48 protein-coding genes (1 of these 48 running past the window's edge) are annotated in these 57,671 nt (G+C 50.5%); 21 read left to right on the top strand and 27 right to left on the bottom strand.

Features of this window, described 5'->3' with window-relative positions:
- On the bottom strand, positions 1-41 hold the beginning of the coding sequence (gene mlaE / locus ACEN2G_RS09645; RefSeq protein ID WP_442021279.1) for a lipid asymmetry maintenance ABC transporter permease subunit MlaE. The gene continues 739 nt to the left of window position 1, outside the view; only the first 41 of its 780 coding nucleotides appear in the window; the start codon lies at positions 39-41; its stop codon lies beyond the left edge, outside the window.
- Positions 31-831: a phospholipid ABC transporter ATP-binding protein MlaF gene (gene mlaF, locus ACEN2G_RS09640; protein WP_442021278.1), complete on the bottom strand. Its 801-nt coding sequence runs from the start codon at positions 829-831 to the stop codon at positions 31-33. Before mlaF ends, mlaE begins: the two co-directional genes overlap by 11 nt.
- Positions 832-1,087: 256 nt before the next feature.
- Between mlaF and ACEN2G_RS09635 the strand changes: the two genes are divergently transcribed.
- From ACEN2G_RS09635 to ACEN2G_RS09590, 10 genes are all read left to right on the top strand, one after another.
- Positions 1,088-2,062: a KpsF/GutQ family sugar-phosphate isomerase gene (locus ACEN2G_RS09635; RefSeq protein WP_442021277.1), complete on the top strand. Its 975-nt coding sequence runs from the start codon at positions 1,088-1,090 to the stop codon at positions 2,060-2,062.
- Complete coding sequence (kdsC, locus tag ACEN2G_RS09630) at positions 2,062-2,613, top strand: 3-deoxy-manno-octulosonate-8-phosphatase KdsC (protein WP_442021276.1); 552 nt, start codon at positions 2,062-2,064, stop codon at positions 2,611-2,613. The genes ACEN2G_RS09635 and kdsC overlap by 1 nt, the downstream gene beginning before the upstream one ends.
- The gene (gene lptC / locus ACEN2G_RS09625; protein WP_442021275.1) at positions 2,610-3,158 is read left to right on the top strand and encodes an LPS export ABC transporter periplasmic protein LptC; all 549 of its coding nucleotides are present in this window, start codon (positions 2,610-2,612) and stop codon (positions 3,156-3,158) included. Before kdsC ends, lptC begins: the two co-directional genes overlap by 4 nt.
- On the top strand, positions 3,127-3,672 hold the full coding sequence (lptA, locus tag ACEN2G_RS09620; RefSeq protein ID WP_442021274.1) for a lipopolysaccharide transport periplasmic protein LptA: 546 nt from the start codon (positions 3,127-3,129) through the stop codon (positions 3,670-3,672). The genes lptC and lptA overlap by 32 nt, the downstream gene beginning before the upstream one ends.
- A 2-nt stretch (positions 3,673-3,674) precedes the next feature.
- Positions 3,675-4,400, top strand: a complete 726-nt coding sequence (lptB, locus tag ACEN2G_RS09615) for an LPS export ABC transporter ATP-binding protein (RefSeq protein WP_442021273.1) — start codon at positions 3,675-3,677, stop codon at positions 4,398-4,400.
- A gap of 183 nt (positions 4,401-4,583) precedes the next feature.
- The gene (locus ACEN2G_RS09610) at positions 4,584-6,038 is read left to right on the top strand and encodes an RNA polymerase factor sigma-54 (RefSeq protein WP_442021272.1); all 1,455 of its coding nucleotides are present in this window, start codon (positions 4,584-4,586) and stop codon (positions 6,036-6,038) included.
- A gap of 22 nt (positions 6,039-6,060) precedes the next feature.
- On the top strand, positions 6,061-6,348 hold the full coding sequence (hpf, locus tag ACEN2G_RS09605) for a ribosome hibernation promoting factor (protein ID WP_442021271.1): 288 nt from the start codon (positions 6,061-6,063) through the stop codon (positions 6,346-6,348).
- 2 nt (positions 6,349-6,350) lie between these two features.
- Complete coding sequence (gene ptsN / locus ACEN2G_RS09600) at positions 6,351-6,797, top strand: PTS IIA-like nitrogen regulatory protein PtsN (protein WP_442021270.1); 447 nt, start codon at positions 6,351-6,353, stop codon at positions 6,795-6,797.
- 9 nt (positions 6,798-6,806) lie between these two features.
- Positions 6,807-7,673 (top strand): RNase adapter RapZ, encoded by an 867-nt coding sequence (rapZ, locus tag ACEN2G_RS09595; protein WP_442021269.1) that lies wholly within the window; start codon positions 6,807-6,809, stop codon positions 7,671-7,673.
- Positions 7,660-7,935: an HPr family phosphocarrier protein gene (locus ACEN2G_RS09590; protein WP_442021268.1), complete on the top strand. Its 276-nt coding sequence runs from the start codon at positions 7,660-7,662 to the stop codon at positions 7,933-7,935. Before rapZ ends, ACEN2G_RS09590 begins: the two co-directional genes overlap by 14 nt.
- A 202-nt stretch (positions 7,936-8,137) precedes the next feature.
- Here the strand turns inward: ACEN2G_RS09590 and pmbA are convergent, their stop codons facing one another.
- Positions 8,138-9,478: a metalloprotease PmbA gene (gene pmbA / locus ACEN2G_RS09585; protein WP_442021267.1), complete on the bottom strand. Its 1,341-nt coding sequence runs from the start codon at positions 9,476-9,478 to the stop codon at positions 8,138-8,140.
- Between the two features lie 73 nt (positions 9,479-9,551).
- On the opposite strand from pmbA, the gene yjgA reads away from it, so the two are divergent.
- Positions 9,552-10,109 carry a ribosome biogenesis factor YjgA gene (gene yjgA / locus ACEN2G_RS09580; protein ID WP_442021266.1) on the top strand — a complete coding sequence of 186 codons (558 nt, stop codon included), beginning with the start codon at positions 9,552-9,554 and terminating at the stop codon, positions 10,107-10,109.
- Between the two features lie 111 nt (positions 10,110-10,220).
- Here yjgA and tldD read toward each other — a convergent pair whose 3' ends face one another.
- The 8 genes from tldD to ACEN2G_RS09540 form a co-directional block, all read right to left on the bottom strand.
- Positions 10,221-11,666, bottom strand: a complete 1,446-nt coding sequence (gene tldD, locus ACEN2G_RS09575) for a metalloprotease TldD (protein WP_442021265.1) — start codon at positions 11,664-11,666, stop codon at positions 10,221-10,223.
- On the bottom strand, positions 11,666-12,484 hold the full coding sequence (locus tag ACEN2G_RS09570) for a carbon-nitrogen hydrolase family protein (RefSeq protein ID WP_442021264.1): 819 nt from the start codon (positions 12,482-12,484) through the stop codon (positions 11,666-11,668). Before ACEN2G_RS09570 ends, tldD begins: the two co-directional genes overlap by 1 nt.
- 150 nt (positions 12,485-12,634) lie before the next feature.
- On the bottom strand, positions 12,635-16,438 hold the full coding sequence (locus tag ACEN2G_RS09565; protein ID WP_442021295.1) for a YhdP family protein: 3,804 nt from the start codon (positions 16,436-16,438) through the stop codon (positions 12,635-12,637).
- Positions 16,439-16,446: 8 nt separating this feature from the next.
- Positions 16,447-17,916, bottom strand: coding sequence for a ribonuclease G (rng, locus tag ACEN2G_RS09560; protein WP_442021263.1), 1,470 nt, complete (start codon positions 17,914-17,916; stop codon positions 16,447-16,449).
- A gap of 64 nt (positions 17,917-17,980) precedes the next feature.
- Positions 17,981-18,568 carry a Maf family protein gene (locus tag ACEN2G_RS09555; RefSeq protein ID WP_442021262.1) on the bottom strand — a complete coding sequence of 196 codons (588 nt, stop codon included), beginning with the start codon at positions 18,566-18,568 and terminating at the stop codon, positions 17,981-17,983.
- Positions 18,569-18,681: 113 nt separating this feature from the next.
- The gene (gene mreD, locus ACEN2G_RS09550; protein ID WP_442021261.1) at positions 18,682-19,170 is read right to left on the bottom strand and encodes a rod shape-determining protein MreD; all 489 of its coding nucleotides are present in this window, start codon (positions 19,168-19,170) and stop codon (positions 18,682-18,684) included.
- Positions 19,167-20,111 carry a rod shape-determining protein MreC gene (gene mreC / locus ACEN2G_RS09545; protein ID WP_442021260.1) on the bottom strand — a complete coding sequence of 315 codons (945 nt, stop codon included), beginning with the start codon at positions 20,109-20,111 and terminating at the stop codon, positions 19,167-19,169. The genes mreD and mreC overlap by 4 nt, the downstream gene beginning before the upstream one ends.
- 49 nt (positions 20,112-20,160) lie before the next feature.
- Entirely contained in the window at positions 20,161-21,204 is a 1,044-nt protein-coding gene (locus ACEN2G_RS09540; RefSeq protein WP_442021259.1) for a rod shape-determining protein, read from the bottom strand.
- Between the two features lie 173 nt (positions 21,205-21,377).
- Between ACEN2G_RS09540 and ACEN2G_RS09535 the strand changes: the two genes are divergently transcribed.
- A complete protein-coding gene (locus ACEN2G_RS09535) occupies positions 21,378-22,379 on the top strand; it encodes a 1-aminocyclopropane-1-carboxylate deaminase/D-cysteine desulfhydrase (RefSeq protein ID WP_442021258.1) in 1,002 nt (333 codons plus the stop codon).
- A gap of 44 nt (positions 22,380-22,423) precedes the next feature.
- Here ACEN2G_RS09535 and ACEN2G_RS09530 read toward each other — a convergent pair whose 3' ends face one another.
- Complete coding sequence (locus ACEN2G_RS09530; RefSeq protein WP_442021257.1) at positions 22,424-24,373, bottom strand: EAL domain-containing protein; 1,950 nt, start codon at positions 24,371-24,373, stop codon at positions 22,424-22,426.
- Positions 24,374-24,809: 436 nt separating this feature from the next.
- Between ACEN2G_RS09530 and ACEN2G_RS09525 the strand changes: the two genes are divergently transcribed.
- Positions 24,810-26,033, top strand: coding sequence for a dicarboxylate/amino acid:cation symporter (locus ACEN2G_RS09525; RefSeq protein ID WP_442021256.1), 1,224 nt, complete (start codon positions 24,810-24,812; stop codon positions 26,031-26,033).
- Between the two features lie 531 nt (positions 26,034-26,564).
- On the opposite strand, the gene hsdR is transcribed toward ACEN2G_RS09525, so the two are convergent.
- The 6 genes from hsdR to ACEN2G_RS09495 form a co-directional block, all read right to left on the bottom strand.
- Positions 26,565-29,081, bottom strand: a complete 2,517-nt coding sequence (hsdR, locus tag ACEN2G_RS09520) for an EcoAI/FtnUII family type I restriction enzme subunit R (protein ID WP_442021255.1) — start codon at positions 29,079-29,081, stop codon at positions 26,565-26,567.
- A gap of 454 nt (positions 29,082-29,535) precedes the next feature.
- Positions 29,536-30,687: a Fic family protein gene (locus tag ACEN2G_RS09515; protein ID WP_442021254.1), complete on the bottom strand. Its 1,152-nt coding sequence runs from the start codon at positions 30,685-30,687 to the stop codon at positions 29,536-29,538.
- Positions 30,687-31,850 carry a restriction endonuclease subunit S gene (locus tag ACEN2G_RS09510; RefSeq protein ID WP_442021294.1) on the bottom strand — a complete coding sequence of 388 codons (1,164 nt, stop codon included), beginning with the start codon at positions 31,848-31,850 and terminating at the stop codon, positions 30,687-30,689. The genes ACEN2G_RS09515 and ACEN2G_RS09510 overlap by 1 nt, the downstream gene beginning before the upstream one ends.
- Complete coding sequence (locus ACEN2G_RS09505; RefSeq protein ID WP_442021253.1) at positions 31,850-33,328, bottom strand: N-6 DNA methylase; 1,479 nt, start codon at positions 33,326-33,328, stop codon at positions 31,850-31,852. The genes ACEN2G_RS09510 and ACEN2G_RS09505 overlap by 1 nt, the downstream gene beginning before the upstream one ends.
- 359 nt (positions 33,329-33,687) lie before the next feature.
- Entirely contained in the window at positions 33,688-34,350 is a 663-nt protein-coding gene (gene ssb / locus ACEN2G_RS09500; protein WP_442021252.1) for a single-stranded DNA-binding protein, read from the bottom strand.
- Positions 34,351-34,364: 14 nt separating this feature from the next.
- Positions 34,365-35,738: an MFS transporter gene (locus ACEN2G_RS09495; protein ID WP_442021251.1), complete on the bottom strand. Its 1,374-nt coding sequence runs from the start codon at positions 35,736-35,738 to the stop codon at positions 34,365-34,367.
- 144 nt (positions 35,739-35,882) lie between these two features.
- Between ACEN2G_RS09495 and uvrA the strand changes: the two genes are divergently transcribed.
- A complete protein-coding gene (gene uvrA, locus ACEN2G_RS09490; protein ID WP_442021250.1) occupies positions 35,883-38,720 on the top strand; it encodes an excinuclease ABC subunit UvrA in 2,838 nt (945 codons plus the stop codon).
- A 150-nt stretch (positions 38,721-38,870) separates the two neighbouring features.
- On the opposite strand, the gene ACEN2G_RS09485 is transcribed toward uvrA, so the two are convergent.
- A complete protein-coding gene (locus tag ACEN2G_RS09485) occupies positions 38,871-39,740 on the bottom strand; it encodes a glutaminyl-peptide cyclotransferase (protein WP_442021249.1) in 870 nt (289 codons plus the stop codon).
- Positions 39,741-40,061: 321 nt separating this feature from the next.
- On the opposite strand from ACEN2G_RS09485, the gene ACEN2G_RS09480 reads away from it, so the two are divergent.
- Together ACEN2G_RS09480 and ACEN2G_RS09475 are read left to right on the top strand one after the other, a co-directional pair.
- Positions 40,062-40,454: a PA2779 family protein gene (locus ACEN2G_RS09480; protein ID WP_442021248.1), complete on the top strand. Its 393-nt coding sequence runs from the start codon at positions 40,062-40,064 to the stop codon at positions 40,452-40,454.
- Positions 40,454-41,401 carry a PA2778 family cysteine peptidase gene (locus ACEN2G_RS09475; RefSeq protein ID WP_442021247.1) on the top strand — a complete coding sequence of 316 codons (948 nt, stop codon included), beginning with the start codon at positions 40,454-40,456 and terminating at the stop codon, positions 41,399-41,401. Before ACEN2G_RS09480 ends, ACEN2G_RS09475 begins: the two co-directional genes overlap by 1 nt.
- Before the next feature lie 78 nt (positions 41,402-41,479).
- On the opposite strand, the gene ACEN2G_RS09470 is transcribed toward ACEN2G_RS09475, so the two are convergent.
- Genes ACEN2G_RS09470 through ACEN2G_RS09455 form a run of 4 tightly spaced genes read right to left on the bottom strand, consistent with a single transcriptional unit; the run spans position 41,480 to position 45,034 of the window.
- Positions 41,480-42,121 carry an ABC-type transport auxiliary lipoprotein family protein gene (locus ACEN2G_RS09470; protein WP_442021246.1) on the bottom strand — a complete coding sequence of 214 codons (642 nt, stop codon included), beginning with the start codon at positions 42,119-42,121 and terminating at the stop codon, positions 41,480-41,482.
- On the bottom strand, positions 42,118-43,056 hold the full coding sequence (locus ACEN2G_RS09465; protein ID WP_442021245.1) for an MlaD family protein: 939 nt from the start codon (positions 43,054-43,056) through the stop codon (positions 42,118-42,120). The genes ACEN2G_RS09470 and ACEN2G_RS09465 overlap by 4 nt, the downstream gene beginning before the upstream one ends.
- Positions 43,056-43,913 carry an ABC transporter ATP-binding protein gene (locus ACEN2G_RS09460; protein ID WP_442021244.1) on the bottom strand — a complete coding sequence of 286 codons (858 nt, stop codon included), beginning with the start codon at positions 43,911-43,913 and terminating at the stop codon, positions 43,056-43,058. Before ACEN2G_RS09460 ends, ACEN2G_RS09465 begins: the two co-directional genes overlap by 1 nt.
- Positions 43,907-45,034: an MlaE family ABC transporter permease gene (locus tag ACEN2G_RS09455; protein ID WP_442021243.1), complete on the bottom strand. Its 1,128-nt coding sequence runs from the start codon at positions 45,032-45,034 to the stop codon at positions 43,907-43,909. Before ACEN2G_RS09455 ends, ACEN2G_RS09460 begins: the two co-directional genes overlap by 7 nt.
- Positions 45,035-45,163: 129 nt before the next feature.
- Between ACEN2G_RS09455 and ACEN2G_RS09450 the strand changes: the two genes are divergently transcribed.
- The 3 genes from ACEN2G_RS09450 to ACEN2G_RS09440 all read left to right on the top strand — a co-directional run bounded on the left by ACEN2G_RS09450 (position 45,164) and on the right by ACEN2G_RS09440 (position 46,763).
- Positions 45,164-45,739: a PhnA domain-containing protein gene (locus ACEN2G_RS09450; protein ID WP_442021242.1), complete on the top strand. Its 576-nt coding sequence runs from the start codon at positions 45,164-45,166 to the stop codon at positions 45,737-45,739.
- 120 nt (positions 45,740-45,859) lie between these two features.
- Positions 45,860-46,186, top strand: a complete 327-nt coding sequence (locus ACEN2G_RS09445; protein WP_442021241.1) for an NGG1p interacting factor NIF3 — start codon at positions 45,860-45,862, stop codon at positions 46,184-46,186.
- A gap of 85 nt (positions 46,187-46,271) precedes the next feature.
- Positions 46,272-46,763, top strand: a complete 492-nt coding sequence (locus ACEN2G_RS09440) for a methylated-DNA--[protein]-cysteine S-methyltransferase (protein WP_442021240.1) — start codon at positions 46,272-46,274, stop codon at positions 46,761-46,763.
- A gap of 601 nt (positions 46,764-47,364) precedes the next feature.
- Here ACEN2G_RS09440 and ACEN2G_RS09435 read toward each other — a convergent pair.
- Both ACEN2G_RS09435 and metH read right to left on the bottom strand, forming a co-directional pair.
- Complete coding sequence (locus ACEN2G_RS09435) at positions 47,365-48,702, bottom strand: SPOR domain-containing protein (RefSeq protein WP_442021239.1); 1,338 nt, start codon at positions 48,700-48,702, stop codon at positions 47,365-47,367.
- A 326-nt stretch (positions 48,703-49,028) separates the two neighbouring features.
- Complete coding sequence (gene metH / locus ACEN2G_RS09430; RefSeq protein WP_442021238.1) at positions 49,029-52,709, bottom strand: methionine synthase; 3,681 nt, start codon at positions 52,707-52,709, stop codon at positions 49,029-49,031.
- 243 nt (positions 52,710-52,952) lie between these two features.
- Here metH and ACEN2G_RS09425 point away from each other — a divergent pair, with 243 nt between their 5' ends.
- Positions 52,953-54,242, top strand: coding sequence for a cation:proton antiporter (locus ACEN2G_RS09425; protein ID WP_442021237.1), 1,290 nt, complete (start codon positions 52,953-52,955; stop codon positions 54,240-54,242).
- Positions 54,243-54,483: 241 nt separating this feature from the next.
- Here ACEN2G_RS09425 and metA read toward each other — a convergent pair whose 3' ends face one another.
- The gene (gene metA / locus ACEN2G_RS09420) at positions 54,484-55,428 is read right to left on the bottom strand and encodes a homoserine O-succinyltransferase MetA (RefSeq protein WP_442021236.1); all 945 of its coding nucleotides are present in this window, start codon (positions 55,426-55,428) and stop codon (positions 54,484-54,486) included.
- A gap of 143 nt (positions 55,429-55,571) precedes the next feature.
- On the opposite strand from metA, the gene ACEN2G_RS09415 reads away from it, so the two are divergent.
- Complete coding sequence (locus ACEN2G_RS09415; RefSeq protein WP_442021235.1) at positions 55,572-56,750, top strand: CinA family nicotinamide mononucleotide deamidase-related protein; 1,179 nt, start codon at positions 55,572-55,574, stop codon at positions 56,748-56,750.
- Between the two features lie 67 nt (positions 56,751-56,817).
- Here ACEN2G_RS09415 and ACEN2G_RS09410 read toward each other — a convergent pair whose 3' ends face one another.
- On the bottom strand, positions 56,818-57,522 hold the full coding sequence (locus tag ACEN2G_RS09410; RefSeq protein ID WP_442021234.1) for a phosphatase PAP2 family protein: 705 nt from the start codon (positions 57,520-57,522) through the stop codon (positions 56,818-56,820).
- Positions 57,523-57,671 lie beyond the last annotated feature (149 nt).

Raw genomic sequence — 57,671 nt, 5'->3', positions numbered from 1 at the left:
ATCCCTTGGCGCCCTAATCGACCTATAACCTCAATTAACATTTGCAAGCGACTCCCTATAAGAAGGTGCAGGATAATGGAATGCCACTGGGCCGTCCGCCTGTCCTTCTAAAAACTGTACTAGTTGTGGATCCGCGCTTTGGCGCAATTCGGCGGGCGACCCTGCGGCTATCACCTTCTTATTGGCAATCACGTAGGCGTAATCGGCAATGCTCAGAGCCTCATCTACGTCGTGGGTCACCACAATAGAGGTTAAACCTTGCGCCTTATTCAGCTCCGCAATCAGCTTCACCAACACCGCCATACTGATCGGATCTTGACCGGCAAACGGCTCATCGTACATGATCAACTCGGGATCATGAGCGATCGCGCGCGCCAGCGCGGCACGGCGCGCCATACCTCCCGACAGCTCTGAGGGCATTAAATGTGCGGCCCCACGCAAACCTACCGCTTCTAGCTTCATCATCACGAGTGTATGGATAATGGCCTCGGGATAACCGCTGTGCTCACGCAGTGCAAACGCCACATTATCGAACACCGACATGCCAGTAAAAAGTGCACCACTTTGAAAAAGCATGCCCATGCGCTGGCGTTGTTCGTATAAACGCGCTCGGCCCATCTTAGGGATCGACTGACCATCAAATAAGATTTCCCCGCTGCTGGGTTTAATCTGGCCGCCAATCAGACGCAGCATAGTGGTTTTACCTATGCCGCTCGGCCCCATAATGGCGGTAATTTTACCTTTAGGGATCTGCAGATTGATGCCATCGTATAAGGTTCGATCACCATGGCTAAAGCAGAGATCCCTTATTTCAACAAGGTTCTGGCTCAAACGGATTCCCCAACGAAAAAAAGGGATTGTATGGTTTCCCCGATAGATGGGCAACCAAGACGCAAGGTAAAGCCTTGGTGATGCGCCATTTAATGACCTAAGCGGCCAGCAACCATGAAGAATTTAGGGCAAAACACCTTATTATTCGCCGTCCACTGGTGCGGTACACGCCTTACATTAAACCAAAGCGAGATTGGCAGTCGCTAAACGCCACCGGCTTTTCTATAATGGCAGCGCCTTAAGTGTGGAGAGCACAATGACAGTTAAATTTGATTACCAAAAAACGGCCCAACGCGTACTGGATATTGAAAAGGCGGCCATAGACGGCCTTTATCAATATCTGGATGACGCCTTTACCCAAGCTTGCCAATTGATGTTTGACTGCCAAGGCAAAATTATCGTCACCGGCATGGGCAAGTCGGGCCACATCGCCCATAAGATTTCCGCCACCTTAGCCAGCACCGGCTCGCCGGCATTTTTTATGCACCCAGGGGAAGCCAGTCATGGCGACTTGGGCATGATAGGTAAGCAAGACGTGGTGGTAGCCTTGTCTAATTCTGGCGAAAGCAGTGAAATTATTTCACTGCTGCCGGTATTGAAGCGTCGCGCCATCCCGTTGATTTGTTTAACCGGTAATCCCGACTCCACCATGGCCCGCGAAGCAAATATACATTTGTGTACCCGAGTCGAACAAGAGGCCTGCCCACTGGGTCTTGCCCCCACCGCCAGCACCACGGCGGCCTTAGTGATGGGTGACGCCCTTGCGGTGTCTTTATTAGAAGCACGCGGCTTTACCGCCAACGACTTTGCCCTCAGCCACCCAGGTGGCGCCTTGGGCAAGCGGCTGCTATTACGCGTCAGCGACTTAATGCATAAAGAGCAGCGGGTACCGAAAGTGGGCCTTAACACCTTGATTATTGATGCCTTGCTAGAGATTGGCCGCAGTGGCTTAGGCTTTACCGCCGTCGTGGATGAGGAGCAAAAACTGGCCGGCGTTTACACAGACGGTGATTTGCGCCGCACGCTCGATCAAAAAATTGACGTACATAGCACCCCTATCTATCAGGTAATGAGCCGCAAGTGCACCACGGTACACGCCAATATGCTGGCCGCAGAAGCGGTACAGTTAATGGAAGAAAAGAAAATTAGTGGCCTGTTAGTGCTTGATGAGCAGCAAAGACCCATAGGCGCTTTTAATATGCACGACCTCTTACTGGCAGGAGTTATCTAATGGAACAATCCGCACTTTATGGCCCGATAGCCAGCAGCGTTTGGCAGAAATTGTCACAAATCCAGCTGCTAATTTGTGACGTAGACGGCGTCCTATCCGATGGCCTGATCTATTTAGGTAACCAAGGCGAAGAATTCAAAACCTTTAATACCAAAGACGGTTTTGGCATGAAAGCGCTAATGAATGCAGGCATAGACGTCGCAGTGATCACGGGCCGTGATTCAAAAATAGTAACTGACCGCATGGCCGCCCTCGGCGTAACCCATGTCTACCAAGGCCAAAGCGATAAACGCATCAGCTTTAACGTCCTGCTCAAGGACTTAAACCTTAAACCTGAGCAAGTGGCTTATATCGGCGATGACGTGGTCGACTTATCGGTCATGGAATTATGTGGCTTAGGCGTGGCGGTCCATGATGCTCATCCCCTAGTGCGCCAGCGTGCAGATTACACAACTCAGTTAGCCGGTGGCCGCGGCTGTGTGCGCGAGCTGTGTGACTTAATGCTGGAGGCGCGCGGTGTTTTGCACCTTGCTCAAGGTATGAGCGTATGAGCCGTCAAACACTCATTTTTGGCGGCCTGTTTGTGTTGGCACTGATTTGCTGGCAGTGGTTTGAACCTGCCCAAGACCAAGCGGTCAATCAGCAAAACTATCAACCAGATTTTATTGCTAAGCAACTACAAAGCGTACAATACAATCAACTCGGATTACCCTATCGCGGCTTAACTGCCGAGTATGCAGAGCACTACGAGCCGCTGACCATGACCCTAATGGAAAAACCTGTTATCTTGCTCTATTCGCCCGACGGCCAGCCACAGTGGCAGCTCAGTGGTGATGAGGGCATGGTCAACACAGGTGACAATGCCATCTTAAACGGCGATGTGGTAGGCAAGGGACTGCAAGCGGATGCAGCCATCAAAACGCTGAACACCGAATATCTGGAACTGGATTTTATTAATAATCAGCTACGCTCTAACCGAGCGGTACAACTGAGTGGCCCCAATTATCAGGCTAATGGTCTGGGTTTACTGGGAAAGATCGATCAACAAACGGTGGAACTACTGCATGATACTCAGGCAAGCTACACGACTCCTTAGTCTATCCGGATTATGTCTGACCAGCCTTTTAGCGCTGGGCATAAACCTAGCTCAGGCTAAAGAATCGGATTATAAGGAGCCTGTAACCATAGACTCAGGCAGCCAACTGGTAGAGCTGGCCGACAATAAGGTGACCTTTACCGATAATGTAGTCGTCAAACAAGGTACGCTCGACGTGCGCGCCAGTAAATTAGTGGTCACGCGTAACGACGAGGGCCTGCAGACTATGACGGCCTACGGCTCACCCGCCACCTACTATCAGGTGCTCGACAGTGGCCAACCGATTAATGCCAAGGCCAAGCAGATCACCTACGACATTAAAACCCGTACTATTACCCTGCTTGACAATGCCGAGCTCAAGCAAAACGACAACATAGTTACCGGCTATCGCATTCGCTACTTTATTGATAAAGAACAAATGGAAGCAGAAGGCCAAGGCAGCAACGGACGCGTAAAAACGATCTTCTTGCCTGAACAGCTGCAGAACATGAATAAAAAAGAGGCTAAACCCTAATCATGGCGACCCTGAACGCACGCGGACTGCAGAAAAGTTACAAGGGCCGTCAAGTAGTGGCCGATGTAAGCATCACCGTAAAAACTGGCCAAATCGTCGGTTTACTGGGCCCAAACGGTGCTGGTAAAACCACGTCTTTTTATATGATAGTAGGCTTGGTACAGCGTGATGCGGGCAGCATTACCATAGATGACCAAGATATTAGTCATCAGCCGATGCATGTTCGCGCTCGCGCCGGTATCGGCTACTTACCCCAAGAAGCCTCCATTTTTCGACGACTTAGCGTGGCCAACAACATTATGGCCGTGCTAGAAACACGTAAAGAGCTCAATGCCGTAGCGCGCATCGAAAAAATGGAGCAGTTGCTCGAAGAATTTAATATTGGCCATATTCGTGACAGCATGGGCATGAGCTTATCCGGTGGTGAGCGCCGCCGTGTCGAAATAGCCCGCGCCTTGGCCGCAGAGCCGCGCTTTATTTTATTGGATGAGCCCTTTGCCGGCGTCGACCCTATTTCGGTGTTAGATATTAAAAAAATCATCTTGCACCTGCGAGATCGCGGCCTAGGCGTACTGATCACCGATCATAACGTGCGCGAAACGCTGGATGTGTGCGAGCGAGCCTATATCGTGAGCCACGGCCATGGTATTGCCGCCGGCACCCCCGCCGAGATTTTGGCCAACGAACAGGTGAAAAAAGTCTATTTGGGTGAGCAATTTAGTCTTTAATAGACTAATAAATCGCGCGGCTATCATAGTTAGCTGCGCAACGGCCCGGCTATTTTGCAGCGCAACTTAAATGAATTTAAGTGAAGCCAAAACTCAGCCAGACCGTAACGTAAAGAGTAATACCGCCTCCTCTGCTGTTGATAAAGAAGGACTTTTGGTTGCTATGAAAGGATTTTTACAACTATGAAGCCAACTCTTCAATTACGTATGGGACAGCAGCTAACCATGACTCCCCAGTTGCAACAGGCCATTCGCCTGCTGCAACTATCGAGCCTAGAGCTGCAGCAAGAAATTCAACTGGCACTCGAAAATAATCCCCTGCTCGAGCAAGAAGAAGCCGACGAGTATGGCAACGACGATGAACTCGTACCGCAGCCAGCTGCCAAAGATGAGCAAATGGCTACCGACAAGGCCATGGAGCAACATCAGTTGTCTGATGAGATGCCCATGGACACTCAGTGGGATGATATTTATACCGCCTCCGCCGGCACCAGCGGCACAGGTGGCCTGCCAGACGGGCTAGAAGAGACCGTCTATCAAGGCGAGACCACAGAGACCCTGCAAGATTATCTGTTGTGGCAGATGCAGCTCACGCCCTTTAGTGAAACCGATCAGGCTATCGCCTTAGCTATTATTGATGCCATAGACGAAGCCGGTTATCTCAGCCTAGACATTGAGGGTATTCTGGCCTCGGTTATCGGCGGCGAGCAGCACATAGAAGCTGATGAAGTGGAGGCGGTGCTAAAGCGTATTCAGCACTTCGACCCTTTAGGCGTAGCCGCGCGCAGCGTGCAAGAATGCTTAGCTATTCAACTGAATGCCCTGCCTGCCAACACCCCTTGGCTCTCACAAGCTCAACGGCTGATCGCCGCGCACATGGATTTGCTGGCCACGCGCGATTATCGCAGCCTGCAGCGACTCACAGGCCTGAAAGAAGATGAGCTCAGAGACGTGTTGGCGTTAATTCAGCAACTCGAGCCAAGGCCTGGCAATAACCTGCTGCAACACAACTCAGAGTATGTGATCCCCGATGTGGTGGTCACTAAGCTGCAAGGGGTGTGGAAAGCCGAACTTAATCCCGAGGCCTTACCTAAGGTGCGCTTAAACCAAACCTATGCGGCCATGGGCCAAGGCCAGCAAGGCAGTGATGGCCAGTTTATTCGCCAGCACACTCAAGATGCCAAATGGTTTATCAAGAGCTTAGAAAGCAGAAATGAGACCTTGCTCAAGGTTGCTAATTGTATTGTCGATCAACAACAGGCATTCTTTGAGCATGGAGCCGAGGCAATGAAGCCCATGGTCCTGAATCAGGTAGCAGAAGTGGTAGAGATGCATGAATCGACGATTTCTCGTGTCACCACCCAAAAATTTTTACACTCACCCAAAGGGGTTTTTGAGTTAAAATATTTTTTCTCCAGCCATGTAGCTACCGAAAGTGGCGGCGAATGTTCTTCTACGGCCATTCGCGCCTTTATTAAGAAATTAGTCGCGGCAGAAAACCCGGTTAAGCCATTGAGCGACAGCAAAATCGCGCAATTACTGGACGAACAGGGGATACAGGTAGCCAGACGGACCATAGCCAAGTATCGTGAGTCACTGGCCATCCCCCCTTCCAATCAGCGTAAGCGCCTATTGTAGGCGGACTTAGAAGGAAGACTTTATGCAAATAAATCTGACTGGACACCATGTAGACATCACTGACTCCCTGCGTGACTATGTGAATAGCAAGTTTGCTAAGCTAGAGCGCCATTTCGATAATATCACCATAGTGCATGTAGTGCTGACGCTTGAAAAATTACAGCAAATTGCTGAAGCCAAAATTAACCTCAGCGGCGGTGAAATCTTTGCCACTTGTGAGCAAGATGATATGTACGCAGCCATCGACGGTTTGTTCGACAAACTCGATCGCCAAGTGATTAAACACAAAGAGAAGCTCAAGCAAAAATAACTATGGAAGTCGCCGATATACTAAGCAGGGACTGCACGCGTAGTGCCGTCCCTTGCACGAGCAAGAAAAGGGCGCTGGAAATCATCAGCGAGCTCGCAGCAGCACACCTCAACATCAACAGTCAGCAATTGTTTGACTGCCTTCTAGCACGGGAAAAAATGGGCAGCACCGGTATAGGTAACGGTATTGCCATTCCTCACGGCCGTATTAGCAATAACAATCAAGCCACCGCCGTACTGCTCACCTTTGCTGAGCCTGTGGAGTTTGATGCCATCGATAACCAGCCGGTGAGTTTGGTCTTTGCATTGCTGGTGCCAGAGCAAGAGTGTAAGCAGCACCTTAAAACCCTATCCTTGATCGCCGAAAAACTCAGTGACAAACAGATCTGTAAGCAATTACGTCAAGCCACTAGCGATGACGAGCTCTATCAAATCATGATTTCTTCTTAAGGAGTAAGTATGCAGCTGGTGATCGTCAGTGGTCGTTCTGGTTCGGGCAAAACCGTCGCATTGCGGGTACTCGAGGATTTGGGCTATTACTGCGTTGATAACCTGCCAGTAGAACTGCTGCCGAGTCTGGTTAAGATGCGCCGTGACAAACCAGGCGAAGTGGCGGTAAGCATAGATGTGCGCAACTTGCCTGACAATCCGGATAAAATGGAAGCTCTCCTTGCGGAGGTGCGTGCCATGGAAGACGTGAGTTTATCCAGTATCTTTATTGATGCAGATAATGCCGCTCTTATTCGCCGTTTCGGGGATACCCGCCGCTTACACCCCTTATCACGCTTGAGTTTGACGCTGGATGAAGCCATCCGCGAAGAAACCAACATGCTGGCGCCGCTATCGTCAGAAGCAGACTTGCGCATCGATACTTCTGACTTAAGTATTCATGATTTAAGTGAAATTATTCGTGCCCGCATCTTGGGTAAGAAAGAGCGCGAGCTAAATTGGGTATTTGAATCTTTTGGCTACAAGTATGGTATTTCACAAGATGCGGATTTTGTGTTCGATGCCCGCTTCTTGCCTAATCCCCATTGGATAGCCGAGCTCAGACCCTTTAACGGCCGCGATGAGCCGGTAGCGACCTACCTAAACAGCCAACTCGAAGTGACTAAGTACCTGTGGCAGATTGAAAATTTGCTGGTGACTTGGATGCCGCATTTAGAGCGCAATAACCGCAGCTACGTCACGGTCGCCATCGGCTGCACCGGTGGTAAACACAGATCCGTATATTTAGTCGAGCAACTGGCTCAAGCCTTTAAAACCATGGGCAAGAGCGTACAAGTACGCCACCGTACGCTGGAAAAAGAGCATGCAAAAAATTGAACGCGACTTAAAAATCGTCAATAAGCTCGGCTTACACGCCAGAGCCGCAGTACAACTGGTACAAGTCACGCAACAATTTTCCGCCACCGTGACTGTGTGCAGTCAAGGCAAGCAAGCCCCCGCCAACAGCGTGATGGGCCTGCTAATGCTAGAAACAGCACAAGGCAGCGCCATCCGCGTGGTCGCCGAAGGCACTGATGCCGCCGCCGCTATGGACGCCGTGGCCGAGCTAGTCGCGGCACGATTTAATGAAGCGGAATAACAGATAGCGGGAAGCTTGAAGCTGAGAGCCGGAAGCTAAGAACTGGCATAAAAATTCGAACCAACAAAAAGCCCTGCATCTTCTGATGCAGGGCTTTGTTTTTACTGCTCGCTTTCCGCTTTCCGCTTTCCGCTTTCCGCTTTCCGCTTTCCGCTTCTAGCTTCTAGCTTCTAGCTTCTAGCTTCTAGCTTCTAGCTTTCAGTTACTGCCCTGCTATCTTCATTTCATCAATCAACACTGAGCCGGTTTTTAGACTAGAGCGCAGCTCGGTATCTGTGCCTACCGCTTGAATGCCTTGGTACATGTCTCTGAGATTACCGGCTATGGTGATCTCTTCCACTGGATAAGCGATTTCGCCATTTTCTACCCAAAAGCCGGCAGCACCGCGCGAGTAATCGCCGGTCACTATGTTCACCCCTTGACCCATCATTTCCGTTACCAGCAGGCCTGTGCCCAGCATCTTTAATAACTGCTCAAAGCTTTGGCCGGTGTTGGCAATATTCCAGTTATGAATACCTCCCGCGTGGCCGGTTAAGGCCATGTCGAGCTTGCGCGCCGAGTAGCTGGTCAGCAGATAAGTTTGCAGCTTACCTTGCTCGATAATACGACGCTCGACGGTGCGCACGCCTTCGTTATCAAAGGGTGAGCTGGCTAAGCCTTTCGCGAGGTGAGGTTGTTCATGAATATCAAACCAGTCGGGAAAGATTTGCTCGCCCAGTGAGTCGAGCAAGAAAGATGACTCACGGTATAAGTTGCCGCCACTAATACCCATCACCAAGTGGCCAAACAGGCTGGCCGCCACATCCGGATGAAACAATACAGGTGCGCGCTGGGTGTCAATTTTACGGGCCCCTAAACGGCCTAAGGTGCGGCTCACGGCTTCATCTGCTACCTGCTCAGGCGTCCACAGATCACCTAAGCTGCGCGCCGAGGTATAGCCGTATTCACGCTGCATATCGCCGTCTTGCTCGCCAATTAGCACACAACTGATGCCAAAACGGCTAGCGGCGTAACCTTTCACGAAACCATGGCTGTTACCGTAAACTTTAATGCCCAGATTACTGGAGAAGCTGGCGCCGTCTGACTGCTTAATGCGCGGGTCACGATGCAGCGCATGCTGCTCACAACGCAGTGCCAGCGCGATGCCATCTGCCGGCTCTAACTGCTCAGGAAAGCACAACTCTAAACTGGGCGCGTCCCAAGCAAGATCGTCCGCGGGGGCTAAGCCTGAATAAGGATCTGGGTTGGTATAACGCGAAATATCGAGGGCAGCCGCTACGGTGCGCGCTATGGCCTCGGGGCGTAAATCAGAAGTAGAAGCCGAGCCTTTGCGACCATCACGGTACACGGCTATGCCTAATGCGCCGTCTTTGTTGAATTCAATATTTTCTAGCTCGCCATTGCGCGTATTCACCGATAAACCGGTTTGGCGGCTAATTGAGACTTCTGCGCTGTCTGCACCGAGGCGTTTAGCGCTCTCGATTGCTTGCTCTACCGCCAGCTCAAGCTGGCGCTGTTCTGTTTGAATATCTGCTGGGGTCATAATAATTTCATTGGCTCAGTTTGCAGTTAGCATAACAGACCCCTGCGCGCCTTGGGAGAAGCTGGTAATATATATGTCAGTGTACATTAATATGGAAAAGCCTATGCGCCGCCAAGACGATGCCCCAGAACAAGATGAAGAAATCGAATGGGTTAGTAAGAGTGAAATGAAGCGAGAGAGCTTAGCCTTGCGCAAGCTGGGTGACACGCTAGTGAAATTAGAGCCCTTTGAGTTGGCTAAGGTGCCGCTCGATGAAGACTTAGCAGAAGCCGTAGAGCTGGCTCATAGACTGCACGGTAAGCACGAAGGCTTACGCCGACACATGTCTTATCTGGGTAAATTGCTGCGCTTGCGCGATGTGACCGAGATTCAAAAAGCCTTAGCCGGCTTCGAACACAAAACCACGGTCGCCGATGTTAAATTCCATAAACTGGAATTATGGCGTGATCGATTGATCAAAGAAGGCGATAAAGGCGTGAACGCCATTATGTCTGAATACCGCCAACTGGATCGCCAAAAACTGCGCCAGCTCGCCCGCATCGCTCGCAAAGAGATGGCCGCCGGCCTGCCTCCTGCTTCTTTTCGCGAATTGTTTCAGTATTTGAAAGCGAACATTAAAGAAGAAGAATAAAGGAAAGCGGTCAGCCTGAAGCTGAGAGCTGGAAGAAAAACACCGCCCTACAAAAAAGGCACCCTATCCTCTGATGGGGTGCCTTTTTTACTTTTAGCTTCCAGCTATGAGTTACTGCGTTCCACCCACAGTTAACTGGTCGAGCTTCAAGGTCGGTTGGCCCACGCCGACCGGTACGCTTTGGCCTTCTTTACCGCACACGCCCACGCCCGCATCCAACGCTAAATCATTGCCCACCATAGACACCTGACTCATTGCCTCTGGACCGTTGCCGATTAAGGTGGCGCCTTTTATCGGAGCCGTGATCTTGCCGTCTTCAATCAAGTAAGCTTCAGAGGCCGAGAACACGAAGCGGCCCGAGGTAATGTCCACCTGACCGCCACCGAAGTTAGGCGCATAAATGCCCTTCTTCACGCTCTTGATGATGTCTTCAGGGGAAGACTCACCCGCCAGCATATAAGTATTGGTCATGCGTGGCATGGGCAAGTGTGCATAAGACTCGCGACGACCGTTGCCGGTAGGCGCCATGCCCATTAAGCGCGCGTTCAGCTTGTCTTGCATATAACCTTTGAGAATGCCGTTTTCGATCAGCACGTTGTAAGCGCCGGGCGTGCCTTCATCATCGATAGAAATCGAGCCGCGACGATCCATCAAGGTGCCATCATCCACTATGGTGCACAGACTAGACGCGACCTTTTCACCGATGCGACCAGCATAGGCAGATGAGCCTTTACGGTTAAAGTCGCCTTCCAGACCGTGGCCAACCGCTTCGTGCAGCAGCACGCCCGGCCAACCCGCACCTAACACCACCGGCATAGTGCCGGCCGGTGCATCTATGGCTTCTAGGTTTACTAAGGCTTGGCGCACCGCTTCTTTCACATAGCTCATGGCTCTAGGCTGGCCGTCGACTATATCTAAGAAATATTCATAACCGGTACGACCGCCGCCGCCACTGCCGCCGCGCTCACGGCGACCGTTACGCTCCACCAGTACCGAGCAGTTGAGGCGCACTAAGGGGCGCAAGTCGGTGGCCAAAGTGCCATCGGTGGCCAGCACTAACATTTCTTCATAAACGCCAGAAATTGAGACAATCACTTGGCTGACTGCGGAGTCTAAGCTGCGACCGAAAGCGTCCATCTGTTGCAGCAATTCAATTTTTTGCTCGCGCGTTAGGCTGTCCAGTGGATTTACGCCCATGTAGCGCGGCGTAATAATCTGGCTCTTGCCCACTTTAAAACGGCCATCACCGCCTTTTTCGGCGATACCGCGCGCCGCACTCACCGCTTGGTCTAGCGCACTGGCGGTCAGCTCATCAGAATAGGCAAAGCCGGTTTTCTCGCCGCTCACGGCGCGCACGCCCACGCCTTGCTCTATGTTGTAGCTGCCGTCTTTCACTATGCCGTCTTCTAATACCCAAGACTCATGTACGCTGTTTTGAAAATACAGATCGGCAAAGTCTATCTGGTGGCGACTCAGGCGCGCTAATTGCGCGTCAAGCAACGCCATATCTAATTGGTTGGGCACCAATATGCTGCGGTTAATTTGTTCAATACTCATTACTTTCTCCAAACCGCGCTTAAGCGCGCATGTTGTGCCACCGGCATTTGACGACGAATCGCTGCCAACTGTTCTGTATCTAGGGCCGCAGACACCAGCCCCTCGCCTGTGGCTAAGCAGGCTTTAATTTCACCCCAAGGGTCGATAATCACCGAATGCCCCCAAGTCTGGCGCGCACCCGTTTCGCCGTAGAGGCCAGCCGCCACCACGTAACATTGATTTTCGATGGCGCGGGCCTGCAATAAAGGTAACCAATGGGCTTGGCCCGTGACCCGAGTAAAGGCCGCTGGCACCAATAAAATATCGGCGCCACGCTCACGCAGCGCACCGTATAAAGATGAAAAGCGCAAATCATAACAGATAGACAAGCCTAAACGCCCGAAAGGACTGTCCACCACGCTAAGTTCATCACCCGGAGCAAAGCTGTCTGACTCCCGATAGCTGCCCTGAGCATCCGCTACCGTTACATCAAATAAGTGCAGCTTATGATAATGGCTAATCTGTTGCCCTTGGTCGTTGTATACCAAGCTGCTGGCATGAAAGCGTGCACTGTGCTCGATGCGGGTCGGCATAGAGCCCACCACCAGCCAAATACCGTACTTTTTCGCCCATTGGCTAAACTGCGCCTGAATCGGCCCCTCGTTTAAGGTTTCCGCATTATTTAATAGCGCATCACGGCAGCCGAACACCACCGCATTTTCCGGCAGCAACGCCAATAATGGCCGCTGACTCGGCAGTTGATCCAATAAACGATTAATGGTCGCCCGATTGGTCGACCAATCGGCAGTCGCCGTCATTTGTAGGGCCACTAACTCCATGAGCTGCTCCTTTTTTGTGTGAGGAGTGAAGAGTGAGGCGTGAGGAGTAAGGCGAAAGACTCGCGTTTGCAAGTTGGGCCATCACTAAAAGTACTGCGCGCCCTTTAGCGCTTCACTTTTTAACCCTTCACTCTTCACACCTCACCGTCCTTATTCTGCCACCTTGATGCGTTTTTTATCTCGGCCCTGCTCCGTCACTTTGGGCGCGTTAATAGATCCTGTTACCTGATAACGAATGCGGGTAAACACATCGACTACCGGCCCTAATACCTTAGACAGCGCCAGCACATATAACCCCGCCACCGGTGCCACGGCAAAGGCGGCTAACACGGGTAAATTTCCGGTTAGATTCGGGGTGAGCTCCACATTATAGTTAAGCTGCTCGGTTGCAAAATTTAGCTCACCCTTACCCCGTAAATCACCGGCGGCGCCTTTTATCAATAAGTCTTTATTGGTTAATACCCCAGCTTGCAATTGACCGCTGGCCGCTATGCTGTCGAAGTAAAAACCTTGGGCAAACACATCCCTAAAGTCTAAGCGCAGGCGGCGCATCACAGACTCGAGACTGAGCACCGACAATAATCCCGCACCCTTGGTCTTCAGCTCGCGCAGCACACCCGACCCGGTTTTTACCGCCAGCTCGCCATTCATACTGGCAAGCTGTGGCTGCCAAGGCGGGCTTAACCAACGCAACTTACCGCTTAGCTGAGCCGAGGTGTCGCTAAAGGGGGATTCTTTGCCGAAGGCTTGCCATAAATGTTGCAACGAAGGACTGCTGCTTTGCCATTCTAAACGACTGAGATCCACATGGCCTTGCTGCAGCCATTGACCGCTGGCCTTAGCCTGCAATAAGGGGCCGTCTATCACCAATTGGCTCAATTGCACGCCATTTTCTTTGGCCAGCGGCTGTAAATTAAACGCCACTTGACCGAAACCGACCTGCTGCCAACGGCAATCTTCACATTGAAAATGCAGGGCGGGCACGTCACTTGGCGTGAGTTCAATGGCGGCACTGAGTGGCTTAGCAGCCGCGTTAGCAGCAAGTGGTGGTGCCTGTTTATTCCCCAACCATAGCCGCTTAAAATTCGCCTGGATCGGTTTAGTGCCACCAAAGGTCAGCTTACCGTCAGCCTGCTCGGCCTTGATCACTAATTGCGAGCGCCCTTGGTTATCGGGCGTGATCACTAAGTTCAGTTGATGCAAGGGCTGTTGCCATAATTGCGCACGGCTGGCATGCATCGCCACCCGATAATGCTCTGGCCAGCTTAAGCCTGACGCGCTGGCTTTGCCGATATTCTTGGCTGGTTGAGCGAGACTGGGCAAGTCACCGAGCAGGGATAACCAAGCATCAAGCGCCAACTCAGGTACGCGTAATGCAATATCCAGCGGCGGGCGCGGCAAGCTAACATTCACTCCGGCCCCCGCCGCCAACCAGAGTTGCTCTATGCTAGCCCCTTGCTTGGTAACGCTCAGCTGTGCATCGCCGCGTATATGCTCGCCAACTTGCAGTGCGACCTTGGCGTAGTCGGCTCCACCATTTACGCTCAGCTTGCTATTGAATGACTGTTGGCGAGTTTTATTAAAGGGCGCAGGCAAACCACTGGTTAAACCGATTAAGGTGGAGTCGGCGTTAAAGGCATAATGCAGCCCACCTTGATGAGGCAAGGTGAGCTGCAACTGGCCGCGCCAATCGGCGTTACCGCTCAAGGGTTTAACTGCCGGATGTAAATGCTGCAGCTTTTCTGGCAGCACTTTACCCTTAATGCCCAGCTCCACCTCATAGCCCTTAGCCGCTTCTTTACCCAGATAAGACAATTGCATGGGCTGGTCGAGCCAACTCGCGCTGAGGTTAGTAAACTCTGTGTGGTGTTCATCAAACAGTAAGTGGCCACTTACTTTATTTAAGGGCAAGTCCAGCGGCTTGACCCGCACGCCGTTGTTGGCAAAGTCCACTTGGCCCTTCACGGCCACGGCGCTACCACCTTTTAAGGGAATACTCAGCGCCAGCTGCGCATTTAAGGGGCCACTGACTTGCACTTGCTCCAGCGTTACGCCGACCGAAGAGGCCAGAGGCGAATCTTGTAAATACTCACTAACGGCGCCACCCTCGCCGTTAATTTTTGCCGTCAGCTCCAGCTTAGACGTCTCATGCAGCGGCGCTATGTCGGCGGTAATATCGGTGGCGTTCACCTTACCTAAGCGGCCTTTCTTACCGGTCATATAAAGACCATCATTTTCAAATAACAGATCCAGACTCAAGTCAGTGAGCGGCAACCAGTGAGGGTCAAAGCGAAACTCAGCTTGGCGCAGAGGCACGCGAGCTTGAAAAATGCCACTCTGATCTTTATAGGGAAAACCATTTAAGCGGCCATACCAAAGCACTTCCGCGCCTTTGGCCTGCCCCGCCACTATGGCGCCTTGCAGATAATCCACTAAGGCCGCGCCCATCACGGGCTCAGGAAAGTAACGATAGGCTTGCCCCGCACGCAACACGTCCACCCGTGCCGAGGCGCTGAGCAGCGGAGCCGCATCTGTGGGCAGCAAGAGGCTAAACCAGCCTTCTAAGGCCAAATCTTGGGTATCCACAGCCAATGTTTCGCTCCACAGCAACCAGTTTTTGGAGGCTTGCTGTTGCCATTTGATCTCGGCATTCACTTGCTCAAGCGGCCAAGGGCCACGAAACGCCTTATCAAACTCCCAATCCCCGGCCTTGGCTTGTTGTACGCTGAGCTCACCGCTGTCTGGGGCCAGCACAAAGTGTCCGTTTAAGCCTTGCGTGGCCGGTGCCCAACCAAAGGCTTGGGTGCTAACCCGATCTAGATTGCCTTGCCAATACCAGTCTTTACCGCTGGGCTCGGCGCTAAAATACAGGTCGGTTAATTGGCCGCGCGGTGCTATGCCCGCTAGTTGCTTGGCGGTGTTGGGGAGAAAACTTTCTCCCCATTCGGCGAGCAGGGCCACGTCGGTAAAGGTCAGTCGGTCTAAGGTGCCTTGTAGCCGCTCCCCTTGGCGATCCACTTGTAGGTGCCAAATGGGCCAAGCTTCGTTGTCGACACTAATGTCGACCTTATTACTGGCCAACTGCCAACCATTGGGTGTGGGTTGCCATTGTACCCGCCCACCATTAATGGCCACTTGATGCTGATCGCCCCAGCCGAAGCGGTTTTCACCTAGTGCTAAAATGCCTGCCATAAGCTGGCCTTGCTGCCATTCTAGCCAGAATTCAAAGTTGAGCTCGGCGCTCACTAATGAATCGTCAGGGCGAATTTGTTTCAAGATATCCGAGGCATTCACGCCATCGGCACTGATATAAAGCTGGCCATCTAGGCGGTCGAGTTCACCGCTAAACTGACTGCGCACTTGCAGTTGCTGCTGGGCTTGCTCACTAAAGGCCAAGCTGCCTTGGCCTTGGTGTTCATCGGGCGCATTGCGCCAATGCCAGTCGGGTAGATGCAATTGAAACAGTGGCTGCTCGCCGTGACTCAGTAATAACTCGGCATCTTGCAGGGAGAATTGCTCAACGCCTTCTAACACCAAATGGCGTAGCCCTTGCCAATCGAAGGGTGCGCGGGGGCTTGCGGGGTCTTTATCATCCAGTGCTATGGGTAGCCGTAAGCCTTCCAGCGTTAGCTCATTGAGCACTGGCCGCCATTGACGCAGGCTCTGCCACAGCTGAACACCGACGAGTGCGCGGCGCAGTGTAATAGTGGGCGCGTCTGCGCGGCGCAAGGTGACATCGTTGAGCGCCAGTATGGGGCCATAATCTTGCCAGCTTAAGCCCAAACCACCTATCTGCAATTCGATGTGATGCTCACTAAGCCAACCGTCTAGCCATTGCTGCTGGGCTTGAGCCAACCAAGGCGCGCCAAAACGCAGCATGGTAACCAGCACGGCTAACAGCACCGCGATGGCGGCCACACTGAGCCAGGCCCAATTTAAGCTGCGCTTGAACATCACAGACACTACATCATCACCACATCAAATTGTTCTTGGTTATACAAAGGCTCGCTGTTTACTTTAACTTCTTTACCGATAAAGACTTCCAGCTCCGCCAGCATATGCGCATTATCTTCTTCTAAGGCTAACGCCACCGCCAGTGACGCATACACCACAAATTTGTCGGCTTTATAGGCTTTATTGACGCGGGTAATTTCACGCAATATTTCATAGCAGACGCTATCGACGGTTTTCACCCGCGCCCGACCGTTACACTCGGGGCAAACGCCGCACAAGATGTGCTCTAGGCTTTCGCGGGTGCGTTTGCGCGTCATTTCGACCAAACCCAATTGCGAGAAACCATTAACATTAGTTTTAACACGGTCTTTGGCTAACGCCGCCTCTAGGCTGTGCAGCACACGCCGCTTATGATCTTCGTCATGCATATCGATAAAGTCGATAATGATGATGCCGCCTAGGTTGCGCAGCCGTAATTGGCGGGCAATGGCTTGCGTGGCTTCGGTATTAGTATTGAAGATGGTTTCTTCGAGATTGCGGTGCCCGACGAAGGCGCCAGTATTGATGTCGACTGTGGTCATGGCTTCGGTTTGATCGATGATCAAATAGCCGCCAGATTTAAGCTCCACTTTACGATTGAGTGCGCGCTGAATTTCGTTTTCCACATCATACAAGTCGAAAATCGGCGACTCGCCTTGGTAATACTCAATTTTGCCGGTTAACTCGGGCACGAACTCATCCACAAACTCGCGCAATACCTCGCAGCTGCTGCCGGAGTCGACCCGAATACGGTCTAGCTCGGCGCCCACAAAATCGCGCACTATGCGACAGCTCAAGCCCAAGTCTTGGTACAAGATGGCGCAGGCCGACGATTTGATGCGTCTTTCTTGAATTTTGCGCCATAAGCGATTTAAAAACGCCGCATCTTGCGCTAACTCTGTCGCACCCACGCCTTCGGCGGCGGTGCGAATAATATAGCCGCCTTGCTCATCAACGTAAGCGCCAACTATGGCTTTTAACCGCTCACGCTCAAGCTCGGAGTCAATACGTTGCGACACGCCCACGTAAGCGCTGCCCGGCATAAACACCAGATAACGGGATGGCAGCGTAATGTCGGTGGTGAGGCGCGCACCTTTAGTGCCCAAGGGGTCTTTCACCACTTGCACCACTATGTCTTGGCCTTGGCGCACTAATTCACCAATGTTACCCACCTGAAAATTAGCCTGCTCTTTGCTAGCCACGCATTCGGTGTGCGGCACTATATCGGAGGCATGTAAAAAGGCGGCACGCTCGCCGCCAATATCAACAAAGGCGGCCTGCATGCCGGGTAATACTCGGCTGACTTTACCTTTGTAAATATTGCCGACAATACCGCGGCGCGCTTGGCGCTCCACGTGTACTTCCTGCAAAATCCCGTTTTCAACCAAGGCGACGCGGGTTTCTGCAGGGGTCACATTAATAATGAGTTCTGCCGACATGGATACTGTCCCTAGTAGAAGTAAATGATGACTAAACTAGCATAGATTGACGGCAAAATAGGCGTCAGTTGGGTAAAAGTCCGGCCGCTTGCAACAGATAGTGAGTTTCGACTAATGGCAAGCCCACAACGGCGCTGTAACTGCCATTGATACGTGCCACAAAACTGCCCGCCAAGCCTTGAATACCATAACCACCGGCTTTGTCGGCGGGCTCACCGCTGGCCCAATAGCGCGCGATATCTGCATCATTTAAGACTCTAAAAGTCACCTCGGTAGCAACTAGCACCTCGCTCACTTGGCCTGCCTTCGTCAGCGCCATGGCAGTCAGCACCTGATGGCTACGCCCAGATAAGCGGCGCAACATATTCATGCCATCTGCTTGATCGCGGGGTTTTTCTAGTACCTCACCATCCAGCACCACTATCGTATCCCCACCGAGCACGGGCAGCGCTTGTCGTTCGCTAATCACTGCCAGAGCTGCACCGGCTAGCGCCTTGTCTCTGGCCAAACGTTGTACGTATTGCTCAGCCGTCTCCCCCGCTTGTTGGCATTCCACCACTTGAGGCAATACTAATTCAAAGGGCACATTAAGCTGTGCCAGCAATTCGCGGCGGCGCGGCGAGCCAGACGCCAGATACATGAGTGGGGACATTGAAAATTCCGTGCAGAGTGAGGTGATTCATAGAAAAACGCCCAGCGCCAAGAACAACAATGCTTATGGTTAGCTGGGCGCAGGGCGCTTGGTGCTCGGCGCTACTCTTGCATTTAAGTAATGGCGAACTGGCGGCGCGTTTTACGCAATAGCAAGAATACCCAAGGCCAAAACACCATGCTGCTGACGATGGACCAAAAATAATGGTAATCCAGTTGGATATCGCGGTTCATATACGCAGCCCAAAAAATCAGGAGTTTATTTAAGATAGCGAGGGACGCCACCACAAACGCCTGCTGCCACACCGAATAGTTACGCATACGTTGAAATTGCGATGCAGCCAGATATACGGGTATCACCAAGGCTAAAGCATTTACGCCCAGTACTGAGCCGAGCAGTATGTCGTACAACAAGCCGACACAGAATGCCGCCCCTACGTTCGCTCTATGAGGCAGCGCAATTGACCAGTAAATTAAGCTCAACAACACCCAATCTGGGCGAAAGGGCATAATTAAATCCGGTAAGGGCAACACGGATAAAATCAGCGCCAGCAATAAACTCAGCGCAATAACTAACCGCCCTTTTAAAGAAAAACTTCTCATTCAGCTACCTCTGCCACCGCCGACGAACCAAGGCTCGCCGCATCAGACTTAGCTGCAGACGTTGCATCAATAGCAGGCTCAGCCTCTGTGGCCTGTTCGACATCATCTGTCTCGCTCAGCTTGGGATCGGGCCACAACAGCAACAAATACCGCACCCTATCCAAGGCGGCAAAGGGTTGCACGCGAATATCGGCAAAAGGTTGGCCGATTTCATAGCCGACATGACTGACACGCCCCACCGGATACCCTTCAGGAAAGCGCCCCGCAAGCCCAGAGCTCAGCAGCACGTCGCCTTCTTGAATATCGGTATTGCGGGTGATGTTATGCAGCAATAAACGATCCAGCTGACCACTGCCGCTGGCAATGGCTCTCATACCATTACGCGCCACGCGCACCGGAATACCATGGCTGGTGTCCGTGATCAGCAACACGCGGCTGGTATTTTTGCCGACCGAAATCACTTGTCCCACCACCCCTTGTTCATTGAGTATCGGCTGGCCTTCAAACGCGCCCACCAGGGCACCTTTATCAATCACCACCTGATGAGAAAAAGGATCCGTGTCTACGGCTAAAATTTCCGCCACCATGCGCCGCGTATCGCGGCGCACCGGCGAGCCTAATAAATCACGTAATCGCTTATTTTCTTGCTCCAAATGATTCAGGCGCAATAAATCATCACGCAATAAAAACAGCTCATTTTCGAGCCGTTTAGATTGCGCGAGCAAGGTTTGATTAGACATCAATTGATTAGAGGCGGAGTCCAGCATCCAACGTGGACTGTTGGCCAGATATTGCAGTGGACTCACTAAGGTATTGAGGTACAACTTAGCATCGGTGAAGCTGTGATAGCGGCCATCGGCAACGATCAGCGACAGCGAGGCCACCACGGCAATTGCTAAGCGGATAGGGAGTGCAGGACCTCGACCAAAAATAGTATTCATGGTGCAGATTTAGCGCGTAAAAGAGAGGCCGAGAAACTCGGCCTGTTGATTAGTCGTAATGGAACAAGTCTCCACCATGCATATCAATCATCTCTAATGCCTTGCCGCCACCGAGTGCGACACAGGTCAGCGGTTCGTCAGCCACCACTACCGGAATACCGGTTTCTTCCATTAACAAGCGATCCAAGTCGCGCAACAAGGCACCACCGCCGGTTAAGACCATGCCGCGCTCGGCAATGTCGGATGCCAGCTCAGGCGGAGACTGCTCGAGTGCCACCATCACAGCACTCACTATGCCGCTCAATGGTTCTTGCAGCGCTTCTAAAATTTCGTTGGAGTTAAGGGTAAAGCTGCGTGGCACGCCCTCGGCCAAGTTACGACCGCGCACTTCAATTTCCAGCACTTCGTCACCGGGGTAAGCAGAGCCCACTTCGTGCTTAATGCGCTCGGCGGTGGCTTCACCTATCAGTGAGCCGTAGTTACGGCGTACATAATTAATGATGGCTTCATCGAAACGGTCACCACCAATGCGCACCGACTGCGAATATACAACGCCATTTAGAGAGATGATGGCGACTTCGGTAGTACCACCACCAATATCAACCACCATGGAGCCTGTGGCTTCCGATACCGGTAAACCGGCCCCAATAGCGGCAGCCATCGGCTCATCAATTAAATACACTTCACGCGCGCCAGCACCCAAGGCGGACTCTTTAATGGCACGACGTTCCACTTGCGTAGAACCGCAGGGTACACAGATCAAGACGCGTGGGCTGGGGCGGAAGAAATTAGTGTCGTGCACTTGTTTAATAAAATGCTGTAACATTTTTTCGGTAACATAGAAGTCAGCAATCACGCCGTCTTTCATCGGTCTAATCGCCGCTATATTGCCCGGCGTACGACCCAGCATCTGTTTTGCGGCTTGCCCCACGGCGGCAACTTCGTGCTTTTGGCCTGATTTATCTTGGCGCAGAGCGACAACTGAAGGTTCGTTAAGAACAATACCTTGATCTTTAACGTAGATGAGAGTGTTGGCCGTGCCCAAATCGATCGATAGATCGTTGGAAAACATGCCTCTTAGCTTTTTAAACATATGCTGAACGAGACCTTGGATTAAGAAAGCGTGAAAGTGCGGCTCACTTTATCAATGCAGCTTACCACTGGCAAGAAACATGCACGGCTAAATACGCACTAGAGCGGTTATGAGTTTCAATAAAACAATAAGTTCCCTAAACTTACGCTCTAATCCCTTTTAATTTTAATTTTGTGGCCTCTCTTAACTCTTGGCAGCAATTATACTCAACTGCCTCCCCCTCACCATTACAGCCACTCGTGCACCCATTACTCGAACGACATAAGATCAGGTTGTGGGCGAAGCGTGACGATGTTTTGCATGGCACCATCTCTGGCAATAAATGGCGCAAGCTAAAATACCCAGTGCGCCACGCCATTAAACAAGAGGCCAAGGGACTACTCAGCTTTGGCGGCGCCTATTCCAATCATTTGCATGCCTTGGCCGCCATAGGACAACAACTGGCGCTACCCACCCTTGGCATAGTGCGCGGCGAAGCCAGTAGCCAGCACAATCCTACGTTAAGTGATGTCCAACGCTGGGGCATGGCGCTGAAATTTGTCGATCGCCAGCTATATAGGCGGCGCCAAGACGCCCATTGGCTCAATGAGCTGGCCGACCGCTATCCGGGCTATTACTTCATACCCGAAGGCGGCAGCTCTGCGCGCGCCTTGCCCGGAGTGGCGGAGCTGTGGGCGGAGCTGGCGTCGCAATTAGCCTCACCGCCTGCTATTGCACTCCCCATACCATTCTCGGCATCAGTACCCACACCACTCTCGACACAACTCTTTGCAACACTCCCCAGTGCTATCGATCAGCTGATCTTGCCGGTGGCCAGTGGTGGTACCTTAGCCGGCTTAATTTCGGCGCGCCCAGCACACAGCCAGCTCACCGCTTATGCGGTCTTAAAAGGCGCGGCTTGGTTACAAAATGAAGTTTGTGCTTTATATCCGCCAGCCGCACAAGATAATGGCTGGCAATTAAGGCTGGAACATCATGGCGGCGGCTATGCAAAATGCACCGCATCCGATAAGGCGGAGATAGCACTATTAAGCCAACAACTTAACCTGCCGCTCGAGCCCATTTACAGCGGCAAAGCCTTACTGGGGTTATTTCGCGATATTGCCGCCGGCTACTATGCCCCCAACAGCCAATTGGTGTTCTTACACACGGGCGGACTGCAAGGTGCGCGCTAGTGGCGAACGCTGCAGGCCGTGACTCAGTGCGCAGAAGCTAAAGGTTAATGGCGGCGGCTTATCAAAACGCCAGCCTCCTTATTAGCGGAGGACTCTGGATAAGCAAAGAAATAGCCCTGCCCCGCATATACTCCCAGCTGTGATAAACACTGCCACTCAGCTCGGGTTTCTACGCCCATGGCGATCACCTTCGTCTGACTGCCCTCGCTGTTACCAATTAAACTACTGACCGCCATTTGGTTAACGGCTTTGGTATCAATGTCGCGCACTAAGCTTGGATGTATCTTCAGATAATCCAACTGGTAATCTTGCACATATTGAGTACTCACCACATCTTGTCCCGCGTGATCCACCGCCAGCTGGCAACCTAAGGCCTTTAAGGCACGCAGCGGTGTGATCAGTGATTGTGCATGCCGACTGACTTGGGCCTCAGAGAGATCAATCACCAACTTATTAACTTGTGCCTTAGGCAGTTGCAGTAACTCCAAGACCAGCCAATTTTGAAACTGGCGCTGCAATAAACTGGTCGCCGACACGTTAACCGCTAAGCTAGCACCCGGCTCAATACTCGGTAACAGCGCCAATGCCTGAGCAATAATATTACGGTCGAGCTGATTGAGCAGGCCACATTTTTCAGCCATTGGTAAAAACTGCCCAGCCGACAACTCACGGCCTTGCTCATCTTGGATCCGCGCCAGTAGTTCATACATAACAGGCGCCTGATTAAGGCCCACATAAATACCTTGCCGATCTAGCTGAATGGTTTGTTGCGCCAACACACGTTCCAACAATGCTCGCCAGCGTACAGTCCCCTTACCCATACTCTCTTCGGTCACGCCCTTATAATAAATAAAATAGCCTTCGCCCCCTTGCAGCTCGGCACTGCGCAATGCCAGCTCGGCTTCTTCGTGTATTTGCAATAAGGGCTCACCAATTCGAAAACAAACACCACCAATATAAATAGCCGGATCCGTGATTTCTTCCGGCCAGTTAAGACGACGTAATAACTTCATTACCTGACGCGCGGCCTCTTTGGCTTCGTTCTCCACCGTATTAGGCAATAACAAGGCGAAGGTCGTGCCGGTATAACGCGCCTGTAATGCACCCGGTTTACCGCGCACAAAATGGCTCATATAAATAGAGGCAGACGTTAATAATTCATCACCACATTCATAACCAAAGTGATAATTAATTTGTGCCAAATCCTGTAATTCTACTAGCAAGAGGGCCCCACCATGACAAGCGGGATCATTTAGCGCCGCCTCTAGACGGTTATCAAAAAAGACTCGGTTACCAATGCCCATTTTTTTATCAAAAAACACATTAGCCCGCATAAAAGAGTCAAAGCGACTGCGCTCTTTGCTCGCATCTTTCAATGCCAGCAATAATTTATCCAGCGCTTGACTAGTATGATGAGGCCATTCCAGTAAAGGGTCATGAGCTAATGAACTTAGCTTATCTTGCAGTATGTATTGACTACGAATATTTAATAGCTCTAAGCCACGAAATTGGCGTCGCAGCCAGCGCAACATAAATAATAAACCTATAAATACCAAGACTAAGGAGCCTAAGATACCCGACAAAGCGGTAAAGGAATGATCGATATTATAAAAAGGAGGCCGCAACACTAAATGTGCCGATAAGTTAGGCTCTGCTTCGAGTACCGCCGAGTATTCCATCGTAAACACATCACCGACGGTCGCCGCCGCATCAATACGAGAAGAATTATAAACCGGGCTGTCACCCCGCAACACGGTAAAGTCGATAATACCGTTCACTTCCAAGATATGGGGCAGCCAAGCATTCATCTTATCGGGTCTGGCGCCACTGGCTTGCCAACCTTCATCGACCAGCCGAAAAACTGTGTTCACTTGGCGTTGCTGATATAAAGCCCCAATCTGATAAAAACTGATTCCGGAGCCAATCAGCACTATCACTACTGCCGTTAGCACACAGAGGCTAAGAGTGGTAATAAGCTGGTTTGTAAATTTCATACCCATCCTTGCGTTACGCTCGTTGGCGCACGCTAACTTCCCTAAATTGCCGCTCGCTACGGCTATCCTGAGTACCCTCAGGCCTGCCTGAAACCCGCGCATTATGTTAGCTTAACAAAAAATATTGACTGAATTATTTGCACTTAAAAAGCGCAGCTTACGCCAGCAAAAATGAACCTTAACAAGGCTTAGTTACAGTCGTAGGTATCATTTCAATATTTTGCAGATTACTGTCTTGCCCAAGCGATGGTCAAGCGCTAGCCGCAACACAGCAGATTGACCCAAAGGGCACCCTATTTTACGTCTAATCGACTTTTCATGTACCATGCGCTAGCGCTAGCTACGCCCAAGAGAGTGCCGCAAGCACACACCACTCAGCCTTAATGGCCATTTATGTTCATTCTGCACCCGTTCAACAGAGGTCTAATCAATCCCCATGAACATTTGGAAAAAATATAACGACACCTCTTTGGTCATCAAAATGTCGGCCGGCTTTGTGTTGGGAATTTTAGTGGCGATTCTGTTTCGCGAACACGCCGTCGTGCTCCGCCCTTTAGGCACTGTCTTTATCCGCTTATTAAGCCTGATCGCTACGCCTGTTATCTTCTTAACGGTGGCACTGGCCATTGGCCGCATGAACCTACGCCAGATGGGACGGCTCGGTGGCAAACTTATCCTCTATTATGCCGCCACCACCGCCATGGCAGTGTGCATTGGCGTATCTTTGGCGCTATTTTTTAACCCAGGTTTACAGCTGTCGCTGCCAGATACCCTAGTGCAAAAACCGCACCTGCCGCACGCCGCAGACATGCTGCTAAAAATAGTGCCAGATAACTTATTTGCCGCCTTTGCCGCCGGCGATTTAATGGCCATCTTATTTATTGCCATTATTATCGGCATGGCCATGTCGGGGATGACTTATTCAGTCGATAACAGCATGCAAGACCATGGCTTACTTCTAGAGCGACTATTTAGTGCCTTTAATGAATTATTTTATAAAATACTGGCCGGCATTCTGCTGTATGCACCCATAGGTGTATTCGCCATTAGCGCCGCTACCTTTGGCGCCCAAGGCTGGCTTACCTTTAAGTCTTTACTGCTATTTACCCTCACATTTTACTTAGGCCTAGCGCTATTATGGGCTTTGGTTTATACCTCATGTTTGAAACTAGCAGGTTTTAAGGTAATAGCTTTTTTTATCGATATTAAAGAAGCTTATGCCACCGCCTTTTTTACCACTAGTAGTCTCGCCAGCTTACCCATTGCTATTCAAGCGGCGAAAAAAGCCGGCGTTTCAGAAAAAACGGCCCACTTCGCCTTGCCGCTCGGTGCCATCTTTAACTCAGATGGCGGCGCCTTGCGCATGGGCGTATCTTTGGTGTTTGCCTCCAATATCATGGGCTTAGATCTGGCCTGGACCGACATGCTAACCATAGTGGTTATCGGCACCCTGCTCTCTATTGGCACCGCAGGCGTGCCCGCCGCCGGCTTAGTCACCTTGTCGGCGGTATTAAGCTTATTTGGTTTACCGCTGGAAATAGTGGCGTTAATAGCCGGCGTGGATGCCATTCTCAGCATGGGCGGCACCGCCTCTAACGTCACCGGCGACATCATAGGCGCCGCCGTGATCGATGAAAAAGAAAGCGCACACAGCGCTTAGCTTTGACTGTGCATCGTAAAATAGCCGAGCCCGCATTATTGCGGGCCATAGTATTGATAACGGCTCGCTTTATAATGTGCTAAGTAGAACGGCATAACAGATGTGGAGTCGAAAAAGATATTTTTTGCCACGGAAGAAGACGGAACGCAGTTCACGTGCGACAAGAGCTAAAAAGCCTTTGATGGGGGTAAGAGCCCCTCTATGACGGTTTGGCTCTTATCCAGAAAAATCACATTCAGATTTGATCACTATTTTTCCGTGGATTCAGTGCTTCTCGTAAACAAAGAGGCGTGGCAAAAGATCTTTAGTTTTTTAAGGGGCAAGCAGACTGAAAACTCCACAGAAGTTATGAGTTATTACTTAATCGCCGGTAACCATCAGCTAATGCGCGAACTAGCCGTCATAGTCTTCAGCACCGCACTGCCTACACCCGACGTTCCTCGACACAAAAGATACCAGCACATCATTAAAACCAAGAGCATTTAAGGAGATAAGCAGCGTGCTTAGAAGCCTGAACTGGCGGTATCTTTATCAAGCCTGATATAAATATTGCTGAAAACCAATAAACGTTTCGCGAATCGCCGCCATTGAGCCAAGCTCGCTGGCGGCATCACTAATGGTGTTATATTTCAGCTCTATTAGACTGCGCATTTTTTGCGCTGCTAACTCATTTACGCCATCGGCTACATACTTATCCAGAATAAAGTCCACAAACTCATGTTGCTTATAGTTGGCGAAGGCCTTTCTGATCAAAGGTTTGGCTCGCTGAGCACGCTCGTTTCGGGTACGAGTTTCCGCCGTGTAAGCAACATACGCAAGCACGTCATACACATCACTGTCTTTGGCATCAATCAGCTCTTTCATGCTATCCAGTTTTTCATCGTCATAACCGGCTTCCGCTAAGTCCTCTAACAGCTTTTCGCGTGTCGTAGGATCGCTCCATATTGCCCGCAACTGATCTTCATCGGTAAAGAACTGTGGCAGGTCGCCAAACATGCGCTCAATAAACTCTTTCGCGGTAATGGGCTTACCGTCAGGGCTCCAATACATTGCCGACGAGATATGCTGGATTTGTCTTGCTTTACCGTCACTCAATTGAATAATAATTTTTTCTTCACGCCCGCACTCACATGGCTGCATACCGCATTCAGAGCAAGGCTCTTGCACACATACACAAGGTAATTCGCCGCACATCTGACAAACCTCGGCCTCGCACTCACACGGCTCAGCATTGCATACAGGGCAAAGTTTAGGGCAACTGCACGGGTGAAACCCACACTGTTCACAAGGCTCTTTCGGGCAGCTGCACGGCGTGTTATTACACACCTCACACACTTCAGGCCCTATTGGTTCGCCATCCCACTCTGGATCGGCAAAGTTGTAATGCGCTTTTACAAAGTCATAAACAGTGAAGTAATCTTTACCGTCATACATGCGCGTGCCACGGCCAATGATCTGCTTGAACTCAATCATATTGTTACACGGGCGCATCAACACGATATTGCGCACGTTGCGCGCATCAACACCGGTGGAGAGCTTGCGTGATGTGGTCAGAATCGTCGGGATAGTTTTCTCGTTATCCTGAAAAGTCTTGAGATCATTATCACCGGCTGCGCCATCATTGGCGGTAACACGCACGCAGTAGTTGCTGTTAGTCGTCCAGCCCTTTTCAACGGCATATTGATTTACAACATCACGCACCATGCCTGCATGTTCTTGTGTAGCGCAAAAGACAATGGTTTTCTCTTTGGGGTTAAACATATCCATCCAATAACGCACCCGCTTCTCTTCGCGTGCGGGGATGGTAATAATGCGGTTAAAGTCGCCCTCTTTATAGACACGGCCAGGCTCTGGATCGCCCTTAATCACTTCGCCATCGCCTGGCGTATAAACGTACTCATCCATAGTGCCAACAATGGGTATCAACTTAAACGGTGTCAAAAAACCATCGTTAATCCCTTCTTTGAGGGTATAGCTGTATACCGGCTCACCGAAATAATTGTAAGTATCGGTGTTGCCTTTGCGCTTAGGCGTAGCCGTTAAGCCCAGCTGTACCGCAGGTGCAAAGTAATCAAGAATATCGCGCCACGAACTTTCATCATTAGCGCCCCCCCGGTGACACTCATCAATAATAATCAGGTCAAAAAAGTCTTGAGGATAATCACCAAAATACGGCGTATCTTTGCCTGCTTCGTCTTGCCCGCCGCTCATAAAGGTTTGGAAGATGGTAAAAAACACGCTGGCGTTTTTGGGCACTGTGCCTTTCTTTTTAATTTCACTGGGATCAATACGCACCAGCGCATCTTCGCCAAAGGCACTGAAATCATTAAAGGCTTGATTGGCTAAAATATTGCGGTCAGCCAGAAATAAAATACGGGGGCGTTTTTGTGCGGCATCGGGGGCTTTTTGTGCGTTCAAACTCCAGCGGCTATTAAACAATTTCCAAGCGGTCTGAAAAGCAATGCAGGTTTTACCTGTGCCTGTGGCCAAAGTAAGTAAGATACGTTGCTTGCCCTGCGCAATGGCTTCAAGGGTGTTGCGAATGGCATTTTCTTGATAGTAACGCGGCTGCCAATCACCTTTGACTTCAAACGGGATCTTAGCAAAACGCTCGCGCCATACCGCGGTGTAATCCGGTGTTTGAGTATCTAACTCAGCAAACGTCAGCTGCCACAAGGCTTCAGGGCTAAGAAACTGCGCAACCAGTTCTTCTTTGCCGCTCACCATATCCACTTGGTAAATCAGATGACCATTGGTTGCGTAACCGATACGGCACTGTAAGCGACTGGCGTAGTCCTTGGCTTGGCGCACGCCTTCGGTGTAGCTGAGGCTTTCTTTTTTGGCTTCTACAGCCGCCAGCTTATGGCCTTTGTACTCCAACACATAATCGCTGATAACCGGGCTGCTACGCTTACCGCCACCAATAATACGCCCTTGAGTAATCTTGACCTCACGGCGAATAAAACTTCCCTCAACCTGCCCCCAGCCTGCCGCAACCAGCTTGGGATCAATTAAATTAGCACGCGTATCGGCTTCGTTCATGGCCATTTAATTCATCCTTTATTTAAAAATAGTGGCAGCACCAAGCTGTATATTAAATCTCATATGAGACTCTATATCGGAGAGCAGTAGCAAGCTAGCTAGATGCAAAAAATTAAAATAAAACCATGTACGACGATGGTCACTAAAAATTAGACATAGAAAGCCATGTGTAAGATAACTACCCTCTACCTTACACACAGAAAACCATGTGTAAGGTAACTACCCTCTTCCTTACACACAGAAACCCATGTGTAAGGTAACTACCCTCTGCCTTACATACAGAAACTCATGTGTAAGGTAACTACTCTCTTCCTTACACACAGAAACCCATGTGTAAGGTAACTACCCTCTGCCTTACATACAGAAACCCATGTGTAAGGTAACTACCCTTTGCCTTACATACAGAAATCCATGTGTAGATAACTACCCTCTGCCTTACACATAAGAGCCCTTAACTACTTTAATCTATAAAAAGTGTTAAATAGCGATTAAAAAAGAAAATTCTATTTCGCTGATAGCCAGTAACCTCATCGAGCACATTATCCTCAACCATTTTATTTAAAAGTGCAGATGCGGCTTGATGGCTTATACCTAGCAATTCAGCTGCATCATTAGCTGAAATAGATGGTCGGCTATATAGTCTTTTTAGTAAGACTTGTGCATTTTCAGCCCTCTTACCATAGCCAAATATCAAAGTGTCCATCTCTTGTCGTAAAGCTAAGATACTTTGGAAAGTTTCTTTCCCTTTACCGGCAGTTTCTATTACTGCCGAAAGAAAAAATTTCACCCAATGTATAATATCGTTAGATTCTCTAACTTTGGTCAGTGCATCATAGTAACTATTTCTATTTCGCTCAAAAAAGTCAGATAGGTAAAGAGAAGGTTTTCGTAACAATCCTTTATTCACTAGATATAACGTAATTAATAATCGCCCGATACGACCATTACCATCTAAAAACGGATGAATAGTTTCAAATTGATAATGACTAAGCGCAATACGAATAAGCTCAGGAACATTAATTTCTTCATTATGCCAAAACTGCTCTAAATCACTCATCAAGTCTAATACTTGGTCATGATGCGGAGGCACAAATGCGGCATCTTTTAAGCTACTACCACCAATCCAGTTTTGACTCGTGCGAAAATCACCCGGCGATTTATTTTCACCACGAACACCCTGCATTAATATTTCATGAGTATGCTTTAATAACCGATTAGATAGTGGAAGCCTTTCAAGCTCTACTATTGCCTCGTTAATAGCCTGCATATAATTATGCACTTCTGTCCAATCATCGCGCTTCTCTGGTGATAGCTGAGATGCCTCCATCACGGCTTCATCCATTTGCGTCTGCGTACCTTCAATACGCGAAGAGGTATTCGCCTCTTTGGTAATATGCATCTGAATGAATAAATCAACATCTGGCACGATTAACGTAAAAGCATCTAGTTCAGCTAATGACCGAGAAGCTTTTTCCAACAATGTATTAATTACCGGATCTTGCCAAAGCCATTCACGGTTTATTTTAGTTGGCTCAAAACTTTTATACTGATACTGCTGCGCCCATTGGCCAGAGCTAAACTCTTCAAATTTAATTGGTTCTTGATTTGGCATTAGGCAACCGCTCCTTTGCTTTCTTTTTTACTCAGCTCGCCAGAGAAGGCTTTTTGTAGGATGGATTGTTTGAGTTCGTCGATAGTGTTCAATTTATTCGCGTAAACCCTTTCAAGCGCTTGTGATTCAATCTCAACCTTCTCAATAGCATCTACAAGCTGCATCTGTTTATCAAAATGAGGAAAGGCCACTGGCAAGCTCGTTAGAATCTTCTGATTTAGATTACTAATATTTGCACCCCCACCTGAATTTATTAATAGCTCATGAACAGTTGAAGACTTGAGATAATAAGCTAAGAATTTTGGAAAAACATCCTTGCTCTCCAACCTGATTCTGATTGTGAAACCTGAGTAAGATGTTTTTTCACCTACTTCTCCCACCAACAAGCACCTGCCAATAAGCCTTTTGTTACCATTAGATCTCACAGTAATAATGTCATTTTCTTTTAACTCGTAGGCTTCTGACAAATCACCATCTATCTGTATGGTGTCCAGTTGTTCGAAAGGAACCATGAAATTGGACTTAAAATCTTTAACACCTACAACTTTTAATTTTTCTCCTTTGCTGCTCTGTGAAAAATTCAAGCCATTCTTGAAAGCTGCCACAGTCCCTAAATTAGTTTCAACCCACCCCTCACCACGCAGGCTGAATACTTGCTGCAAGTAGCTTTCAAACAGCTCGCGGGCGTTTTTTAGGTTTTGTTCAGTTTTGGCGCGGGCTTGTTCGATATCGGCAAAGGCTTCATCCAGGATGGCGACAATGCGTTTTTGTTCGAGAATGCAAGGATAGCTAACTTCATACTCTTTAAAGTTTCCAATTTTTAAATAGTTTGTTGCTGAACCATATTGTTTGTCTAAATTCCTTTCTCTCCAGAAACATTTCATATGATAAAAAAGAAACTTAGGAAATATTTTAATATTACTTACGATATATGTTCTCTGATATGCATCAAACTCACCAGAATAATAAAACACCTCGCCAACGTTCGCGCCATTCCCTGGTAATATTAAACATTCGCCATCGAATCGTTTGGTATCACATAAGAAGGCTTCATACGCACATGTGAAAAACTTATATGCGCCATCTTCTGTTGCATGATTTGCATCCCACTTGCCAGTTTGTACTTGCGAAATATCTGTAAGGTTACTGATCTTCCACTCCATCACAACAACTCCTGAATACTATCCAGAATTGCCGCGCTTTCTAAATCCAGTGCGATGATTTCAGCAATAATCTCAGACGGTTCACGCAGTGCAGCTGCTTCTGGTGCGTTGGCATTTTTAACCGATAAATCCCACGTTTTTTGGTCGATATCTGCCACATTAATGGACCAAGATTTTTCGGACTCCGCAAAGGTTTTCTGTAGTTCAACAAACTCTTTTAAGTCGTTGTCGTTTAGCGCATTGGTTTTGCCTAAGCTGCGACCGGGATCAAGCTGGTAGAACCAAACCTTTTGCGTGGGTTCGCCTTTGGTAAAAAACAGCACTACGGTTTTCACACCCGCGCCTAAGAAGGTTTTAGCCGGGCAATCCAAGACAGTATGCAGGTTAAAGTTTTCTAGCAGCTCTTTACGCAGCGCCACCGAGGCGTTATCGGTATTACTTAAAAAGGTGTTCTTAATCACGATGGCGGCACGGCCACCGGGTTTGAGCATTTTCATAAAGTGCTGCATAAACAAGAAGGCGGTTTCACCGGTTTTAATCGGGAAATTCTGCTGCACTTCTTTGCGCTCTTTGCCACCAAACGGCGGGTTAGCCAGAATAATGTCGTGCTGATTGCTGGGGGTAATATCTTGCAGGCTTTCCGCCAGCGTGTTGGTGTGCATCACATTGGGCGCTTCAATACCATGCAAAATCATATTCATAATGGCAATCACATAGGCCAGTGATTTTTTTTCTTTGGCGTAGAAGGTCTTTTCTTGCAGGGTTTTTAAGTCGCTGGTAGACAGCTGTTTTTTCCCCTCGATGCCAAGACGGCCCCCTTGACGCAAATAATCATAGGCTTCACATAAGAAACCCGCCGAGCCCGCGGCGCCGTCATATACGGTTTCACCAATCTTGGGCTGCAATACATCGATCATGGCGCGGATCAACGGCCGTGGTGTGTAATATTCGCCACCGTTACGCCCCGCATTACCCATGTTTTTAATGCGTGTTTCGTACAGATGCGACAGCTCATGCTTTTCTGCTTGGGAGCGAAAACGCAGCTCATCAATTTTATCTAGCGCATCACGCAGTGAGTAACCGCTTTGGATCTTATTTCTTAGCTCACTGAAGATCTGACCAATCTTATATTCGATGGTATCCGGCCGATCAGCCTTTTCTTTGAAAGACTTAAGATAAGGAAAAAGCTTAAAATCAACGAAGTCGATCAAATCGTCGCCAGTAAGCGCATTATTATAATCCGGCTTGCCGTCAGCATCTTTGGGCGCGGCCCACGCGCTCCAACGATATCTTTCGTCAATAATGTAGTGGTATTGCTCACCCATCAGTTCTGCTGCAAGGGATTTTTCGTATTCTAAGTCATCAAGATACTTAAGAAACAGCAGCCAAGAACTTTGCTCCGCATAATCCAGCTCACTGGAACAGCCCGCATCTTTGTGAAAGATATCGTCGATATTTTTAAAGGTTTGTTCAAACATGCTGATTTGATGTTTCCTAACTGATAGTGAAAATGATAATGAGGGCCGTATATTGAAGAGCGTGGATTATTTAATACCCATCTTTTTCTTAAGTGACGAGTGATCGGGGAGTGGGACTGGGGACGAGAGCACAGCGTTTATCTGTCAGTTACTATTCCCTAATCACGGCCTGCCAATTCCCTATTCACCAATCCCTAGTTCCCTGTTCAATGGATTGCCACGGCGCTCTCTGGCTTTACCACTTAGGTCTATTTTCGTGTATTCCGTGACAAGTCGCTCATCTTTAGCGTTGAAAAAGCCCCTGTATTAACAGAGGCCTAATTGCAGTATTTATCTTTCAGATAAGACTCTAAAGAGTCCTAGAATGGGATATCGTCATCGAAGTCCATCGGTGGTTCGTTATAGGTAGGCGCTGGTGCTGGCTGGCTTTGCGGGGCGGCAGGTTTATTCTGCTGACCGTAAGCGGGCTGACCTTGGGGTGCAGACTGCTGCTGGCCGCCTTGTGGGCCACCCCAGTTGTCTTGTCCGCCTTGCTGAGGAGCCGCTTGCTGGCTGCCCCAATTGCCTTGACCGCCGCCCTGCTGCTGGCCGCCTTGTTGACCACCCTGTTGTTGGCCACCCCAGCCACCTTGACCGCCCTGTGGGGCGCCGCCTTGGCCACCGCCGCCTTGCGTGCGACCGCCCAACATTTGCATGCTGCCGCCCACATCGACCACGATTTCTGTGGTGTATCTGTCTTGGCCGTCTTGGCCTTGCCATTTACGGGTTTGTAAGCGGCCTTCTACGTAGACTTGTGAGCCTTTACGCAGATATTCGCCGACGATCTCCGCCAACTTGCCGAAGAACACCACGCGATGCCACTCGGTTTTCTCTTTCTGCTCGCCAGACTGCTTGTCACGCCAGGTTTCACTGGTGGCCAAGGTAATATTGGCTACCGCATTGCCATTTGGCATATAACGTATTTCAGGATCCTGACCCAAATGGCCGATCAGGATAACTTTATTGATGCCTCTATTGGCCATAACTCGCTCCGCACTTACAGATTAATTACAATTTTTGCTTGGTCTAATTCAAAAGTATTGCCGTCTACCTTGAGGTAAGCCGATCCCTCTTCAGGGATGATCAAGGCCTCAAGCACGCCAGGCAAAGCTAACAGCTGTGCCAGCAGATGCTCTCGACGTTCAGTGGTTTCTATACTAACACCTATGGGCAAGATATGAGATCTAACCTTGCTCACATTACTCATGCCTAAGGCGACCCAAAACCATAAACCCATGGCCACCGCCACCAGTAAAAATACGCCTACGCCGCCCAAATACTGGAACAAGACGCCACCCAAGACGCCGCCTAAGAAGGCACCAAAAAACTGACTGGTGGAATAAATGCCCATGGCGGTGCCTTTGGCGCCGGCCGGTGCCAGCATAGATAAAAAAGCCGGCAATGAGGCTTCCATAAAGTTAAAGGCGGTGAAATACAGCAACATGGCCAGCGCCAGCAGGCCGATATGACCTTTGCCCAGCGCCATTAACACTAAAGCCGCCATCATTACCAAAATAGAAGCCTGAAAAAACTGCTTATTCAGGTTGCGGCGAGCACCAATAATCAATACCGGCACTATCAATACAAACGACATCAGCAATACCGGCAGGTATAACCACCAGTGCTGTTCGGCGGCCAAGCCCGCATCGAGCAAGGTCAGCGGAAACGCCACAAATACCGCAGTGAGCGTTAAGTGCAACAGCATGATGCCAAAGTCGAGGCGCAGTAATTGTTTGTCTTTCAGTAAGCGGCCAAACAACTCAGGCGCGGCAGTTACATCACGTATTTGGCCCTTATGCACCGGATCCGGCAACATAAAACGCACCATGATCATGCCAATCACCGCCAAGATAGCCGTGGCCCAAAACACGCCCGACAAACCAAAGAAGGACGCCAATACTGGCCCCAACACCATGGCTATCGCAAACGACAGCCCAATGCAGACGCCAATAATGGCCATGGCCTTGGTGCGGCTTTCTTCGCGAGTAATATCGGCGGCCAGCGCCAAAATAGCACCGGCAATGGCGCCAGAGCCTTGGATCACTCGACCTATGGCCACGCCGTACACCGACTCAGACATAGCGGCGATCACAGATCCGAGAGCAAACAGCGTTAAGCCCGCGTAGATCACCGGCTTGCGCCCGATACGATCCGATAGCCAACCGGCGGGAATTTGCAGCACCGCTTGGGTAAGCCCGTACACGCCAATGACGATACCTACCCAGATAGGCGAGAAGCCGATCAAGTCTTTACCGTATAAGGCAAATACCGGCATTATCATAAACAAGCCGAGCATTCGCATGCCAAAAATACCCGCTAGGGTAAAGGACGCCCGCCGTTCGCGGGGACTAAAACCTTGCTCGTCGCTCATGGATCCTCTTGTGCCATCAAATAACATGAAAGTGACTTAGTTTAGCACGGAGGGACTGTCAAGATTAATGCTTATTCACACTTGGCGGGCTTATGATCCAGTGCCATACTAGCCGATCGAATTTACAGTTAGGTGCAATTGCAGATGAAAAAGATCGAAGTACGCGGAGCCCGAACCCATAACCTAAAAAATATCAGCTTGGATTTACCAAGAGACAAACTGATAGTGATCACCGGCTTATCGGGTTCAGGCAAGTCTTCCCTCGCCTTCGATACTCTCTATGCAGAAGGCCAGCGCCGCTATGTGGAATCCTTGTCGGCCTATGCACGGCAGTTTCTGTCCTTGATGGAAAAACCCGATGTGGATCATATTGAAGGCTTATCGCCGGCGATTTCCATCGAGCAAAAGTCCACCTCTCATAATCCGCGCTCCACAGTGGGCACCATTACCGAAATTTACGATTATCTGCGCCTGCTGTTTGCTCGCGTGGGTGAGCCGCGCTGCCCCACGCACTCGCTGCCATTAACGGCGCAAACCGTCAGCCAGATGGTGGATAAGGTACTAGAGCAGCCTGAAGGCGAAAAGCTGATGCTGCTGGCTCCCGTAGTGCGGGATCGTAAAGGCGAGCACATTAAGCTGCTCGAAGGCTTAGCGGCACAGGGGTTTATTCGCGCGCGGATCGACGGCGAAGTGTGCGATCTGTCGGATCCACCCACACTCGAGCTGCAAAAAAAGCACACCATAGAAGTGGTGGTAGATCGCTTTAAGGTGCGCGACGATCTGCAACTACGCTTAGCTGAGTCCTTTGAAACCGCACTCGAGCTCTCGGGTGGTATCGCCTCTGTGGTCTCCATGGACGGAGACAGCAATACCGAGCTGGTATTTTCTGCCAACTTCGCCTGCCCGCAATGTGGTTATTCCATTGCCGAGCTTGAGCCGCGCATCTTCTCCTTTAATAACCCGGCCGGTGCCTGTGATACCTGTGATGGCTTAGGCGTGCAGCAGATAGTCGATCCAGAAAAAGTGATCAGTAATCCAGAATTAAGTTTATCGGGCGGGGCTATTCGAGGCTGGGATAAGCGCAGCTATTACTATTACCAAATGCTGAAATCCTTGGCCGAACATTATCAGTTCGATTTAGAAGTGCCCTATCAAGACTTGCCGCAAGAGATACAACAAGCTGTGCTCTATGGCTCGGGTCGTACCAGCATCGACTTTAAATACATGAACGATCGCGGCGATGTGCTGGTGCGCAAGCACCCCTTCGAGGGCATATTGCACAATATGGATCGCCGTTATCGCGAAACTGAGTCCAACTCGGTACGCGATGAACTGGGTAAATACCAAAGCAACCGCGCCTGCCCAACGTGCAGCGGTGCCCGCTTAAAAGAAGGCCCGCGTAACGTGTTTGTGGCGGATCACACCTTGCCGCAAGTGGCGGACATGGCCATAGGTGATGCCCACGCCTTCTTTAGCAACATGGAGCTCACCGGCCAAAAGGCACAAATTGCCGAGAAGATTTTCAAGGAAATTTGCGCCCGCCTCGGCTTCTTGGTGAACGTGGGCCTGAATTACCTGACGCTTTCGCGCAGCGCCGATACCCTGTCGGGCGGTGAAGCCCAGCGTATTCGCTTGGCTAGCCAAATTGGCGCCGGTCTGGTGGGCGTTATGTATGTATTAGACGAGCCCAGTATTGGCCTGCACCAGCGGGATAATGAACGCTTACTGACTACCTTGGTGCACCTGCGCGACATCGGCAATACAGTAATAGTGGTGGAGCATGACGAAGACGCCATTCTCGCCGCCGACTATGTGTTGGACATTGGCCCCGGTGCCGGTGTACACGGCGGTTATATAGTGGCAGAGGGTACGCCCGCCGAGGTGATGGCTAATCCCGACTCTTTAACCGGCGCTTATTTGTCGGGCAGAAAGTGCATTGCCATCCCAGAGCAGCGCACGCCAGCAGGTGAGCACTGGCTAACCTTGAAAGGCGCCACCGGCAACAACTTACAAAATGTCGATTTATCCATACCGCTGGGCTTAATGACCTGTGTTACCGGCGTGTCCGGCTCGGGTAAATCCACGCTAATCAACAACACTTTGTTCCCGATTGCCCATCGCGAGTTGAACAAGGCCACCATCAGTCAGCCCGCGCCCTATCGCACCATAGAAGGCATGGACAAGTTAGACAAGGTGGTGGATATCGACCAAAGCCCGATTGGCCGTACGCCACGTTCTAACCCCGCCACCTATACCGGTATTTTTACACCCATTCGCGAGCTGTTTGCCGCCACCCATGAGGCGCGCTCGCGCGGTTATAAGCCGGGTCGGTTCTCGTTTAACGTAAAAGGCGGCCGTTGTGAGGCTTGCCAAGGCGATGGTCTTATCAAGGTGGAAATGCACTTCTTGCCCGATGTGTATGTGCCCTGCGATGTGTGTAAGCGCAAACGCTATAACCGCGAAACCTTAGAGATAAAGTACAAAAATTTAAGCATTCACGAAGTGTTGGATATGACGGTAGAAGAAGCCTGCGAGTTTTTTGCCCCGGTACCGGCCATTCACCGCAAGCTGCAAACCCTGATGGATGTGGGTTTGTCTTATATTCGCCTCGGCCAGTCCGCCACTACTTTATCTGGCGGTGAAGCCCAGCGCGTAAAATTGGCCAAAGAATTGTCGAAGCGCGATACCGGCCAAACCCTGTATATCTTAGATGAGCCGACCACAGGCCTGCATTTTCAAGATATTCAATTATTGCTTACGGTACTGCATCGCCTGCGCGATCACGGTAATACGGTGGTGATCATAGAGCACAACCTAGACGTGGTAAAAACCGCCGACTGGATAGTAGACATGGGCCCCGAAGGCGGCAGCGGCGGCGGCCAAATATTAGTCACCGGCACGCCAGAAGAAGTGGCCGCTCACTCTACCTCCCACACCGCCCGCTTCTTGCGGCCTATGTTGGAAAAACAGAGCAAAAAGTAAAGCTAGAAGCTAGAAGCTAGAAGCTAGAAGCTAGAGGCTAGAAAATTAAACCCCGAGCCTGTGAGTTCGGGGTTTTCTTTTCTGCCTAGTGCGCAGTTCCTCAGGGTGTTCTTCAGCCTTTTCTTATCGCTCTCAGCTTCAAGCTTCCGGCTATTTTTTCTGCCATTGCACCTTAAAGATCTTCGGCCACAGCTTGCCAGTTACGTAAAACACGTCGGTCTGCTCGTCATACGTAATGCCATTAAGCACGGCTTCGGGATCTGGGCTGCGACCACTGGCGGCAATAAGCGCGCTGGCGTCAATTTCGGCGTCGACTTGGCCGGTGCTTTTGTTAATGCGCACGATTCTGTGATCGTGCCAAATATTGGCATAAATGTGCTCGCCCACGCAGGCCAGCTCGTTGAGTTGGCTTAACGGTTCGCCGTTCAGCGTGATGGAAATCTTACTTTGTAGCGAAAAGTTCTTAGCATCACGTTTTTGCAATTGATGAGAGCCATCACTCATCCATAACCGTTCACCATCAAAACACAGGCCCCAGCCTTGGCCTTGATAGTGAAACACCTGCTGCAGGCTAAAACTTTTAAGATCATAAACTAAGGCTTGCCCTGCTTGCCAAGTAAGCTGGATCAGCTGCTGGTCCACCAGCGCCAGTCCTTCACCAAAATAACGATCGTCCAGCTTACGAAGTCGCACCAGCTCGCCGCTGCCGGCATCGATTTTACGCAGGCTGCTCTGACCATATAAGCCTGTGCTTTCGTAAAAGTAGCCCTTATGTAACAGGAGCCCTTGGGTAAAGGCGGCGGCGTCATGTGGCAACTCGGCGAGCACTTTTACGCCTAACTGCTCAACTGTGCTATTAATTTGATTAGCTTGAGCTTGGTTGGCTTGGTTGGCTTGAGTGGCTTGAGTGGCTTGAGTGGCCGTACAGCTTAAACACAACAGCAAAACGCACCGCCATTTCTTGCTAAGGCCCGCTGCTAATCGTCGACGAGCCGAGCTAAGGTAAGGAGTCTGATGCACGCTTTAGCGCCTTATATTGTTGTTTGTCATGGCCGTAGGTCCTTGCATGTCGAGTGTTGTCGCAACTCGCGTTGCTAGTTAATAACGCTTCAGATGAAGCTAAGCTATTGATGAATAAAGGCTAGTCAGCGTTAATCGCGCCTGCCGCCTAATGGTAAATGGAGAAAGTCACTTGCTATCTCACTTATTTAAATAGAAATTCAGTATGATGACGCGACTCAAAATAACGCGCTTTAGCAGTAAGCCAAAATAATAAGTCATATAAAGTGCTAGCCCATGCTATGCGGACTAGCGCCCCCATGTATATTCAGGAGCACAAAAATGAAGAAGCTATTCCGAGTCCTTAACCCTTTGCTCATTTTATCTCTGCTGATGGGTACCATGCCCGTTATGGTACAGGCGCAACCGAGCCAATTAGTGTCTACCGAAAGCGCACTGGATGCCGTACAAATTAGTGCCGAGCGTGAGCGCATTGGCAACTTGTTAGCACGAGCCGACGTCCAAGAGCAGCTGGTTAACTACGGTGTAGAAATGAACGAAGTTGAAGCCCGTGTAGCCGCGCTGTCTGATCAAGAAGTAATGCAAATGGCCGACCAACTGGACAACATGCCAGCCGGTGCCAACGCCGTGATCGGTGCCTTGCTGACCGTATTCATTATTCTGTTAGTCACCGATCTGCTGGGCTTAACTAACGTTTTCCCCTTCACACGCTAATGGCTCATTTTAGCCGCCTAAAAAACGTCCGCCTAACGGGCGTTTTTTTATTACTGTCGTTAAGTCTATTAAGCGGTTGTGCCGCCACGCCTCAGCTGTCGGCTGCGGCAAAAGCCCAACTGCCTAAGCAGTCTTATATCCCTAACGTGCCCTTTTACAGCCAACGCGATTACCAGTGCGGCCCCGCTTCTCTGGCCATGGCGCTCGGCGCCAGCGGCCAACAGGTGAGCGTTGATACACTGATCCCGCAAGTATTCTTGCCCGGCCGCGAAGGCAGTGTGCAGCCCGAAATGCTGGCTGCGGTGCGCCGCCATCAGCGGATTAGTTATCCGCTCAACGGCAGCTTCGATGCACTATTAAGCGAAGTAAATGCTGGGCATCCGGTGGTGGTGCTGCAAAATCTGTCCTTGGCGTTTTACCCCCTGTGGCACTACGCGGTGGTGATAGGCTATGACCAAGAAGCACAGCAATTACGACTGCACAGCGGCGAGCAAGCCCATAGTGTAATCAGCAGCAGTCGTTTTAATGCCACTTGGGCGCGCAGCAATCACTGGGCCATGGTGGCATTGAAACCAGGCCAATTGCCGGTGAGCGTAAGTAATACTGCCGCAGCCGATAGCATAGCCGCCTTCGAGAAAGTAGCCGGAGCCAAAGCGGCGCTGCCCGCTTGGCAGGCAGTAACTGAACGTTGGCCTGATTACGCCTTAGGCTGGTTTGCGCTGGGTAATGCGTTGCACGGCGATGGCAAGCCGGATGCGGCGGCCGATGCCTTTAAACAGGCCACGCAGGCCGATGCGACCTTGGCCGCCGCTTGGCTGAACTTAGGGTTAACCCAACAAGGTTTAGGTGAGCGGCAAGCCGCCCGCACCAGTTTACAAAAAGCCGCCGCCTTGCCCGGCAAGTGGCAAGCACAAGCCAAACAGGCATTAGCTGACCACCCGCAGTAAGTGATTCGCTGCCTATAAAAAACCCGCCACTGACTAAGCTCAGTGGCGGGTTTTCTTTTTTAGCTCAGCAATAACGGTTTACCGAGCTGGCATCGCCAGCACCCACTCTAATAACTGTTGGCTCAGGCGAGCTTGCGCGACACCAAAGGCGGCCACCACCGCAGGCACATTGCTATTGGCGGCAGGCTCAGTCACGTCAAAGCGGCGGCTGGCCAATAGGGTTCGGCTATTGGGATCTAGCCACTGGGCATCAAACTGGATCACTACCCTAGGCTGACCTTGTCGATATTCACTCTGAAAGGCATTTAGACTGCCGGTCAGCTCACGGTCTGCGCTCAATGATTGGCTGTCATTGATCACATGGGCAATCAGCCCGCTTTGCCGCCAAGCATCCAATACTTGGTCACGAAATAACACAGGCACGCTGGTGGCCCAGCGCGCGCCTTGATAGGCACTGAGTTGGTTGGTGGTCGGGATCACGGCAATACGATTGCCGGCTAACAGACCGTTGCTATCGGGTTGTTTAATGCGCACCGTTAAGGCTAAAGGCCGCGCCGTGGCTGATCTAATTACCTCTGCGCTTGGTAAGCGATAAAAAGTCACCGGCTCGGTTTTGGGTAAAATACTGCAGGCCGTTAAGCCGATAAATATTAAGGCAGCCAAGGCGCCGCGCAAGCCAATATTCAGCTTAAATCTTGCCGTTCTGTGCTCTGTGCTCATGGCTTAAATTCCTTAATTCGTTCACCGCCTAACAAGAAGTCACTCGGATCTTGCTCTAATTTACGCGACACCTCACCTAAGGCCTTTAAGGTAGCACGCAGCTCTAACAGTGCCGGCTCTAGCTCGCCTAGGCTGTGCAAACCTGAGGCTAATGCGGGCTGATTATCTTTTAACAGCCGCTCTAATCGTTGACTGCTGTTGGCCAGTGCCGCCAAGCTGGCATCCGCATTGCGAAATAAACGCTCGCCGTTCTCATTAAACTGGCCCTCTAGCTGGCCTAATAAGCGCGCTGCGTGCTCCATGGTCTGCTTCATTTGCTGGCTAGCGGCGGCAAGGTCTTGAATGCCTTGGCCGAGTTCGGTCTTTTGATCGGCAATCACGCCGGTCGTGGTTTCTAGGTTAAGTAGTACTTGGTTAAAGTGCTGGCTATTTTCCTTTGAAAACATGGCATTGGCATTTTCGACTAGATTTTTAAAATCGGTGAGTATTTCTTCACTGTTAAGGCGCAGCTTAGCAAACGGCGACGGCTTAGCCACTATTACCGGCACCTGTTCATCGTCACTCAACAGGGGTGGGCTGCTGGGCGAGCCTTCGCTAAGCTGGATGTTAGAGGCACCGGTAATATTGGCTAACGCCAGCTGCGCTTGGGTGTCGGTTTTGATGGGCGTGCCCAGTGCAATGCGCACTCGAGCCCACACTTGGCGAGGGTCTTTTGCATCCAGCCACAAGCGCTCTACTTCACCGACGCGAATGCCGCTGTATTCTACGGCGCTGCCGACACTTAAGCCGCTCACCGCTTCACGAAAGACGATGTCATATAAACTCGAGTCCTTCTGGCTGCCCGCTTTCACCAACCAAAGACTAAACAATAAGATGCTAGCGACGATCGCTAGGGTAAAAACACCGATCAAGACATGATGGGCTCGGATTTCCATTATTTGCTCCTAGGCTCAAGTTCAGCTGCTTGTTGCGCGGCGCGCCCGCGGGGGCCATGAAAATAATCTTGGATCCAACTATCATCGGTAGCCGCCACGGCGGCCAGTGTATCCGCGACCAGCACTCGTTTTTGCGACAACACGGCCACCCGATCACAACAGGCATATAAGGTATCTAGATCATGGGTGACCAAAAATACCGTTAATTTCAGGGCATCACGCAAGGTCAGCAGTAATTTATCAAACGCCGCCGCCGAAATAGGATCTAGACCGGCGGTTGGTTCATCTAAAAATAAAATATCCGGATCCAGCGCCAAGGCGCGGGCCAAGGCGGCGCGCTTGATCATGCCACCCGACAGTTCAGACGGATATTTGTCCGCCGCCGAGCGCGGTAAACCCACCAGCGCTAATTTAAGCTCAGCCAAGCGTGTAGCCTCGCTACGCGATAAGCCTGCTTGCTCGATTAAGGCCAAGGCCACGTTTTCGGCCAAGGTCAGTGAGGAATACAGTGCGCCCTTTTGGAATAACACGCCCATACGCCGTTGCAATGGCTCGCGCTCAGTGTCGGAAAGTGCCAAAAAATCTTGGCCAAATACCTCGACTGAGCCCTCACTCGGGCGCAGCAAACCGACAATCGAGCGCAGCAATACCGACTTGCCGGTGCCAGAGCCGCCCACTACACCTAAGATTTCTCCTTGGTAAACATCTAAGTCCAACTGCTCGTGCACCGCATGACTGCCAAAGCGGTTGACCAAGTTTTGCACCTGGATCACCACGTCGGTGCTCTGCGTACTCTCAACACGCTCAGTGATGGGCTCTGGGCTTGCCGGCTGCGTGATTGCCACTTGGTTTACCATCCCATCTCCATCAGAAACAGTGCGGCGATCGCATCAAGCAAGATCACCACAAAAATAGACTGTACCACGCTTGAGGTGGTGTGCTCGCCCACCGATTGGGCGCTGCCTGCCACCTTAAAGCCTTCTAAGCAGCCGATCAGGGCAATCAAGAAGGCAAAAATCGGCGCCTTGCCGAGTCCCACCAGCAAATGCTGTACCGGCACTTTCTGCAAGATAGCCACATATTGTACAAGTGAGATATCCAGCGCCAGTAAACACACTAAGGCACCACCAAACAAGCCCGATAACATACCGACGAAGGTCAGCAAGGGCAGCGAGATAACTAAGGCCAGTAAGCGCGGCAGCACCAATAATGTCATGGGATCTAAGCCCTGCGTGCGCAGCGCATCCAGTTCTTCATTCACTTTCATGGCGCCCAGTTGTGCGGTAAAGGCGCTGGCGGTGCGCCCGGCTAATAAAATCGCACTGAGCAAGACGCCGAATTCTCGTAAAAACGAATAGGCGACTAAGTCCACCGTGTAAATGGTGGCACCAAAGTTTTCCAGTACAGTCGCACCCAAAAACGCCACCACGGCGCCCACTAAGAAGGTAAGTAAGGCCACTATCGGCACCGCATTTAAACCGCATTGCTGAATTTGTGCCACCAAAGCCGTGACTCGCCATTGGCTAGGCACTAAGGCGGTACGAGCAAACGCACTTAAGGTCAGCCCCATAAAGCCCAGTAACTGCACAAACTGTTGCCAGCCACTGATGACGCTTTCACCTAAGTTGGCAAGCTTATCGGTCCAACCTGGTGCCGGCTTAGGCTCTGCTTGTTCTTGCTGCACGGCCTCACAGACCGCCTGCAATAAGGCGCGGCGCTCGGGCGAGATGCCGGTGGCGTTAGCGAACAATTCGGCGAACGGCTCAGGGCCTAGTCGCTCAATCAGTAAAGCCGCGCCCACCGTATCAAGCGCAGTTAACTGGCTGGCATTCAGTTGGCTTAGCTTATGCTGCTGAACCTGCGTACTGAGAATGTGTTTAAGCTCGCTATAAAAAGCCAGCGTCCAACTACCCTCAATATGTAGACAATTAGCTTGCACCTTTAGGCTGGGTGGTGGGCCAAGGCGTGAGGTTTGCATAAAGAGGCCCTTATAAAAATAACGCATACCGATTCGACATTGTCTGGCATCGGGGGCATAACCACAACAAATAGGCGGTTTTATGCTAGGATCTCGCCACTTTTAGTCATGAGATGAGAAACCGACACCATGTCCATAGAACAACAATTATTAGCCCGTAGCGAGCACAGCTGTGAATTATGTAAAGCCACCGCAAATTTAGACCTGCACGCAGTGGCCCCCTATGCTGCAGATAGTGCCGAACATTGCGCACTATTGTGCACCACCTGCCAACAAGAGTTGACTGATCCTACTGATCACAACCACTGGCGTTGCTTAAACGACAGCATGTGGAGCACAGAGCCGGCGGTGCAAGTGTTGGCCTGGCGTACGCTAAAAAAATTGTCAACTGACCAAACCTGGGCTCAAGACTTGTTAGATATGCTCTACTTAGAGCCTGGCGTACAAGAATGGGCCGAAATTGGCCAAGCCGAGGATGCCGCTGACGACGGCGAAATCTTGCTCGACAGCAATGGCGTGCGTTTAGCAGCCGGTGATACGGTTACTATCATTAAAGACTTAGATGTAAAAGGCGCCGGCTTTACCGCCAAGCGCGGCACTACGGTGAAGAATATCAGCCTCAATGCCAGCCTAGCAGGTCACATAGGTGGACGCGTTAACGGCGTGCAAATTCAGTTAGCCGTGCAGTATTTAAAGAAAGTGTAACAAACCTCCGTGAGGGGTTAGGGGTTAAGATAAGACGTTATCTAGCACGCCGACTCTACAGATTTGGTATTTACCCCTCACACTTAACGCCTCTCACCTCTCATTAAGTTGAGGTCTCCTATGTATAAGTTCGTCTTTTTCGTGCCTGAATCGCATCTTGAATCCGTTAAGGCGGCGGTATTTGCCACCGGTGCCGGCAAGATTGGCGATTATGAGCAATGCTGCTTTGAAACCCGAGGCACGGGCCAATTTAAGCCGCTCAATGCCGCGAATCCTTTTATCGGTGAGGTAGGCCAACTGGAGCAGGTCGCCGAGGTACGCGTCGAGTTAGTCTGTGACGATACCTTGATCCGTTCCGCCATCACGGCCTTACGCGCCGCCCATCCTTATGAAGAACCCGCCTTTGATGTCTGGCAGCTGAGTGATCTTATATTCAGCGAAGAGTAAGGTGTGAAGGGTAAAGAGGTCATCCCTTACTCTCTACTCATTACCCTTCATTCTTCACCCATCACATTCTACACAGGAGCCTGCGATGCCGACCTTTTGCACTCACGCCTGCCCGCTCGGTTGGATAACCTTAGCAACCAGCACGGATGCCAACCAGCAAGAAGTGATCACGGCGCTGCATTTTAGTGATGAAATCGAGCAAGCTATCGCGCCTGCCACGCCCTTGCAGCAAGCGGCCTGCCGCCAGTTGGAGGAGTACTTCGCCGGACAGCGACTACAATTTAGTTTGCGCTTGGCCCCACAAGGTACCGCCTTTCAACAGCAAGTGTGGCAAGCACTGCTGACTATTCCCCATGGCGAGCATCGCAGCTATAAAGACATAGCCCTGAGTATTGATAATCCCAAGGCGATGCGCGCCGTGGGGCTGGCGAACAGCCGCAATCCTATCGCCTTGATCATTCCTTGCCATAGAGTGATTGGCGCCAGCGGCAAGTTGGTCGGTTATGCCGGCGGCATCACGCGCAAGGCTTGGCTGCTCGAACACGAGAAAAAAACGCTGCCACAGCCTATCGATTAGGTTTTCAGCGTATGGCTCTGTGCGAGATCTCGCAAAGAAAAAGCGGCAGAAGCGCTTTCTGGTTCAGAAACAAAGCCTAGATAGTATTATTTAATCTTTAAAATCAATAGATTAAGTTAAATTATCTTAGTGTGAAGTGACATATCCATGCGCAAGCGCCCGAATTTATTCTGGTCAGCGGGTTATTATGTTTTGGCAAGGAGCAAAGCGCTAATCAGGATGATAAGCCGCCAAGATGGCAAGGACTTCACAGGCAGTGATGCGGCCCCCTCAAGGATCATGAGGTAGACTCGATAAGGAATATCGGGCGTCAGGATGACAGCAAGGACAGCCTGAGGGATCGGGAAAAGGAAAGCGAACAAGGACATCGCGCGTCAAGGATTGCAGGGAGCAAACGGGTTTACGGATAAACCACACAGACGTTCAAGAAAAGGGGCAACTTAGGTTGCCCCTTTTTATTGCCTGTAAAAATAACACCCGCCAAAAAATCTAGGCCCGCCCAATAAAAAACGCCATCCTGATATTTGCAGAATGACGCTCTGTTAACTTTTACGATAGTTTTTAGTTGGCAGCTTAGCGGTTAAGACGCATAGTTAGCCGCTTACATTTTAACTACTAGGCAGTCCATATTTTGCCTGGTCAGCTGTGCACAGGACTGTTTGGCTTCATCTTGATGTAAGCCCACCAACTGCGCGCGATATAAGGTCTGCCCACCCACATTGGCGGGATTAACCGCTATCTTAGCTTGCTGGGTATTGCCGAGGCGGCGCGCGGCTTCTGCGGCTCGTTCTTTAGCTTGGTCTACGGCTCTAAATGAACCAACCTGTATGGCCCAGGCTTGCTCGGCGGTAAAGGTAGGAGCCGCAGCGGATTGGATAACATTAGCGCTCGCAGTCCTTTGAATCGGCGCCTGCTGAATAGGTGCGGGCTTAACTTGCACAGGTGGCGGATTTATCTTAGCCGCCTGAGTATGCTGAGCGGCTTCTTGACGCGAGACTTGGCGCACAGTTTCGCTGCTTACCACCAGCTTACTGGTCGGAGATGCCGCCTGTCGGGCTTGTTGCGCGGCCTTAGGAGATAATTTAGCTAGCTGCTCGGCACGAATAAAGGCTTTATCCATTAACGCCACCATGGCGGCATCCCGTGATTGCGCCGTGCGCCCACCCATGACGACGCCGATTAACCTGTGATTGCCTTTCTTAGTGGAGGTTGCCACGTTAAAACCCGAGGCATTAATGTAGCCAGTTTTCATGCCGTCCGTACCGGGGTAGTTTTTCACCAAGCGGTTATGACTGTAGTAAGTACGGCCTGCATAAGTAAAAGATGGCGTCGAAAAATAATGATAATACTTGGCGTGATCTTTCATCAGGCGCGTCGCCAAAATAGACAAATCGCGGGCCGTGGTCTGCTGGCCGCTATTGGGTAAACCCGAGGCATTGCGAAAGGTAGTCGAATTCATCTTCAAGGCTTTGGCTTTGCGGGTCATCATCTGCGCAAACTGACCCTCGGTGCGGCCCAAGGCTTCTGCTACCACCACCGCCACATCGTTAGCCGAGCGTACCACCAGCGCCGGAATGGCATCACTTACTCGCAGCCTGTCACCCTTGCGTAAGGAAAGGTTGGTTTGTGGCATAGAGGCCGCATGGGCCGAGACCGGCATGGCGGTATCCAGTTTTAATAACTTGTTATCCATGGCCTCAAACAATAAGTATAACGTCATCATCTTAGTTAATGAGGCAGGATAACGAGTGGCGTCGGCATTCTCGGCATGTAGCACTTCGCCGCTATGAGCATCGAGTATAATGGCGGCATAACGCGGATTCGCCTGCGCCTGGGCAGAGACAATAATGGAGCACAGCAATACTGCAGATAGCAATACCATGGTCAGTAGCCATCTGACTGTTTCACTACTTTTTGCAACTAACATGGCAACTAACATCGCAGGCTCCCTAAAGATGGTATAAATGGCGCAGAAAGTACGTGATTGATAGAATACTGTCCAGTAATTCAGCTCTGCGCGCTTAAAATTATCGATTGTATGCCGCCGGTAGCCGATCTGGCTGATAAACCGACGGAACTTAATGCGCAGCTGTCATTTAATTACTGTACTACTAAATCGTTACGCCTGATTTTTGCTGCACACTTTTGCAACACACATGGGCCGAACGAATAAAAAGGCGCCCAAGGCGCCTTTTTTACTCATGAAGTCTGGGTAAAGCGAGCCATCACTGTGGTTTAACTGCGATAGCTCGGCTATTTAAGCACTTAAGCACTTAAGTTAGGTGCCAGCCATTTTTCAGCTTGTTCACGCGTCATACCTTTACGGGCGGCATAATCAAGCAACTGATCTTCTTGAATTTGCGCCACCGCAAAGTAACGAGTATCTGGGTAGGAGAAATAGAAACCCGCTACCGCCGCACCCGGCCACATAGCATAGGATTCCGTTAGCTTCATACCAATGCGCTGCTCAACGTCTAACCAATCCCACAGCGTACCTTTTTCCGTGTGTTCAGGACAGGCCGGATAACCGGGTGCCGGACGAATGCCCACGTATTTTTCACGCACTAATTCGTCGCAGCTCAACTGCTCGTCCGCCGCATACCCCCAGTATTCACGGCGCACTAACAGGTGTAAATACTCGGCAAAGGCTTCTGCTAAACGGTCCGCGACCGAACCGGCCAAGATGGCGTTATAGTCATCTTCATCCTCTTTATAACGACGAATGATGTCTTCTTCGCCAATACCGCCGGTCACCGCAAAGCCACCCACGTAATCGGACTGAGTACCTTTAGGCGCCACATAATCCGCTAAACAGTAGTTAGGGAAGCCGTCTTTTTTCTCGGTTTGCTGACGTAAAAAGCGCAGTGTTTCCAATACCTGAGTACGAGACTCATCGGCGTAAATTTCTACGTCATCACCCACGCTATTAGCAGGGAATAAGCCAATAACACCGGCGCAGCGCAAGGTGCCATCTTTTTCGAGTTTATCGAGCATGGCTTGTGCATCGGCAAACAACTTAGTGGCTTCTACACCCACTACTTCGTCTTCTAAGATGCGCGGAAATTTACCGGCTAAGCCCCAAGTCATGAAGAAGGGAGACCAGTCGATGTATTCGCGTACCACAGAGATTGGCGTGTTATGAAACTCATGCACGCCCATCTTGGCTGGCACCGGCGGCACATAGTTTGCCCAATCGATGTCGACCTTATTAGCGCGTGCTTCGGCCAGTGTTACCGGCTTAGTGCGCGGCTTCTTACGAGCATGCTGGTCGCGCACCACTTCGTATTCTTTATCCAGTCGCTCAACGAAGGCCGGCTTATTCATGGCGCTGAGCAGCGTTTGCACTACGCCCACGGCACGGGAGGCATTAGAGACATACACCACTGGCTGGTCGTAGTTTTGCTCAATCTTAACGGCGGTATGCGCCTTAGACGTAGTAGCGCCCCCTATCAGCAAGGGAATGGTAAAGCCTTGGCGTTGCATCTCTTTGGCCACGTGCACCATTTCATCTAATGAGGGCGTGATCAAGCCAGACAAACCAATCATGTCGGCATTGGTGTCGCGGGCGGCTTGCAAGATTTTCTCACAAGACACCATAACGCCTAAGTCGATGACTTCGAAGTTATTACACTGCAGCACCACGCCCACGATATTTTTACCGATATCGTGTACGTCGCCCTTCACGGTCGCCATCACTACCTTACCGTTGGTTTGGCCGATTTCTTTGCTGGCTTCAATGTAGGGGTTTAAATACGCCACGGCGCGCTTCATCACCCGAGCCGATTTTACCACCTGCGGCAAGAACATCTTGCCCTCACCAAACAAGTCGCCAACCACGTTCATGCCGTCCATTAGCGGCCCTTCAATCACGTCAAGGGGGCGTGCCGAGGCCAAACGCGCGGCTTCGGTATCTTCTTCAATAAAATCCGTTAAGCCTTTCACCAAAGAATGCGCCAAACGCTCATTCACGTCCCAAGTGCGCCACTCTAAATCCCGCGGATCTACCGCTTCGCCACCACTATTACGGTAGCGCTCGGCGATTTCTAACAAGGCTTCGGTGGCACCGTCATTTTCGTTAAGCACCACGGCGATCACTTTTTCTTTTAGCTCAGGATCAATATCTTCATAGATGGCTAGCTGACCGGCGTTAACAATACCCATGTCCATGCCGTTACGCACCGCGTGGTATAAGAACACCGAGTGAATGGCTTCACGCACCACTTCGTTGCCACGAAATGAAAACGACACGTTAGACACGCCGCCCGAGATCATGGCGTGCGGAAGATTGGCCTTAATGTCTTTTACTACTTCGATGAATTCCACCGCGTAGTTGTTGTGCTCTTCAATACCGGTCGCTACGGCAAAGATATTGGGATCGAAGATAATGTCTTCCGGCGGGAAACCCACTTCATCGACCAAGATGCGATAGGCACGTTCACATATTTCATATTTGCGTTGACGAGTATCTGCTTGCCCCTCTTCATCGAAGGCCATCACGATCACGGCGGCACCGTAGCGGCGCACCAGTTTGGCGTGATGGATAAACTGCTCGACGCCTTCTTTCATGGAAATCGAGTTAACTATGCCCTTGCCTTGAATGCATTTTAGGCCAGCTTCAATCACGTCCCACTTCGAGGAGTCGATCATAATGGGCACGCGCGAAATATCCGGCTCACCGGCAATCAGGTTTAAGAAGCGCGTCATACAAGCCTTCGAATCCAACATGCCTTCATCCATGTTGATATCGATAATTTGCGCGCCGCTTTCTACCTGCTGCAGTGCCACTTGCAAGGCTTCGTCGTATAATTCTTCTTTGATCAGCCGCTTAAACTTGGCAGAGCCGGTGACGTTGGTCCGCTCACCCACGTTGACAAACATGGTGTCGGAAAAAATATTAAAGGGCTCTAAACCAGATAAACGACAGCCGGGCTTAATTTGTGGCAATACCCGCGGCTTAAGGCCGGCTACAGCCTTCGCCATCACCCGAATATGCTCAGGGGTGGAGCCACAGCAACCGCCCACTAGGTTTAAGAAGCCACTTTCGGCCCATTCGCGAATATGCTCGGCCATCTCTTCGGCTTCAAGGTCATACTCACCAAAGGCGTTTGGCAAGCCGGCGTTGGGGTGCGCAGACACATAGGTTTCACTGATGCGTGATAACTCAGCGACATATTCGCGCAGCTCTTTCGGGCCCAGTGCACAGTTCAAGCCAAAGGAAATCGGGTTAGCATGGCGTAACGAATGATAGAAAGCTTCGGTCGTTTGGCCGGTCAGCGTACGGCCTGAGGCATCTGTGATGGTGCCGGAGATCATCACCGGAATACGCATGCCAAGCTTATCGAACAGGGTTTCGATAGCGAACACCGCCGCCTTGGCGTTCAACGTATCGAAGATAGTTTCGATCATGATCAGGTGAGCGCCACCGTCGATCAGCGCTTGCGTGGCTTCGGTATAGGCCGCCACTAACTGATCGAAAGACACGTTGCGATAACCCGCATCGTTTACATCTGGCGAGATAGAAGCGGTGCGGTTGGTCGGGCCTAATACACCGGCCACGAAGCGCGGCTTATGGGGCTCTTTGGCCGTCCATTCATCTGCCACTTTGCGCGCCAATTTCGCCGCTTCATAGTTCATCTCAACCGCCAGCGATTCCATTTGGTAATCGGCCATGGCGATATGAGTCGCGTTAAAGGTGTTGGTTTCAATGATGTCGGCGCCGGCGGCAAAGTAATCGCTGTGAATTTTCGCGATCAATTCAGGTTGGCTCAGCACCAATAAGTCGTTATTACCCTTGAGATCGGACGGCCAATCGGCAAAACGTGCGCCACGATAGGCGGCTTCGTCCAGTCTGTGTGACTGGATCATGGTGCCCATGCCCCCATCTATAATGAGAATACGTTCGGCAAGCGCCTGTTCGAGCTGGGAAAAAACGGGGGATCTGGACACTGTTTACTCCTGTTACAACCTGATTCCTTAAGCGGTCGCCATACTAGCATAAAATGGCAAACTAGAAATCCAGACATCTACAGTGCAGCGCAGAAAAAAACGTCTAGCATTGACAAAGTCGACGGTATTTAGCCTCGTTTTTATTAGAGAACAAACCTCGATTAAGGCACACTATGCGCCACGGGCGAAGACCCGCTAACTTAGCTTGCAACTATAATAAAATATCAAATCGGAACTGTCTAAATGAGCGTCTATTACACTTTGTGTTTTTTGGCGGCTACGGCGATCACCATTGCCTTCGTCAATCAATACATAATGAAAATTCAAACCACCATCGCCATTACCTTTGGCGCCCTGATTATCTCCATCCTGATGTTAGTGCTCGGTAAAACTACTTGGCCGGAACTGCAACAACATGCCGTCACCACCCTTGAAACCGTCGATTTTGGCGAATTCCTATTACAGGGTATTCTCGGTTTCTTACTGTTTGCAGGAGGATTAGGCATTAATTTGCCAGCCATGAAGAGCCAAAAATGGGAAATTTTCATACTGGTGATTTTTGGCGTCTTGATCTCCACCGCCGTGGTCGCCGTGGGCCTCTGGTTACTGGCTCAAGTCGCAGGCATACCGCTATCTTTTGTTTACTGCCTATTATTTGGCGCGCTGATCTCGCCGACCGACCCGATTGCCGTGTTAGCCATAGTGAAAAAACTGGGTGCGCCCGAGCAGATTGCCATTCAGATCGAAGGCGAGTCCTTATTTAACGACGGTATCGGCTTGGTGATTTTCTTAACCATTTTTGCGGTGGCCTTTAGTGGCACAGAAGCCACCTTTGGCTCAGTAGTGGCGTTGTTCACCCACGAAGCCATAGGCGGCATCGTATTTGGTGCCGTGCTCGGCTTAATGGCGCACCTCATGATCAGCGCCACTGACGATGGCTCCATGGAATTGCTTATGACGCTGTGTATTCCTACCGCCGGCTTTGCCTTGGCTAATATGCTGGGCGTATCTGGTGCACTGGCCATGGTCGTGACCGGCATCATGATCGGCAACTGGACCCGCTACACAGGTTTTTCTGAGCAGAGTGAGAAATACTTAGACGAGTTTTGGCACCTGTTAGATGAGTTTTTAAACGCACTGTTATTCTTGTTGATTGGTTTGGCCATGTTATTGGTGGAGTTCCATTGGCAGGCGTGGGTATTAGTGCTGGGCGCCGTACCTTTGGTGCTGGCAGGCCGCTTTATCAGTGTCGCCCTGCCGTACGTGGGCTTTCGTCGCTTTCGTAGTTATAACAAATACTCGATTCGTATACTTACTTGGGGCGGGCTGCGCGGTGGCTTATCGCTGGCCATGGCGCTATCCATTCCGGCTGGTATCAAACTCGGAGCCAATGCACAGATTGAGTTGCGCGACGTTATCTTAATGATGACCTACGCCATAGTGCTGTTCTCGATTATCGTGCAAGGCATGACCATAACGCCCATTATCAACAAAGCCAAGGCCGCAGAAAAAGCCGGTTTTCCGATTGATTAATGCGGTGAGGCGTGAGGCGTGAGGCGTGAGGAGTAAAATGTGAAAGGTAAACATAAGTCAGCCTCTTTATAGCCAAGATACTGGTTTATCCTTTAGCTTCTTTACTCGATAAAAAAGCCCTTCACGATGTGAAGGGCTTTTTCTTGGCTCGTAACCACCAATTAATAAGTAAGTGTTATCTGTATTAGACCAGTGCAGTTGGCTGTTAGCGTCTTTCCCCTCACGCTTTCCCCCCTCGCGTTCAATCTCTGGTCAATGCCTCACCGGTGGCACTTAAGGTATTTAAATCGTAAGGCGTCAACTGATACACATGATAATTCAGCCAGTTAGCAAACAGCAAATGGCCATGGCTGCGCCAAGTAGCACGGGGAGTCTTAGCTGCATCGTCTTCTGGATAATAGTTTTCTGGCATCTGCGGCGCTATGCCGACCTCAAGATCGCGCTGGTATTCATTATCCAAGGTATGAGGGTCGTACTCCGGATGGCCGGTTACAAACACTTGCCGACCGTCTGGGCTGGCCGCCAAATAGACGCCCACTTTATCGGACGCCGCCAAGATTTTTAGATCGGTTTTTTCCCGCAACAGTTCGACCGGAAAATCCGCATAACGAGAATGAGGCGCTAAAAATACATCATCGAAACCGCGCACTAAGGGGTCGTATTTCCCTAAGTTCTGGTGCTCATAAACGCCGGATAACTTTTCTAAACGCGTGCGTTTATCTAAACCATATAAAATCTTTAGACCTGCCTGCGCCGCCCAACATAAAAATAGTGTTGAGGTCACATGACTCTTCGCCCATGCCACTATTTGCTCTATTTTTTCCCAATACACCACATCACAAAAATCGGTCAAGCCTAAGGGCGCACCCGTAATAATTAGACCGTCGTAGAACTGATCTTTGATCTGTTCGAAGTCATGATAGAAGCTCTCCAGATGCGACTGCGGCGTATTCTTGGAGGGTCTATCATCGATGCGCAGCAAGTCGACGTTAATTTGTAACGGCGAATTAGATAGCATGCGCAGCAGCTGATTTTCAGTTTCTATTTTCTTGGGCATTAAATTAAGCAGCAACACCCGCATTGGGCGAATTTCCTGATTAACTGCGCGAGTCTCCGTCATCACGAAGATATTTTCCTGAGACAGGACATTAGCCGCTGGCAGGCGATCGGGAATTCTAATGGGCATGAGCTTACTCCAGTACGATGGAACTAAGAAAGTCTAGACATCTAGAACTCTACAACAAAGTGGCCAATCTTGTCATCCTCAACGTGTGCCAAAGGCGCAAGATACGTTAATATCGGGGCAACATCTTTAAAGGAAAGACTATTATGGAACCTGTTATTGAACTGGTGAGCACGGGCGATGAGGTATTGACCGGCTTAATCACAGATACCAATGCCGGTTGGCTGTCTCAAATACTGCTTGAGCAAGGCTGGCAAGTGCGCCGTCGCTTCACCGTCGGTGACGACAAGGCCGATTTAGTCGAGTTATTCGAGCAACGCAGTCATCAGGCAGACATAGTGATCGTCAACGGCGGGCTCGGACCTACCTCAGATGATATAAGTGCAGAGGCCATGGCCGATGCCGCTGGTGTACCCCTTGAGCTCAATCAACACTGGCTTGATGTGATGCAGCAAAAATATGCCAGCCGTAACCGCAAAATGCCCAAGAGCAACAGCAAGCAAGCCATGCTGCCTCAAGGCGCCGAGTTAGTTGATAATCCGGTTGGTACCGCTTGTGGTTTCGCCGTTAAGCTTAATCGTGCCACCTTTTTCTTTACTCCAGGCGTGCCTTCCGAACTTAAGGTGATGATGGCTGAGGAAATACTGCCTCGGTTGCGTCATCAACTGGGCCAAAACGGCCGCAGCCAAGTGCGACGCTTCTTTCTGTTTGGCCTCTCTGAGTCTGGCTTAAGCGATAAGTTAGACGCCCTCACTTGGCCTGCGGGTATCGCCTTAGGCTATCGCGCGAATCTGCCGACCATAGAAGTGAAGCTTATCATCGACACTGTGAATGCCGAGGCCATAGCGCAAGCCGAAGCTCAATTGCTCGCGCAAGTTGGTACGCATTTGATTGCCCGAGATCACATGGACTTTACCGCCAGCCTAGGGCCCATGTTAGTCGATAAAGACTTAATGATTTTTGAAGATGCCAGCGGTGGTCGCCTAACTGATACCATCAGCACCATCACCCGCGAGTTTGAAGGCCACTATCTTGCCGGTCTGCCAGACGAAGCCGAAGACTTAGCACTCTGGCTACAAGCCTCGGCCCGACCGCTGACCTTAGCTATAGGATCTGCCGGCTCTAAAGGCGTGCCCGTAGCATTAAAAACGGCCTCAGGCTGCTACGTGCAAACCTTACAAATGCACTTTCGTGATCCATTATCACAGCGCCGCTTACTGGCCTTCACCGCCTTAGATATGCTACGTCGTCATCTAATGAATGAAACGGTAATGATCGACTACGATATATTGCCTTGTAGCGAGCGTTTTACGCTGCCTGCTTAAGGTAATAAAAAGGGCGACATGAATGTCGCCCTTAGGATGTTTTTTTGCTGACAGCTGCCCGCAGGGCTTAGCCTTGTAATCGCCACTTGGTAAGCAACTTCTCCACGGGTGTCACCATAGCCTCAGTAAAGCGCTCCGCCAACGGCGTATGAAATAACCAAGCACCGGTAATCAAAGCCAAGGGAACTGAGCCGCAAATAAAATCGGTAAACCAATGAGCCCCCGACATGACTCTTGGCATGGCGAGTAAAAAGACTAACGGCGCCACCACGTATAAGTAACGTCGCGGAAAACGATAGCAAGCGAATAACAAGAAAGTCGCAAAGCCAATACCATGATCGCTAGGAAAAGAAGCCCCAGACGCATCTTTGGCTTTGATTTCAGGCACTAATAAACTGACTCGCTCCGCTTGCTCATACACCACCGTAGGGCTAGCTCTCTCAATGGAAAGAGCCTTGCCCGCCGCGGCTTGTAGAGAAAAACAGCCCGCCATCAATAACAATAAACAGCCCATCTTGGCCCGATCACGACCCTTCAGCTGCCACGCATGAGTAAACACAAAGCCTGCCATTAATAGTGCAACAGCACCATCAATCCAGCGTTGGTTAACTACTGCCACCATATGGGCAAAACCTGGCACCGTCACCAGCCGATTGTTAAACCACCAAAAAATGCCTTCATCTAGGCTTTGCCAATAACCAAAATACCAAGTAAAAAATAGAGCTAAGGCGAGCAATTGCAGTGCCAACCAGCCTTTAATATCCCAGCGCATATTTGTATCTTTTATCTAAAAAAATGAGTTCTTTTATACCAAATTACTCAATAAATTTCAGCCTACAGCTTAAATAATACCAATCGGATTAAACATTAGATCAGTTTTGTCCAGCTTCGATTACATAGTGATTTCACTCGATCCACGTC

The sequence above is a fragment of the Oceanisphaera sp. W20_SRM_FM3 genome (assembly GCF_052119705.1).
GTDB lineage: Bacteria > Pseudomonadota > Gammaproteobacteria > Enterobacterales > Aeromonadaceae > Oceanimonas.
Note: the sequence above shows the minus strand (reverse complement) of the source record. Positions and strands in the feature narration are given on the sequence as shown.

What these genes read in the sequence shown, in the direction of transcription:
- ACEN2G_RS09635 (WP_442021277.1), top strand. Translation starts at nt 1,088, where the DNA reads ATGACAGTTAAATTTGATTACCAAAAAACGGCCCAACGCGTACTGGAT.
- kdsC (WP_442021276.1), top strand. Translation starts at nt 2,062, where the DNA reads ATGGAACAATCCGCACTTTATGGCCCGATAGCCAGCAGCGTTTGGCAG.
- lptC (WP_442021275.1), top strand. Translation starts at nt 2,610, where the DNA reads ATGAGCCGTCAAACACTCATTTTTGGCGGCCTGTTTGTGTTGGCACTG.
- lptA (WP_442021274.1), top strand. Translation starts at nt 3,127, where the DNA reads ATGATACTCAGGCAAGCTACACGACTCCTTAGTCTATCCGGATTATGT.
- lptB (WP_442021273.1), top strand. Translation starts at nt 3,675, where the DNA reads ATGGCGACCCTGAACGCACGCGGACTGCAGAAAAGTTACAAGGGCCGT.
- ACEN2G_RS09610 (WP_442021272.1), top strand. Translation starts at nt 4,584, where the DNA reads ATGAAGCCAACTCTTCAATTACGTATGGGACAGCAGCTAACCATGACT.
- hpf (WP_442021271.1), top strand. Translation starts at nt 6,061, where the DNA reads ATGCAAATAAATCTGACTGGACACCATGTAGACATCACTGACTCCCTG.
- ptsN (WP_442021270.1), top strand. Translation starts at nt 6,351, where the DNA reads ATGGAAGTCGCCGATATACTAAGCAGGGACTGCACGCGTAGTGCCGTC.
- rapZ (WP_442021269.1), top strand. Translation starts at nt 6,807, where the DNA reads ATGCAGCTGGTGATCGTCAGTGGTCGTTCTGGTTCGGGCAAAACCGTC.
- ACEN2G_RS09590 (WP_442021268.1), top strand. Translation starts at nt 7,660, where the DNA reads ATGCAAAAAATTGAACGCGACTTAAAAATCGTCAATAAGCTCGGCTTA.
- pmbA (WP_442021267.1), bottom strand. Translation starts at nt 9,478, where the DNA reads ATGACCCCAGCAGATATTCAAACAGAACAGCGCCAGCTTGAGCTGGCG.
- yjgA (WP_442021266.1), top strand. Translation starts at nt 9,552, where the DNA reads ATGTCAGTGTACATTAATATGGAAAAGCCTATGCGCCGCCAAGACGAT.
- tldD (WP_442021265.1), bottom strand. Translation starts at nt 11,666, where the DNA reads ATGAGTATTGAACAAATTAACCGCAGCATATTGGTGCCCAACCAATTA.
- ACEN2G_RS09570 (WP_442021264.1), bottom strand. Translation starts at nt 12,484, where the DNA reads ATGGAGTTAGTGGCCCTACAAATGACGGCGACTGCCGATTGGTCGACC.
- ACEN2G_RS09565 (WP_442021295.1), bottom strand. Translation starts at nt 16,438, where the DNA reads ATGTTCAAGCGCAGCTTAAATTGGGCCTGGCTCAGTGTGGCCGCCATC.
- rng (WP_442021263.1), bottom strand. Translation starts at nt 17,916, where the DNA reads ATGTCGGCAGAACTCATTATTAATGTGACCCCTGCAGAAACCCGCGTC.
- ACEN2G_RS09555 (WP_442021262.1), bottom strand. Translation starts at nt 18,568, where the DNA reads ATGTCCCCACTCATGTATCTGGCGTCTGGCTCGCCGCGCCGCCGCGAA.
- mreD (WP_442021261.1), bottom strand. Translation starts at nt 19,170, where the DNA reads ATGAGAAGTTTTTCTTTAAAAGGGCGGTTAGTTATTGCGCTGAGTTTA.
- mreC (WP_442021260.1), bottom strand. Translation starts at nt 20,111, where the DNA reads ATGAATACTATTTTTGGTCGAGGTCCTGCACTCCCTATCCGCTTAGCA.
- ACEN2G_RS09540 (WP_442021259.1), bottom strand. Translation starts at nt 21,204, where the DNA reads ATGTTTAAAAAGCTAAGAGGCATGTTTTCCAACGATCTATCGATCGAT.
- ACEN2G_RS09530 (WP_442021257.1), bottom strand. Translation starts at nt 24,373, where the DNA reads ATGAAATTTACAAACCAGCTTATTACCACTCTTAGCCTCTGTGTGCTA.
- ACEN2G_RS09525 (WP_442021256.1), top strand. Translation starts at nt 24,810, where the DNA reads ATGAACATTTGGAAAAAATATAACGACACCTCTTTGGTCATCAAAATG.
- hsdR (WP_442021255.1), bottom strand. Translation starts at nt 29,081, where the DNA reads ATGGCCATGAACGAAGCCGATACGCGTGCTAATTTAATTGATCCCAAG.
- ACEN2G_RS09515 (WP_442021254.1), bottom strand. Translation starts at nt 30,687, where the DNA reads ATGCCAAATCAAGAACCAATTAAATTTGAAGAGTTTAGCTCTGGCCAA.
- ACEN2G_RS09510 (WP_442021294.1), bottom strand. Translation starts at nt 31,850, where the DNA reads ATGGAGTGGAAGATCAGTAACCTTACAGATATTTCGCAAGTACAAACT.
- ACEN2G_RS09505 (WP_442021253.1), bottom strand. Translation starts at nt 33,328, where the DNA reads ATGTTTGAACAAACCTTTAAAAATATCGACGATATCTTTCACAAAGAT.
- ssb (WP_442021252.1), bottom strand. Translation starts at nt 34,350, where the DNA reads ATGGCCAATAGAGGCATCAATAAAGTTATCCTGATCGGCCATTTGGGT.
- ACEN2G_RS09495 (WP_442021251.1), bottom strand. Translation starts at nt 35,738, where the DNA reads ATGAGCGACGAGCAAGGTTTTAGTCCCCGCGAACGGCGGGCGTCCTTT.
- uvrA (WP_442021250.1), top strand. Translation starts at nt 35,883, where the DNA reads ATGAAAAAGATCGAAGTACGCGGAGCCCGAACCCATAACCTAAAAAAT.
- ACEN2G_RS09480 (WP_442021248.1), top strand. Translation starts at nt 40,062, where the DNA reads ATGAAGAAGCTATTCCGAGTCCTTAACCCTTTGCTCATTTTATCTCTG.
- ACEN2G_RS09475 (WP_442021247.1), top strand. Translation starts at nt 40,454, where the DNA reads ATGGCTCATTTTAGCCGCCTAAAAAACGTCCGCCTAACGGGCGTTTTT.
- ACEN2G_RS09470 (WP_442021246.1), bottom strand. Translation starts at nt 42,121, where the DNA reads ATGAGCACAGAGCACAGAACGGCAAGATTTAAGCTGAATATTGGCTTG.
- ACEN2G_RS09465 (WP_442021245.1), bottom strand. Translation starts at nt 43,056, where the DNA reads ATGGAAATCCGAGCCCATCATGTCTTGATCGGTGTTTTTACCCTAGCG.
- ACEN2G_RS09460 (WP_442021244.1), bottom strand. Translation starts at nt 43,913, where the DNA reads ATGGTAAACCAAGTGGCAATCACGCAGCCGGCAAGCCCAGAGCCCATC.
- ACEN2G_RS09455 (WP_442021243.1), bottom strand. Translation starts at nt 45,034, where the DNA reads ATGCAAACCTCACGCCTTGGCCCACCACCCAGCCTAAAGGTGCAAGCT.
- ACEN2G_RS09450 (WP_442021242.1), top strand. Translation starts at nt 45,164, where the DNA reads ATGTCCATAGAACAACAATTATTAGCCCGTAGCGAGCACAGCTGTGAA.
- ACEN2G_RS09445 (WP_442021241.1), top strand. Translation starts at nt 45,860, where the DNA reads ATGTATAAGTTCGTCTTTTTCGTGCCTGAATCGCATCTTGAATCCGTT.
- ACEN2G_RS09440 (WP_442021240.1), top strand. Translation starts at nt 46,272, where the DNA reads ATGCCGACCTTTTGCACTCACGCCTGCCCGCTCGGTTGGATAACCTTA.
- ACEN2G_RS09435 (WP_442021239.1), bottom strand. Translation starts at nt 48,702, where the DNA reads ATGTTAGTTGCCATGTTAGTTGCAAAAAGTAGTGAAACAGTCAGATGG.
- ACEN2G_RS09425 (WP_442021237.1), top strand. Translation starts at nt 52,953, where the DNA reads ATGAGCGTCTATTACACTTTGTGTTTTTTGGCGGCTACGGCGATCACC.
- metA (WP_442021236.1), bottom strand. Translation starts at nt 55,428, where the DNA reads ATGCCCATTAGAATTCCCGATCGCCTGCCAGCGGCTAATGTCCTGTCT.
- ACEN2G_RS09415 (WP_442021235.1), top strand. Translation starts at nt 55,572, where the DNA reads ATGGAACCTGTTATTGAACTGGTGAGCACGGGCGATGAGGTATTGACC.
- ACEN2G_RS09410 (WP_442021234.1), bottom strand. Translation starts at nt 57,522, where the DNA reads ATGCGCTGGGATATTAAAGGCTGGTTGGCACTGCAATTGCTCGCCTTA.